Raw genomic sequence first — 57,671 nt, 5'->3', positions numbered from 1 at the left:
GATTACGCCTATCCGGCTTACGGCGTGCCGTCGGAAGCGACCAAAGAGGCGATCCGGCTCTGCGCGCGGCTGGAAGGCATGATCACCGATCCCGTCTACGAGGGCAAATCCATGCAGGGCATGATCGACCTCGTGCAGAAGGGCTTCTTTCCGGCCGGCTCGCGTGTGCTCTATGCCCATCTCGGCGGCGCGCCGGCGATCAACGGTTATGCGTACACGTTCCGAAATGGGTGACGCGACGGAGAGCCGTAGGGTGGGCAAAGCGAAGCGTGCCCACCATTTCGAGCGGAGTGTTGATGGTGGGCACGGCGCAAGTGCGCCTTTGCCCACCCTACGGCTCCTCACTTTGTGGTTGACGAGATTTCGCACTAAGAACAAAATGGGAACATTAAGCGTGGCTGCGCCGCCTGACAGTCGACGTTCGCGTGCAGCTTGCGGATGAGTTCCGAAGCTTCCTATGATGGGGCCCTGGCTGGGGAGTGAAGTATGAGATTTGCGATCAGCGCGGTCGTCGCGGCCGCGTGCGTTGTTTTGTCCGTGACGTCGTCGCATGCGCGCGGGCCGTATGGCTCGATCACGATAGGCAACTGGCAGGGCGGCGCCTATACCGACGACAACAGCGGCAACTTCACTCATTGCGCCGCCGGTGCCTCCTACCAGAGCGGTATCTATTTTCTGGTCCTGATCGACGCCCGCGGCAATTGGCGCCTGGGATTTTCCCATCAGGGCTGGCGGTTGACGGCCGGCGAATCCTTTCCGATGACGCTGACCTTTGACGGCGAGCAGCCCTTCAACGTGTATGGGCGGCCGCTTGGGGCACAGCTCGTGGCGGTCGACATGCCGCTCAATTCGTCGCTGATCAATCAATTCCGCAAGGCGCGGACGATGAGCGCGTTCGCCGAGGGCCAGCTCTTCCAGTTCGACCTGAACCAGACCGCGCAGCTATTGCCCGCGCTGGTCACTTGCGTCGAAAGCGTCAGGAAGAACGGGCTCGCCAATGCCGGTGAGTTCGCGGTCGCACCGCCGAAGCAGGCCGCCGCACCGTCGACGGCTGCGCCGGCCCAGCCCAGTGCCGCGCCGCCGAAGCAGGCCAAGCCCGTCAACAAGACCGGCACCGGCTTTGTGGTCAGCGGCAACGGACACATCGTCACCAACAACCACGTCATCAGTGGCTGCGACGAGATCAACGGCAATCTCGGCGGTGAAGCGCCGATCAAGCTGCGGCTGGTCTCGAGCGACGAAACCAACGATCTGGCGCTGCTGCAGGCGCCCAGCCCGTTCAAGGAAGTCGCGACCATCCGGGAGTATTCGGTGCAAACCGGAGACGGCGTGATTGCGATCGGCTATCCGTATCACGGGCTGCTGACGTCGGATTTCACCGTCACCACCGGCATCGTCAGTTCGATGAGCGGCATGTTCAACGACACCCGCTTTCTGCAGATCAGCGCCGCGGTGCAGCCGGGAAACAGCGGCGGTCCGCTGCTCGACTTCACCGGCGCCCTGGTCGGCGTAGTCTCGGGCAAGCTCGATGCGATCAAGGTGGCGCAGGCAACCGGCAACATTCCCGAGAACATCAACTTCGCCATCAAGACCGGTGCCCTCAAGGATTTCCTCGACAACAGCGCGGTGGCGTATCGTGTCACCACACAGCGTGACCCGAACAAGGAAACCGCCGAGATCGCGAAAGCCGCCCGCGGCTACACGCTCCTGATCTCCTGCACCGCGAGCGAGAGCGCGAGGGCGAAGAAGGCGGCTCGTTGACGCAGGCACGCCCGCCTATGGCGCGTCATGCCGCGCGTCGCAGCGTGTGCAGCGTGATCTCCGGCGGGCAGTTGAGGCGGACCGGCAGCAGGCTGGTGCCGGCGCCGACCGAGGTGTAGCCGGCCATCTTGCCGTAACTCCAGGCGCCGGCGCCGAAGGCACGCGGCAGCCTTGCTTCCAGCTTGATCGCGATGCCGCCGGGCAGGCAGAGCTGGCCGCCATGGGTATGCCCGCTCAGCATCAGGTCGAAGCTTGCGGCCGCCGCCGCCCGGTACACTTCCGGCGTATGCGAAAGCAGGATCGAAAACGCGTCGCTGGGAATCGGCGCGGCGGCCTTGCCGATGTCGTCGGCGCGATAGAAATGCGCATCATCGACGCCGGCGAGATAGATCGCTTGATCGCCGCGCCGGATCACCTCGCACTCGTTGAACAGCATCCGGATTCCCATCGCTTCCAACGCCGGCGTCATTCGGATCGTGTCGTGATTGCCAAGGATGCCGTACACCGGCGGCTTCAGCGCCGCGATCACCGGCGCAAGATAGTCGAGGCTCTTGTCGAAGGGACCAAAGGTCTGGCCGCGATAGTCGCCGGTCAGGACGCAAATGTCGTAGGCGAGGTTTGCGACCATGCCGGGCAGCCGCCGCATGGCGCCGGCACTCATGTCGGCGTGCAGGTCGCTGATATGCAGCATGGTGAAACCGTCAAAGCTCTTGGGCAACACGGTCGAGGCAAGCTCGTTCCGCCTGAGGCACACGCGGTCTGCGTTCTGCCGCGCACGGCCGTATAGCCCCGCAATTTTCAGCGCCGTTGCGATGACGCCCGGCGCAAGCAACGAGTTCTCCAGGTTGAAGAACAGCGTGCCCTGGCCGAACAGTTGCGCCTCATGCTCGGTCTCGTCGTTGAGCCGCCGCCTGACGTGCTCGGCGCCGATCCGCTTGATCAAGTCCTGAAGGCCCAATTCGTGCATGGCTGTCACCATAGCAAACGGGAATGTCGCCGCCTAATGCAGAGATCGAGCGCTCACCCTTCGGTCGACCGCACCAGCGCGACCAGCTCGTCGCCGTAATGCTCGAGCTTCTTGTCGCCGATCCCGGCGATGCCGCGGAGCTGGTCGAGCGTCGTCGGGCGCACGGCGGCGATGCCGTCGATGGTGGAATCGTGCAGCACGACATAGGCCGGCACGCTGCGCTGCCGCGCCACCTCGGAACGCCAGGCGCGCAGCGCGGCGTGAAGCGTGGGATTGGCGGCCTTGCCCTGGCCGGCCGCCACCGGCGCAAGCTCGCCGCGCCGCGACTTGGAACGGATGGCGCGGTTGCGTGCGCCTTCCGCCTGCTCGCGCAGCAGCACCTCAGTCTCGCCCTTGAGGACGCCCCGCGCGCTCTCCGTCAGTTTCAGCGCGCCGAAAGCCTCGCTGTCGGCCCAAAGATGCCCCATGGCGACGAGCTGGCGCAGCACCGCGCGCCACTGCTTCTCGTTGAGCTCGCGGCCGACGCCGAATACCGAGAGCTGGTCGTGCCCGAACTGCTTGACGCGGTCGGTGAGGCGGCCGACCAGCACGTCGATCAGGTGCATGGCGCCGAAGCGCTGGCCGGTGCGATAGACGCAGGACAGCATCTTCTGCGCCAGGATCTTGCCGTCGCGCACGCGCGGCGGCGACAGGCAATTGTCGCAATTGCCGCAATTCTCTTCCGTCAGCATCTCGCCGAAATAGGCCAGCAGGCGCCGCCTGCGGCAGCCCACGGTTTCCGCCAGTGCCACCAGCGAATCAAGCTTGCCGATCGAGACGCGCTTATAGGCATCCGAGCCGGTGGACTCATCGATCATGCGGCGCTGCTGCACGATGTCGGAGAGGCCATAAGCCATCCACGCGCTTGATGCCTTGCCGTCCCGTCCCGCGCGGCCGGTCTCCTGGTAATAGGCTTCGATGCTCTTGGGCAGATCGAGATGGGCGACGAAGCGCACGTCCGGCTTGTCGATGCCCATGCCGAAAGCCACCGTGGCAACGACGACGATGCCGTCCTCGTTGATGAAGCGATCCTGGTTGCGTGCGCGCACGCTGGGCTCCAGCCCGGCGTGATAAGGCAGCGCCGGGATGCCGGCCGCGCTGAGCGAGGCCGCGACGTCTTCCACCTTGGCGCGCGACAGGCAATAGACCACGCCGGCTTCGCCCGCATGGCGCTCGGTGATGAACGCCTTCAACTGCGTCATCGAATTCACCTTGTCGATGATCTCGTAGCGGATGTTCGGCCGGTCGAAGCTCGAGACGAAGCGCGGCGCGTCGCCAAGCGAAAGCCGCTCTGCGATCTCCTCGCGCGTCAGTTCGTCGGCGGTCGCGGTGAGCGCCATCCGCGGCACGTCGGGAAAGCGCTCAGCGATCACGGAAAGGCCGATATATTCCGGCCGGAAATCATGGCCCCATTGCGAGACGCAATGTGCCTCGTCGATCGCAAACAGTGCGATCTTGGCCTGCGCGAGCAGGCCGAGGCAGCGCGGCGTCACCAGCCGCTCCGGCGCGACATAGAGCAGGTCGAGATCACCTGCGATCAGGCGGCGTTCGACTTCGCCTGCCTCCTGCGGCGACAGCGTCGAGTTCAGCACGGCCGCGTTGACGCCGGCCTCGGTGAGGCCCGCGACCTGGTCGCGCATCAGCGCGATCAGCGGCGAGACCACGATGCCGCAGCCCTCGCGCAGCAGCGACGGCAACTGGTAGCAGAGCGATTTGCCGCCGCCGGTCGGCATCAGCACCAGGCAATTGCCGCCATCGGTCACATGCCGGACGATCTCTTCCTGCGCGCCCCGAAACGCAGTGAGGCCGAAAACGGAATTGAGCACGGCAAGCGCATCCCTGATGTCGCCGGACGCTCGGTTGAGGACAGAATCCATGTCGGTTTCAAACGCAGTCAAGAAGCGGTGATCGGGGGCCCCGCCGGCGAACGATGCCGGGATATCCGTGTTAAAACACGGTCCAACCGCAAACTCAAATGGCCGGCATGGCGAGATCGCCACGGATCATCGCAGGCATTGTCGCTGTCGCGCTGGTTGTGGGCGCGGCGGCGGCCTTTGCGATGGTGTGGCGGCCGGCAATCGCCGCGATCGAGCCGCCGTCACCGGCATCGTTCGATCCAGCCGTGGTCAAGCGCGGCCGCGAACTCGCCGCGCTCGGCAATTGCAACAACTGCCACACCCGGCGGGACGGCCAGGATTTTGCCGGCGGCCTGCCGGTGCCGACCCCGTTCGGCGTGGTCTTTTCCTCCAATATTACGCCGGATCCACAGACCGGCATCGGCCGATGGTCGGAAGCTGCGTTCGGGCGTGCCATGAGCACCGGCGTCAATCGCGAGGGCCAGCATCTCTATCCGACCTTTCCTTATGACCACTTCACCAATGTCACCGACGAGGACGACCGGGCTCTCTATGCGTTCCTGATGACACGGCCGCCGGTGCATGCCGTGCCGCCGCCGAACGAACTCGTCTTTCCGCTGGACCAGCGGCCGATCATCGCGGGATGGAAACTGCTGTTCCTGCGCGGCGACACGTTCCAGCCGGATCCGGCAAAGAGCGCTGAATGGAACCGAGGCGCCTATCTGGTCGACGGCCTCGCCCATTGCGGCGCCTGCCACACGCCGCGCAACGCGCTGGGCGCCGAGCGGGTGAGCGCGCAGTTTGCCGGCGGCGAGGCTGACAATTGGCATGCTTATGCCCTCAACGACCGCGCGCATGCGCCGGTGCCGTGGAATGCGGATTCGCTTTACGCCTATCTGCGGAATGGCTGGCATCCCGATCATGGCACCGCACGCGGGCCGATGGCGGAGGTCGTGAGCAACCTTTCCACGGTGCCCGACAGCGACGTGCGCGCCATCGCCATCTATATGGCCGACGTTTCCGGCGCGCCGAAGCCGGAACGCGATCGCGTTGCTGTGCTCGCGCAAGCCGAGTCGGCACCTGCACAAGGAGACCCGACGGGTGGGGCGATCTACGCTGCGGCCTGCGCTGCCTGCCATGAATCCGGCCGGCCGCTGCCTTATGGCGGCGTCAACCTTGCGCTGAGCACCGCGGTCACAAGCCCCGATCCCCGTAACCTCGCCAATATCGTTTTGGCCGGCGTTCCGGCGGTGGCGGGCGAACGCAGTCCGATCATGCCGGGCTTCGCCGACAGCATGAGCGACGCGCAGGTCGCTTCGCTCCTCAATTACCTGCGCGCGCGCTTCAGCAAGGAGCCGCCCTGGGCCGACGTTGAAAAGACCGTCGCGGATGCGCGCCGCACCCAGACCGCGCTTCTCCAGACGTCCGCCGGCCCGCGCAATGCGCCGGCCGACCCTTCGCAGCGAGACCAGCCATGATGACATTGAAGGTCAACGGCCAGGAAAATCACATCGATGCCGATCCCGATACGCCGCTGCTCTACGTGCTGCGCGACGATCTGAAGCTCAATGCGGCCAAGTTCGGCTGCGGGCTCGGCCAATGCGGCTCGTGCACCGTCATCGTCGATGGCAAGGCCGTGCTGTCCTGCGTGACGCCGCTGGTGCTGCTCGAAGGCAAGCAGGTGACGACGCTAGAAGGTCTCGGCACCGTGTCCGCGCCGGCGCCGATCCAGCGCGCCTTCATGGAGGAGCAGGCCGCGCAATGCGGCTATTGCATCGCCGGCATGATGATGCGGGCGCAGGCGCTGCTGCTCAGAAATCCAAAACCGACCGACGCCGAGATCCGTGCCGAGCTGCAGCCGAATCTTTGCCGTTGCGGCACCCATATGCGGATCCTGCGCGCGGTGCATCGCGCGGCGCGACTGATGGATACGGCGGATGCATCCGCAAACGAGAGGAGCGGCCAATGAATGCGCCTGTCATCCTCGACCGCCGCCGCGTGCTGCAGGGTGGCGGCGCCCTCATCGTCAGCTTCTCGCTGGGCCGCGCATTCGCGGAAGAAGCGGCGCCGGCGGTTGCGGGACCAAAGCGTCCGGGCAGCCTCGCGACCGCGCCCTATCTTGATTCGTGGCTCCGCGTCGACGCCGATGGCCGCATCACCGCCTTCACCGGCAAGGCCGAGCTGGGGCAGGGATTCAAGACGGCGTTCCAGCAGATCGCCGCCGAACAGCTCGACGTGCCTTTTGAGACGATCCACGTCGTCACCGCGGACACGCAACTCACGGCCAATGAGGGCTATACCGCAGGCAGTCACTCGATGCAGGATTCCGGCACCGCGATCCTGAACGCCGCCGCGCAGGTGCGCGAACTCCTGGTCGCGGAGGCGGCGAGGCGGCTCGGTCTCGCCGGAGAAAGCCTGAAGACCGATAACGGCGCGGTCGTCGCTCCGGATGGCAGGCGGATCACTTACGGTGAACTGGTTGCCGCCGACATGCTCCATGTGCAGGCGCAGCCGCAATCGAAACTGAAGGACCCCGCGACCTTCAAGATCATGGGCCACGCCGTGCCGCGCGTGGACATCCCGGCGAAGGTCACGGGCGCTGAGGCCTATGTGCAGGACATGCGACTGCCGGGCATGGTGCATGCGCGCGTGGTGCGGCCGCCGAGCTATGGCGCGCAGCTCGTCGAATGCGATGGCTCGGCCGTCGAGAAACTGCCCGGTGTCGTCAAGGTCGTGCGCGATGGCAATTTCCTCGCTGTCGTCGCGGACAAGGAATTTCAGGCGATCAAGGCGATGAACGCGCTCGCCGCCGCCACGAAATGGAAGGAAAGTCCGAGCCTGCCGAAGCAGGATGATTTGCTCAACGTGATCACGAGCTTACCCTCCCAGGATTCCACGATCCTCAATCGCAGCGATCCTTCCGTCTCCGGCCAAAGGACCCTCGAGGCTACTTACACGCGCCCCTATCAGTCGCACGGCTCGATCGGGCCATCCTGCGCCGTGGCGCATTTCGTTGGCGGCGCGATGACGGTCTGGACGCACACCCAAGGCGTGTACCCCGACCGCCAGGCGATTGCGGAGATGCTGCGCATGCCGCCTGGGAGCGTCCGCCTGATCCATGTCGAGGGCTCTGGCTGCTACGGCCATAACGGCGCCGACGATGTCGCGGCCGACGCCGCCTTGATCGCGCGTGCGCTGCCGGACCGGCCCGTGCGCGTGCAATGGATGCGCGAGCAGGAACACGCCTGGGAGCCGTTCGGGCCGGCGATGGTGACGAAGCTGAAGGCCTCGCTCGACGCCGATGGCCGCATCGCCGACTGGAATTTCGCGGTGTGGAGCAACACCCATTCGATGCGGCCGGGCAATGCGGGCACGCTGCTTGCCGCGCAGCACATGGCGCAGGCCTTTGCCGTTCCGCCGCCAAAGCCGTTGCCCTTGCCGGAAGGCGGCGGCGATCGCAACGCGATCCCGCTCTACACGTTTGCCAACGCGCGCGTGGTACATCACTTCATTCCGGCGATGCCGCTGCGGATTTCGGCGATGCGCGGGCTCGGCGCCTATCACAACGTGTTCTCGATCGAGAGTTTCATGGACGAACTCGCCGGACTCGCCGGCGCCGATCCGGTCGAGTTTCGCCTGCGACATCTCGAGGACACGCGCGGACGCGACGTCATCGAGAAAGCCGCGCAGGAATTTGGCTGGAAGCGGGATCAGAAACCGCAAGCCGGCCGCGGCTACGGCTTTGCCTTCGCCCGTTACAAGAACCTCGCGGCCTATTGCGCCATCGCGTCCGAGGTCGAGGTGGTCAGCGAGACCGGACGTGCGCGGCTGTTGCGCGCGGTCGCCGCTGTCGATTCCGGGCAGGTCGTCAATCCGGACGGGCTGACCAACCAGATCGAGGGCGCGATCATGCAATCGATGAGCTGGACGTTGTACGAGAGCGTGAGCTTCGACGACACGCGGATCACCAGCGTCGATTGGCAGACCTATCCGATCCTGCGCTTCGACGCGGTGCCTGACCGCATCGACGTCCACATCATCAACCGCCCCGGCCAGCCGTTCCTCGGCAGCGGTGAGACCGGCCAGGGCCCCGCCGCAGCCTCGATCGCCAACGCCATCGCCCACGCCACCGGCAAACGCCTCCGCAACCTGCCTCTGACCCGTAAACGCATCAAGGACGCGATCGACGCGTGAGGCTGCTCCGGCTTCGCCTCACATGTGCAGCCAGCCCGTAGCCCGGATGGAGCGAAGCGCAATCCGGGACCACTCGTGCCGGCCGGCAAAGACCCCGGATTACGCTTCGCTTCATCCGGGCTACAAGGCCCGATCTACTGATACGTCGCGACGATATCGGACACTGCGCGCTCGAGCTGTTGGGCGGTGGCGCATTGGCGTACCACGCTGCAGAAGGTCGCGTAACGCGGCATCTCCGAATCGCCGAAGCCCCAGGTCATGCGTCCTTCGGGGTTGAGCCAGACCAGGCGTTTCGAGCGCTCGGCGATGCGGCGCAGGATGTCGGCGCGCGGATCGAGATTGTTGCTGCGGGCATCGCCGAGCACGATCACGGTGGTCTGCGGCGTGATCGTGTCCATCCAGCCCTTCTCGAAATCGGCAAGCGAATTGCCGTAGTCGGAGGAGCCGAAGCCGACCTTGGACATGATCTCGGCCATCGCCGCCTCAGGCGATTTCTCCTCCAATATGTCGCTCACCTCGATCAGATGGCCGGAGAAGGCAAAAGAGCGGACGTCGTCGACCACTTCGTGCAGCGAGTGGATCAACAGCAGGAAGAAATCGGACACCCGCGCGACCGAGCCGGAGACGTCGCAGAGCGCGACGATCTTCGGCCGGTCGCGGTGCTTGCGCTTCCAGGCGGTGAGGAAGGGCACGCCGCTCCAGGCCGCGTTTCGCCGCAGCGTGCGGCGGACGTCGAGATGGCCGCGGCGCTGGCGCTTGCGCGGTTTGGAGTAGCGTTCGCGCAGGCGGCGGGCGATCTGGCGGATCAGCGCGCGCATCTGCTCGACCTGGCGCGGCTCGATCCGGGCCAGCGGCGCATTGCGCAGGATCTCGTTGCGCAGGTTCTCGGTCTCCTCGCGGCCGTAGAGCAGAAGCGCTTGCGAGACCGTGTCGCGGACGGTGCCGCGCAATCCGTCCAGCGCCGCCTGCAGCCGCTCAGCCAGCGCCGGGTTGGTCGCGGTCAGGTTGTCGAGATCGTCGCGCAGGCGCTGGATGCCCATGGCGTCCAGGATGCGGCCCGAGAAGATGCCGCGCTGGGTGAAGTACCTGATGTTGGGAAGCGAGGCCGCGCCGGAGGCATTGGCGATCGCCGCCGATATCGCGTTGCGGTCCTGCGACAACAGCATCTGCGCGAGGGCCCCGAGATTCTCGGCCGGGTCGCCGCCGCTGCTTTCGCTCGAGGAATCGGAGCCCGCGCCGGAATCCGCCCGCTCCGCATCGTCGGACTTGCTCTCGTCCTGCTTCGTGTCCTGCGCCGGCTCGGGCTGGCTGAAGAACAGATCAAAACATTCGCCGAGCGCCCGCTTCTCGTCCTGCGACTTCGCGAGCGTCAGCAGGAAGGTGTCGCGCAGGACGCCGCGATCGGCAAAGCCGACCTTTGAGACCGCGCGCATCGCATCGATACTTTCGGCGGGCGAGACCCGGACCCCGGCTCCGCGCGCGGCACGAAGGAACCGATGCAGGTTCTCGCGCATGGCGTCTACCCGAACACGCCCTGCCGCGACGCCTTGGCGATGAAGGTGGTGAGTTGCGGCTGCGCGGCCTCGATGTCGGCTTCGTACTTGAGCAAGACGTTCAGCGTGTCCTTGACGATCTCATGGTCCAGCTCGGTCGCTTGCAGCAGCACCAGCACGCGCGCCCAGTCGATGGTCTCGCTCACCGACGGTAGCTTCTTCAGGTCGAGGGTGCGGATTTCATGAATAAAGCCGACCATCTGTCGGCGCAGCGTCTGCGAGATGCCGGGCACGCGGCTCTCGACGATGCGCTCTTCCAGCTTCTGTTCGGGGAAACCGATATGCAGATGCAGGCAGCGCCGCTTCAGGGCGTCGCCGAGATCGCGCTCGCTGTTGGAGGTCAGGATCACGGTCGGCGGCGCGATCGCCGAAACCGTACCGAGTTCGGGAATGGTGACCTGGAAATCGCTGAGGATTTCGAGGAGCAGCGACTCGAACTCGGCGTCCGATTTGTCGATCTCGTCGATCAGCAGCACGCAGCCCGCCGGCTGCTCCAATGCTTGCAACAGCGGCCGCGGCTCGACGAATTCCTTGGAGAAGAACACATCGCCGAAGGCGTGGAGCTGGTCGAGCGCCTGATGCAGCGTCTGCGCGCCGCCCAGCACCTCACCGAGCTTGTCCTTCAAGATCTGCGTATAGAGGAGCTGTTTTGCATACTTCCACTCATACAGCGCCTTGGCCTCATCGAGCCCCTCGTAGCACTGCAGGCGGATCATCTTCATGCCGCGCCAGGCGGCGATCGCCTTCGCCAGCTCAGTCTTGCCGACGCCCGCGGGGCCTTCGACCAGGATCGGTTTCTCGATCTCTTGCGACAGATAAACCGCGGTCGCGATTTGCCGGCTCGCGATATAGCCTTGCGCGGCGAGACCGCTTTCGACGGCCTCGATCGAGGCCGCAGGCCGATTGTCAGCCACCGATGTAAGCTCCGGATTTGCCTTGGTGCATCAGATTGTTCTGCCTGCCTTGGCCGCAAAGCACAAGGCTCGTTTGCGTGAGGGCAGGCCCGGTTCCGGCATTTTCCGCCTAGCGATATTTGTTCTCGATCGGGGAGCGAACTCCGCTCCACCTCGCCCCGCCTGCGGGGAGAGGTCGGATCGCATCGCAGATGCGATCCGGGTGAGGGGGGCTCTCCGCGAGTCCATCTGTCACTGTGATCGCGGAGACAGCCCCTCACCCCAACCCTCTCCCCGCGAAGGGCGGGGAGAGGGAGAGTCCGTGCCTAGCGCAATACCAGTCCGGTTGCCGCCTCCAGCTCTGAAATCGCCTGGTCCGCGCTCACGACCTTGATCGTGGTCATGCCCATGTCGCGCGCGGGCTTCAGGTTGACGCCGAGATCGTCGAGATAGACGCAATTGTTCGGATCGACCTTCAGCGTTTCCACCATCAGCTTGTAAATGCGCGGATCCGGCTTGCGTAGGCCGATCTTGGCGGATTCGATCACGTGATCAAACAGCGCCATCACCTCGGCGACATAGAGCGTGCGGCCGCTTCTGCTCCCGATCGCGTTCGCCGGCAGGTTGTTGGTGATGCAGCCGGTCTTGAATTGGGCCTTGATGCGCTTCAGCGCTTCCACCATGTCCGGGCGCAGGTCGCCCTGCAGCAGCGGCAGCACGTCCCGGCCGCGCACCTCGGCGCCGAGCGCCAGCGATTCGGCAGCGAACAGCATATCGAAGGTCTCGATGTCGACCTCGGCGCGCTCGAACTTGGCCCAGGCGTTTTCCAGGTGGTTGGCGGCGTTGGTGCGGCGGATGATGTCGGCGGGCAGGCCGCGCTCGGTCTCGAACCGCGTGAACGCCTCGAACGGCGAGGTGGTCAAGACGCCGCCGAAATCCCAGATCACTGCCTCGATCATTTCCTGCTGCCTGCCGTTATGCGTGTTGACGCAGCGGCTAACACGGATCGCTCAGGGGAGCTAGCCTGAATCCGGCGGCTTGGCGATGCGCGCGACGCAAGCTATTGCTGTGCTCATGAAAGCCTTGCTCGCGATATCAGCAGCGCTCGCGCTGCTCTCCTCCACGCCGGCCTCCGCCATCGTTGGCGGCGGCGTGCCGTCCGCCGAAGGCGTCGGCCGCTCCATCGTCACCATCGTCGGCTCGCGCGGCAATTTCTGCACCGGCGCACTGATCGCGCCGAAGGTGGTGCTCACGGCGGCGCATTGCGTGCAGTCCGGCGCGGACTACAAGATCGTCGAATATGGCCCGGACCGGCAGCCGCAATTGAAGGACGTCAAGAGCATCGCGATCCATCCCGCGTTCAGGATGGACGCCATGACCTCTCATCGCGCCACCGCCGACGTCGCGCTGCTGCAGCTTGCCGCGCCCGCTGCCGGCAAGGCGCCCGCGGCGCTCGGCGCGCCCAACATTCCGGTTGTCGTCGGCGGCCGCTTCACCATCGCGGGCATCGGCGTCACCGTGCGCGGCGACGGCAAAAGCGGCGGCATGGTCCGCGTCGCCGGGCTGATTGCGACCGGCCAGCCGGGCACGCTGCAGATCCGCCTGGTCGATCCGCTCAGTCAGGGCGCGCGCGACGGGCTTGGCGCCTGCACCGGCGATTCCGGCGGGCCGGTGTTCGAGGACAAGCAAACGGGTCCGGCGATCGTCGGCGTCATTAGCTGGTCAACGGGGCCGAACAATTCCGCCGGTTGCGGCGGCATCACCGGCGTGACGCCACTGACGCTGTATCGCGATTGGATCTTGCAGACCGCGCGGCAATGGGGCGCGGCGTTTTGATGCGACTTCGTAGGGTGGGCAAAGCGCAGCGTGCCCACCATTCACGGTCGGTGCAAGTAAAGGTGGGCACGCTTCGCTTTGCCCACCCTACAACCCGGCCGTCATTGCCGGGCTTGACCCGGCAATCCATCCTCCCCCGCAAGACTCATTTCTTGATGGATGCGCGGGTCAAGCCCGCGCATGACGAGAGCGATCAATGCCCCGCCGCCTTGTTCGCAGCGGCGTTGTTCAGCACGATCAACGCATCCACGGCGATGCCGAGCTTCGGGTTGATCAGGAACGGATTGATGTCGATCGAGGCGATGCGGTTGCCGGCGTCGGCGATCAGGTTGGAGAGCCCGACCAGCGCCTTCACCGCGGAGGCCTCGTGCAGTGCCGGCTTGCCGCGATAGCCCTTCAGCTTGATGCCGGCTTTTGTCTTCGCGATGAGCTGTTTTGCCTCTTCCGCATCGATCGGTGCACCGGCGAGCGCGACGTCCTTCAATAATTCGATATCGACGCCGCCGGTGCCGAACAGCACCACCGGTCCCATCTCGGCGTCGAGCGAGGCGCCGACCACGAGCTCGAGATCGGCCTTGACCTGCTGTGCGATCAGGATGCCCTCGAGCTTCGGCTTGTTCTTGAGCTTCCTGACCCGCGCCGTGATCTCATTGAACGCCTTCTTCACCTCTGCCGCGCTGTTGAGGTTCAGCACCACGCCGCCGATATCGGACTTGTGCAGGATATCAGGGCTGACCACCTTCGCGACCACGGGAAAGCCGATCTTCCGGGCAATGGTCGCCGCCTCCGTCGCCGTCTGCGCGAGCTCCTCCTTCGAGATCGGAATGCCGTAAGCCTTGAGCAGCTTTTTCGAGGCGACCTCGTCGAGCGCCGCGGCGCCGTTGGCGCCGTTCAGCGCCTTCTCCAGCATCGCGCGCGCGGATGCCGTCGAGCTCGAGACGATGTCAGGCACTTCCTTGCGGAGCTGCGCGTAGTCGATCAGCGACTTGATCGCGCCGACCGCGCGGTCGAGCCCCTGCAGCACCGCGACGTTGGGCAGCGTCTTGCGCAGCGCCTTGGTATGCTCGGTGAAGCCGATCGACATCGCGCTGATATAGATCACGGGCTTGCCGGCGTGGCCGGCCATCTCGTTGACGATGCGAAGATTGCGTTCGCGCAGCTCATGCGGCGCCTTCGGCAGTTCGGCATCGATGATGACGATGTCGGTGTCAGGGTCGTCGATCATGATCTTGATCGACTTCATGTAGACGGAGGGATCGACCACGGCGGCAAAGCCGGCGTCCAGCGGGTTACCGACAATGCTGCCGGGGCCGAGCATTTTTGCAAGCTGCTCGGTCGCATTCGGGCTGAGTGGCGCGAAATTCAGTCCGGCCGAATAGAACGCGTCGATCAGGAGCCCGCGCTTGCCGCCGGACAGCGACACCGCGGCGAGCCGGTTGCCCTTCGGCAGATCGGCATGCACGAAGCATTCGGTGGTCTCGATCAATTCATCCAGGCCGCGGACGCGGATCACGCCCTCGCGGGTCGAGATCGCGTCAAAGGTCTCGATCGAGCCGGCGAGCGCGCCGGTATGTGCCATCGCCGCGGCGCGGCCGCCTTCGGAGGCGCCGAGCTTCAGCGCGATCACCGGCTTGCCGGCCGCGCGAGCGGCCTTGCAGGCATCGCGGAACGCCTTCGTGTTTCGCACGCCTTCCAGGTAGACCACGATGACGCGGACGCTCGGATCGGCGGCGAAATAGGTCATCAGGTCGGGTGTGGTCAGCCCGCTCTCATTGCCGGTCGTCACCATGTAGCCGACACCGACGCCGCGATCCTCCAGCGTCTGGCGGATCGCCATCACGATCGCACCGGATTGGCCGGCGATCGCCACCGGTCCGGCTTCCATGGTGACCATGCGGTCGTCGATATTGGTGAAGAGGTTTTCGCCGGCGCTCAAGTTTCCCAGGCAATTGGGTCCAGTCACCGCAAGCCCGGTCTCCTGCACCGCCTGTTTCAATTCCACCGCGAGCCGTTGGCTTTCTTCGTCCTGCAACTCGCTGAAGCCAGAGGTGACGATGGTGGCGGAGCGCGCGCCGGCGGCGGCTGCATCGCGGATCACCTGCACCGCAAAGCGCGCCGGCACCAGCACCAGCACATGATCAGGCTTGTCGGGGAGGCTCGCAAAATCCTTGTAGCAGGTGACGCCCCAGATCGTCTCGCGCTTGGTGTTTACGGGATAAAGCCCGCCGCGATATCCGTATTTGATCAGGTTGTTCCAGATCCGCTCGGCGTAATTACCGGGCTTGTCCGTGGCGCCAACCAGCACGATGTTGCGCGGGTGCAGCATCGCATGGATCCGCTTGACCACGTCGCTGGCATCACGCGACGGCGACCATTTCTCTGTCGGAGCGGATGCGGGACTGAACTGTGCTTCCATGGACCTCGCCTTGTCGTTTCCTGCGGCGCTGCAGCGAACACCGTGCGCCATGTTTTTTGTTATTTCTATTGAGGCTTGCGCAGCGTGGCAACTCACCTTGGCTGCATGCCGCTACGCGTTGATGCGATATCCCACCGCACGGACAATATTCACGGTGTTGTCATCCGCGAGGGGCCGGATTCGATCATCGTCGCGCGCAGCAGATAGCGTTCCGGCCCCGATGTCAGCGCGTCGAATGGCCAGCAGGTCGAGAGCACCAGCTCATATCCGCTCGACAATGGATCGATGCCGGAGGCATCGAAGCGCACCACCGAGCTGGCGTCGGCGCGATAGCGGAAGGTCTTGCCATCGCTGCGGGTGACGTCGATCTCGTCGCCGATCACGACGTCCTTCAGGAAGCGGAAATGGGTGTCGCGATGCGCGGAATAGACGGCAACGCCGCGTTCGCCGGCCTCGGGTGTGAGCTCGACTTGGCCCGGACCGAAGGCGAGCGCCTGGCCGCTGGAGCCCGCGAGCACGATGGTGCTGGCATTGAGCCGCTTCACCTCGATGCGCGCGACCGGCCAGGTGTCGGCCCATGACCACGGTTTTGTCGGATGCCCGGTGGCGATGGTTTGGGTGAAGGCACGTTCGAGCAGCACCTGCGCGAGGAGGGCTTTGGCGTGGATGTAGGCGCCTTGGCCGAACAGGATTAGGCCGAGGAGGGCGAGGAGGAGAGGGGCAAGGAAACGCGGCATTTGACCGATACTCCGACGTCATTGCGAGGAGCGCAGCGACGAAGCAATCCATCTCTCCACAAGCGGTGACATGGATTGCTTCGCTGCGCTCGCAATGACGCGTGTGGAAAGAGTCGCGCGCGGCCCTCGGGGACGGGAGGCCGCGCGCGCCAAGAGGAGGTGGGGGCGCCTCCTCTTTTCATTCGGCATCAGTGGGCGAAGTTCCGACGCCGGATGAATGCGAATAGGAACAGGCTGAGCGTGAGCAGGATCGCGCCGGCGATCATCTTCAGTTCGGCGTCGGTCGCGGTCTTCGGCAGCTTGATCGCGTCGGGCGCCTGCACCACCGCCGGGCGCTTCAGGGCCGCAAGCTGCATCCGTCCGTCGCCTTCCGCGCGCCGCTCGGTCGGTGCCGCCGGCAATTGCGGGCGCTCGCCGAAGACTTTCGCGAAATCCCAGCCCGCGGGCAGGTTGAGCGGCAGTTCACTCACTTTCAGCGGCTCGCCGTCGGGCCGGCTTGGGGTCTTGTCGACCGCAACCAGGCTGGTCAGCCGCGTCACGAGCTGATGCTCGAGCGCCAGCGCCAGGATGGTTTTGTCGGCGTCCTCAGGACTCGCCTGCCGCGTGGTGCGCGCAACCTCGGCGTCGTCGATCTTGCGCCGCGCCCACAGCTTCGACAGGCCCTTGCCTTCGGCGGCGTTCGCCAGCGGCAGCGTCACGAGCCAGGGGCGGTCGCCGATGCGGCCCTTGATCTCGACGGAGCCCGCGAGCTTGTCGAGTTTGGCCGCCAGCACCAGCGGCTCGCCGCGGTAGAGGTCGGGAAGGATCGCCGGCGTAACCTCGGCATGTGCGTCGGAGAATTTGGCGGAGAGACTGGTCACCGCGGGATTCTCGAGCTTCGCGAACAGCGAGCGCATGCGCTCCTCGACCTGGTCGGTGGAGCCGATATGGGTGAAGGCGCCGCGGCCGAGCTCGGCGGCGCGCGTCATCAGATAGGTGTTGGGCGCCGAGCCGATGCCGACCATGAAGATGCGGGAGCGGCCGCGCATCGCCGTGATCGTCTCGAACAATTGCTGTTCGTTGCCGATGGCGCCATCGGTCAGGAACACCACCTGGCGGACATGATCGGAATCGCTGTTCGAGCGATCCGTCAGCGCCGCCCGCATCGCCGGCACCATCTCGGTGCCGCCATTGGCCTGCAGCGCGCTCACGAAGGCGGTGGCGTGGCCGAGATGCTCGCTGTCCGCCGGCACCGCCGATGGGAACAGCACGTCCATGGTGTTGTCGAAACGGATCACGTTGAAACGATCGTTCGGCCGCAGCCGGCCGAGCGCGTAAGTCAGGCTCGCTTTCGCCTGCACGATCGAGGTGCCGCCCATGGAGCCGGAATTGTCGATCACGAAGATCACTTCACGCGGACGGGGCTTCTGCTCGGCCTGCTCGACGGCAGGCGGGGTAACGAACGCGAGCAGATAGTCGGCGTCGCCGACATGCTCGCGGAACAGCCCGACCGACGGAGCCTTTTCGGCGGCAGGCTTCCAGGTCAGTTCGAAATCGCGGTCCGCAGGCACCGGACCATCGGCGAGCTTGATGATCCGCGTCGCGTCGTCAATGCTCTCGAGGTTGACGGTGTGATGATGGCTCTTCACCTCGCCGAGCGGGAAGCCGGCCTGCAGGCGCACGGTGACCTTGGTCGGATTGACGGGCGCATGCTCGGCCGGGTCGAGCACCGGCGGCGTGATGCGGTCGCGATCCGGAACGGGATCAGCCTTCGTCGCACCCCAGCCGCTGCCATCTGGACGGAGGTCGACGCTCTGCGCGAGCGGCTTCGGATTGTAGCGGGGCGCGACCACCATCGGCACGCGCAGTGAGAATTCGTTGCCGGACTGCTGCACCGGCTCCTGGTATTCGATCTGCACCAGCACGGTTTCGCCCGGGCCGATATTGGCGACCGAGTTGGTGAAGATGTTCGGCCGCTCCTGTTCGGTCACCGCGGCCTTCTGGCCGTTCTGTTTGGCCTGCTCATAGATGATGCGCGCCTGCTTGCGCTCCTTGATATCGCCGACCACGATGCGATCGCCGACCACCATCTTCAGCGTGTCGACCGCGCCGCCTGCCGGCAGCGGATAGACGTAAACCGCTTCGACCCAGTCCTTGGTCGGGTTGCGGAAGATCTGCGTGACGCGGGCGCGGATGGTCGGGCCTGACACCGTGAGGTCGACATCGGTGCCGAGCCTGACGGCATCGTCATATCCCTCGTCGGTCTTCAGCAGCAGCGAGCCGGAACGGGCGTCGCCCGGCTTGATGAACGCTGCCGGCGGCTTGATCTCTACCGACCACGCCGGCGCGAAGTTCACAAACAATGCCGCGAACCCGATGATGAGCGCGGCAACGCCTTCCACCAGAAAGAACAGCACTATTCGCATCCTGCGCGACAGGCGCGGGCGGCCGGTCACGATACAATCGCACGTCGTCATTTCCTTCTCCCGAGGAATGTCTTGGACGTACAAAATCTTCGGGAAAGTGCCTCGAGGCGCGAGCAGAATGATCGGCATTGTTCAGCCGCCGCCGGGCGCCGCACGCCGCGCTGTCGGCGGCTTTGTGCGGTTTTGTGCTGAAATGTGCGGTCTGGTAGAGTCGGCGTGAATCAGCATGGGGTGACGATGCCGACGCCGGACAAGCAGCTCTCCGAAGAACAAAGCCGGCAGATCGCGGAGCTGATCCGCGAGGAACTGGCGCGCCGGCGCATCTCGCGGCAGGCGCTGGCCGAGCAGGCCAAGCTCAGCCTCTCGACATTGGAGAAGGTCTTGGGCGGGCGCCGCCCGTTCACGCTGCAGACCACGGTGCGGCTGGAACAGGCGCTCGGCGTCTCCTTGCGCAAGGTCCAGCCGGCGCCGGCGATTCCGGTGGCCAATGGCGAAGTCGCGCCCGACGGGTTAGGGGCGTATTCGCGGCGGGCGGTGCAGTGGATCGAGGGCACCTATCTCACGGTCAGGCCCTCCTTCGGGGCCAAGGACGCGGTCTATGCCTATCGCACCGAGATCGCCTGGGACGACGCCGTCTCGTCGCTGATTTTTCGCGAAGGCGAACGGCTGGATGCCGCCTACACCCAGTTCGGCGAAGTCGCCGTGCCCAATCAGTCCGGCTTCGTCTATCTCGTCACCAACCGGCACGGCCAGCATCGCCTGATCACGGTGTCCAGGCCGCGCAACACCGGCGAGATGTACGGCATCATCACGACATTGCTCGCCGGCCGCGGCTCGCTGCTGACGCCGATCGCTGCACCAATTGCATTCGTGCCGATCAAGAATATCGCCAATCCCTCGGTCGGGCGGGTGTCACCGGACGATGAAAACTACGCGCTCTACCGCGAGCACCTCCGCCGCACCATCGACGAGCCGTTCGCGATTTTTCTGCCGGGTTAGCGTCGCGCCGATCAGGCACGCCGCAGCGGCGACGGCGAAACGACGGAGGCGAGCAGCACGGCGAGAATGCCGGTCAGGAACACGCCGTCAAACGTGCCGGCACCGCCGATCGAGGCGATGGGCGCCCCCAGGCTGCCGATCTTGTCCAGGTTGAGAATATCGGCGCCGATCAGCGTTCCGACCGATCCTGCGATATAAGCGAGCGGCGCGGCATATATACGCGAGAGTACGAGCGCGATGATCGCAACGCTGACGACGGGCACGAACACGGGCACGGCGATGCCTATACCCGGCACCGGCGTTGCCAGCGAATGGACGATGAAGGCGATGATGGCGGTGCCGATCGCGGCCCTGACCCAGAGCTCGTATCTGACGACCAGATAGATCGACATGAATGTCGGAATCACCGCGCCGCCGACATTCACGGCGAGGATCGTGCTGGGCGCGGTCACCAGCGGCACGACATAGCGCATGCCGAAGAAGTCGACGACCTCGCCCGATCTCACGGGCGGTCCCGACAATTCCGTGATCGGAATATTGAGATAGCTGCCGAGCAGCGAACCGAACAGCAGCAGGAACGCCGCTCCCGGACTGACGCCCAGGCTCAGATAGGCATAGCGGAGAATGCGGAGCTGGATCAGGATCACCAGCACCAACGCCAGGAACACCAGGATCGAAAACGATCCCGGCGTCATCGGCAGATAGTGCATCTGGCTATCCACGATCGGCGGCTCGCGTTGTTGGGCCACTCGTTGAAGTGGGGAGCCGTCCACACGATCTCAAGGATGACGATGCCTGTAGCCCGGATGGAGCGCAGCGCAATCCGGGACCGGTCGAGCCGTTCGGCGGGCATCTCCCGGGTTGCGCTGCGCTCCACCCGAGCTACGAACCGCCGATTGATGAACTGTCATTCCGGGTTCGCGTCCCGGAATGACTCGTAGACGACTAACCGCCGGTTTCGGCGCTGATGATGTCGCCGAACAATTCCCATTGTCCCTTGGTGAAGCGCATCATCTTGAGCTGCTCGATCGGGGCGAAATCATTCGGGCCGGTGTTGACCTTGATGCCGGGGATCAGCGTATCCGGTGCGAAATCCTTCAGGCTTGCGGCCTGCTTCATCACGTTTTCGCGGGTGAGATTGTCGCCGCATTGCTTCAGCACCTGCACCAAGGTCTGCGCCGCGGCGTAGCCGTAAACGGTGTTGGCGTCGGAGATGTTGGCGCCCGGCATGTATTTGTCGATGAAGGCCATGAACTTCTTCATGCCCTCATCGTCCTTCCATTGCGGATCGGACGCATCCTTGAGATATCCCGCCGACAGCACGCCTTCGGAGGCATCGAGTCCGGCCGGCTTCATGACGGCGCCGATCGAGATCGAGACGTCCGTCATCAGGTGCATCGGCTTCCAGTCCAGTTCGGCGATCTTCTTGATCGCCTGCGCGGCGAATTTCGGCGTCGCGATGTTGACGAAGACGTCGGCGCCGGTGCCCTTCAGCTTGACGATGTGGGAATCGATCGAGGGCTCGGTGGTCTCGTAGCTCTCCTCGGCCACGATCAGGCTCGATCCCTTGTCGCCGAAGATCTCCTTGATGCCTGCGAGATAGTCTTTGCCGAAATCGTCATTGGCATAGAAGATCGCGACCTTGGCGTTCGGCTTGTTCTTGAGAATGTATTTCGCGAAGATTCTCGCCTCGACCCGGTAGCTCGGCTGGAAACCCATGGTCCAGGGAAAATCCTTCGGATCGTTCCACTTGCTGGCGCCGGTGGCGAGGAAGAGCTGCGGCACCTTCTTGGCGTTGTGATATTTCTGCACCGCGGTCTGGGTCGGCGTGCCCAACGCGTTGAACACCAGGAACACCTCATCACCCTCGATCAATTTCCGGACCTGCTCCACCGTCTTTGGTGGCGAATAGCCGTCGTCATAGGAGATCCAGTTGATCTTGCGACCGTTCACACCGCCCTGATCGTTGATCATCTTGAAATAGGCTTCCTCGGTCTTGCCGATAATGCCGTAGGCCGAAGCCGGGCCGCTATAGGCCTCGACGTTGCCGATCTTGATTTCAGTGTCGGAGGCGCCGGTGTCGTATTTTTTCTGCGCAAGCGCGCCTTGAGTTGAGAGCAGGGAGAAGGCCGCGACAGCGGCAAGCAAAGCGATTGTCTTGTTCTGCATAAAGCAATTTCCTCGGGCTTTTTGTGGTTGGGGACGAACGCACGACAATCGCCGCCGGTCCCGGCAGGCGGCGGCGAAACCTGTTAGCGCGCTATGTCACGAAGCTTGCGCCAGATCGGTCGGCTTCTGCTCGGCGAATTGCTTGCGCAGCGTCGGCTTGTGGATCTTGCCGGTCGCATTGCGCGGCAGCGCCTCGACGAATTCGATTGTGCGCGGGCATTTGAAGCGCGCCAGATTGGCCGCACAATGAGCGTGGATGTCCGCCGGCGTCAGCGTTTGCCCCGGCTTCACCGCGACGATCGCCATGCCGACCTCACCCCATTGCTCGTCGGGAATGCCGATCACGGCGGCCTCGGCGACCGCAGCAATCTGGTGCAGCACGTTCTCGACTTCGGCCGGATAGACGTTCTCGCCGCCGGAGATGTACATGTCCTTCCAGCGGTCGACGATGTAGTAGAAGCCTTCCTCGTCGACACGCGTCGCATCGCCCGTATGCAGCCAGCCGTCGGTGAAGGAGGAGGCGTTGGCGTCGGGCCGGTTCCAGTAGCCCGGCGTGATGTTCGGGCCCCTGACCCAGAGCTCGCCGAGTTCACCCACATCAGCGTCGGTGCCATCAGGGCGCACGATCCGCACTTCCGTGTGCAGCACCGGCTTGCCGGCGGAGCCTGCCTTGCGCGCGGCATCCTCGCGATCGAGCGCCATCACCGCGGGCGATGTCTCGGTCATGCCATAGCCCTGCTGCAACGCCACGCCGCGCGCTTCCCACACCTTGAGTAGCGGCACCGGCATCGGCGCGCCGCCGACGCCGCCGATCATCAACCGGCCGAAATCGGCGCTCGCAAACGACGGATGCTGCGCCATGAACTGGTAGATCGCGGGCACGCCGAAGAAGACGTTGATGCGCTCAGCGGGATCGCTGATCAGGCGCAAGGCCTCGCCGGGATCGAAGTTGCGCATGATCAGGACGGTGCCGCCGGCATGCAGCACCGGGTTGGTGTAGCAATTGAGCCCACCAGTATGGAACAGCGGCAGCACGCAGAGGAATACCGAGGATGGCGAGATGTAGGCGAGGCCGCCGAGATTGACGCAATTGAAGAACGTCATGCCGTGGGTGATGATGGCGCCCTTGGGTTGGCCGGTCGTACCCGAGGTGTACATGATGGTCGAGATGTCATCGAGCGTGACAGGCTCGAACGTCTCGATCGGCTGTGCCGCTGCGATGCCGGCTTCATAGGAGCCGTCAGGGCCGAGCCGCAGTGTCGATGATATGTTGCAGAGCCTGGCGACGCTGAGCGCGGTCTCGGCGAGATCGCCGTCATGGATCATGACTTTCGGCGAGGCATCGCCGACGATGAACTGCAATTCCGGCACCGTGAGGCGGGTGTTGAGCGGCAGGAACACGACACCGAGCCGCCCGCAGGCGAACTGCACCTCCAGTGTATCGGTGGTGTTCAGCGCCAGCACCGCGACCCGGTCGCCGCGCGCGACCTTGAGCTGATCGCGCAAATGCGCGGCCAGCCTCGAGATCCGCGCGTCGGATTGCGCATAGGTGAAGCGGCGGCCGCTGCCGAGGTCGACCATCGCGACCTTGTCAGGCGTCCTCCGGCCATGATGGGCGATCCAGTCGTAGTAACGAACCGGCAAATTTCCCTCCCACGGTGGGCGGTCTGGCGCCGCCTGATCATGATCCGCAAGAGCGCCAGTGGACGGGCCGGGGCCGGAATCTGTCTTGCGTTTAGTGGCTGGACCGGGGGTAGGATCGGCGCCCATTCGCCGCCGGCAGCCACTCGACGCAAGTTAGGTTGGCGATTTCCGGACATCGTTCCGGCCACCAGAGTCGACGGAGCAAGGGGATGGCGAGCCCATTCTACACCAGCGAGCACGAGGTCTTTCGCGAGGCGGTGCGCCGATTCGTGCAAAAGGAGATCGAGCCCCACGCCCATGGGTGGGACGAAGCGGGCGAGTTTCCGCGCGAGCTCTATCGCAAGGCCTCCGAGATCGGTCTATTGGGGCTGGGCTTTCCCGAGGAATATGGCGGCATTCCTGCCGACCAGTTCATGAAGATCGTGGCGTCGCAGGAACTGGCGCGGGCCGGCGCCGGCGGTATCTCATCGAGCCTGATGAGCCACACCATCGGCTCGCCGCCGATCGCGCGCGCCGCTAGGGCCGACGTCAAGGCGCGGGTGCTGCCGGAAGTGTTGTCGGGTGAGAAGATTTCCGCGCTCGCGATCACCGAGCCGAGCGGCGGCTCCGATGTCGCCAACCTCCGCACCAAGGCGCGCCGCGACGCCGATCACTACATCGTCAGCGGCGAGAAGACGTTCATCACCTCGGGCGTGCGCGCCGATTATCTGACGGTCGCCGTGCGCACCGGCGGCGAAGGCGCCGGCGGCGTCAGCCTGCTTCTGATCGAGGGCGATACGCCCGGCCTGTCGCGGACCAAGCTGAAGAAGATGGGCTGGTGGGCGTCCGATACGGCGACATTGCATTTCGACGAGTGCCGTGTGCCGGCCGAAAACCTGATCGGCGAGGAGGGGCAGGGCTTCAAGATCATCATGCAGAATTTCAACAGCGAGCGCATGGGCATGGCGGCAAGCTGCACGGCTTACGCGCGCGTCTGCCTCGAGGAGGCGATCGCCTACGCCAAGGAGCGCAAGACCTTCGGCAAGCCGATCGCCCAGCACCAGGTGATCCGCCACAAGATCGTCGACATGGCGCAGAAGGTCGCAGCGTCGCAAGCGATGCTGGAGATGCTGGCCTGGCGGCTGGAGCAAGGCGAAAGCCCGGTCGCCGAGATCTGCATGATGAAGAACCAGGCGACCCAGACCATGGCGTTCTGCGCCTCGGAGGCGGTGCAGATCTTCGGCGGCGCCGGCTTCATGCGCGGCATCAAGGTCGAGCGCATCTACCGCGAGGTCAAGGTCAACGCCATCGGCGGCGGCACCGAGGAAATCATGAAGGATCTCGCCAGCCGCCAGATGGGATTGTGACGAGGAACACACCACCGTCATGCCCGGGCTTGTCCCGGGCATCCACGTCTTTGGTCCCGCGTGACCGGATAGGCGTGGATGGCCGGGACAAGCCCGGCCATGACGGCCGACCAAGAACACCGATTGGAGCCTGAACCAGCATGATCTTCACCGCCGACCACGACGAACCCCGCCGCGCCTTGCAGAAATTCATCGCCGCCGAGATCAACCCCTATGTCGACGACTGGGAAGACGCCGGCATCTTCCCCGCGCATGAGCTGTTCAAGAAGCTCGGCAGTCTCGGTTTCCTCGGCCTCAACAAGCCCGTCGAATTCGGCGGCCAGGGGCTCGACTACAGCTATGCGCTGATGATGGCGGAAGAGTTAGGGGCCATCAGATGCGGCGGGGTGCCGATGGCGATCGGGGTGCAGACGGACATGGCGACACCGGCGCTGGCGCGGTTCGGCTCCGACGAGGTGCGGCGCGAGTTCTTGGTGCCGGCGATCTCGGGCGATCAGGTCGCCTGCATCGGCGTCTCCGAGCCCGGTGCCGGCTCCGATGTCGCCTCGATCAAGACCAATGCGCGCTCCGACGGCGACGACTATGTCATCAATGGCGGCAAGATGTGGATCACCAACGGCACGCAAGCAGACTGGATCTGCCTGCTCGCCAACACCAGCGACGGCCAGGTCCATCGCAACAAGTCGCTGATCTGCGTGCCGATGAAGAGCAAGGGCGTCACCATCGCGCGAAAGCTCGACAAGATGGGCATGCGCTCCTCCGACACCGCGCAGATTTTCTTCGATAACGTCCGGGTGCCCAAGCGCAACCGGATCGGCGAGGAAGGCAAGGGTTTCACCTACCAGATGATCCAGTTCCAGGAGGAGCGGCTGTGGGGCGCCGCCGCCTGCCTGAAGGCGCATGAGTTCATGATCAACGAAACCATTGAATATACCCGCAATCGGAAAGCGTTCGGCGGCTCGATCCTGGACAACCAGGTGGTGCATTTCAAGCTCGCAGAGATGCAGACCGAGGTCGAGCTGTTGCGCTCGCTGATCTATCGTGCCGGCGAGGCGCTGGTCGCGGGCGAGGACGTCACCCGGCTCGCCACCATGGCGAAGCTGAAGGCGGGCCGGCTCGGGCGCGAACTCACCGACGCCTGCCTGCAATATTGGGGCGGCATGGGCTTCATGAACGAAACCCCGGTGAGTCGCGCCTATCGCGACAGCCGCCTGACCTCGATCGGCGGCGGCGCTGACGAAGTGATGCTGATGGTGCTATGCAAGATGATGGGTACGCTGCCGGCTACAAAAGGAAACGCCTGAGATGGTCACGCTCTATCACTGCGAAGCCGCGCGTTCGTTCCGGCCGCTCTGGATGCTCGAGGAAATGGGATTGCCCTACGAGCTCAAGATGCTTCCGTTCCCGCCGCGCGTGTTCGCGAAGGACTATCTCGCGCTCAATCCGCTCGGCACGATTCCCTTCCTGATCGATGGCGAGACGCGGATGACGGAGTCGTCCGGCATCTGCCATTACCTTGGTACCAAATATGGCCCGACACCGCTGATCGTCGGACCCGACGAGCCGGCCTATGGCGCCTTCCTGAACTGGATGTATTTTTCCGACGCGACGCTGACCTTTCCGCAGACCCTGGTGCTTCGCTACGGCCAGCTCGAGCCGGAGGAGCGGCGCAATCCGCAGGTCGTCGGCGACTACGCCAAATGGTTCTTCGGCCGCCTGCGCGCCGTTGAGGCGGCGACCGGCAAGGCCGAGACGCTGTGCGCCGGCCGTTTCACCGCCGCCGACATCGCCATCGGCTATGCGCTGCGGCTCGCCGACAATATCGGGCTCGCCAAGGATTTCGGTCCCAATGTCGCAGCCTATTGGGCAACGTTGCAGCAGCGCGAGGCATACCAGCGGGCGGTCGCGGCGGAACGCAAGGCCGGCGCGGAGCAAAACGTCGCGCCGCGGGTGCGTGGGTAACGCGCCCGCCCCAACCGTCATTGCGAGGAGCGACAGCGACGAAGCAATCCATCTCTCCACTCGTGGTGGCATGGATTGCTTCGCGGAGCCTGTCATCGGGCGGCGCTACGCGCCGACCCGGTGGCTCGCAATGACGGCGAGAGCCGTTTCCTTGCCCCATTTGTAACGGTGACTTCAGCCGGATTTCGGCTATGGTTGGCGCCGCAGCGGCCGGGAAGAGCCGTGCGAGGAGGAACCACCATGGACGACCAGGCCCGTGAAGTAGGCCATTTGATGCTGATCACGCCGGAGCGCGTGTTCTATGCCGGACTGCTCGGCCGCCCGCGCGAGCGCTGTCCGGGCGCATTCCATGTCTATGTCGCGATCAAGGGCGGCCTGCGCCTTGCGACCAGCGACGGCCGGGAATCCTATGGCGACCTCGTCGTGACCATGCCGAACCTGCGGCATACGATCGCGAGCGACTATCGCTCGGCGATCTGCGTTGCCATCGAGCCCGAAAGCGTCCGCGTCGGCGCGCTCGAATCGTTTGCCCGACAGTTGATGGGCCCGGAAAGCCAGTTCTACGCCGACCGCATCCGCGCCGCCTATGCCGCGCTGGGACGGCGGCAATATAGCGATGACCTCTCGAACGCCGAGTTCGACATCATGTGCTTCGGCCAGGCGCTGCCGCAGCGTAGGCTCGACCCGCGCGTGGTGCGCGCGATCGCGCGCATCGGCAAATTCTCCGGCGAACCGGTGACGGCGGCGGATTGCGCGGCGGATGCCTCGCTGTCGCCCTCGCGCTTCCTGCATCTGTTCAAGGAGGAGACCGGAATCTCGTTCCGTTCCTTCCGCGCCTGGAAGCGGGCGCGGCATCTGTTGCACTTCGCCAATCAGGACATCAACCTCGCCCATCTCGCGCAGGACATCGGCTACCCCGACTCCACCCATTTCAGCCACTCGATCCGCCGCTTCTACGGCCTGAAGCCGCGCGCGATCTTCTCCGGCTCGCGCGATCTGGCGATCTATCGCAGCAGCGGATCGTTCACGGAGGCGGCCGCGTCCTAGCCCCAGTCGTGCCGCAGTCGTAGGGTGGGCAAAGCGCAGCGTGCCCACCATTGCGTGCGGAATGTTGATGGTGGGCACGCTTCGCTCTGCCCACCCTACGAGGCGTCATCCCGGCGAAGGCCGGACCCATACCGCGTGATCTATCAATGCGAAAGCAGCACGGGCAGCGGCGGGTGCGACATCATGCTGAGCGTGGCGCCGCCGAGCACGAATTGCCGGAAGCGGGAGTGGCCGAAGGCGCCCATGACCAGAAGGTCGCTGTCATGGCTCGTCAGCGCCGCCTCCAGCGCGTGCGCGACTGTGCGGCCCGCGGCATCGACGGTGTCAAGGATCACCTCGACGCCGTGGCGGGCGAGATGCTTCGCAAGTTCCGGACCGGACCGCTTGGTGTCGATGCGCTTTTCGTTGGTCACCGTCACGATGTGGACGCGCTTGGCCTGCTTAAGCAGCGGCAGTGCATCTGCGACTGCGCGCGCAGCCGGACGGCTGAAGTCCCAGGCCACCGTCGCCGTATTCAGGGCGAACGGCTTGCGGCTGGTTTGCGGTAGCAGCAGGACGGGGCGCCCGGATTCGAAAATAATCGGCTCCGCGTTCCACGCGCCGAACAGGGCATTGTCCTGGACCGGAATGATGGTGAGGTCGCGAAGCCGCGCATATTCGACCAGTAACTCGCGCTGCTCGGACGTCAGGCAGCGCTCCAGGATGCGCTCCTCGAAGACGCCGCGCTTTTCCGCGGCGGCCTGGAACGCGGCGAGCGAAGCCTCAGCCTGAAGGCGAGATTTCTTTTCATCGGTTGCAGCCATTCCGGGAACGTCGAGCAGCGCTGGGCTCAGGAAGCTGCCGGGCACGGCGACGCGGATCTTACAGGCGATCGCGGAAATCTTGGCGCCGATCGCGGCGGCGAAATCGCTCGCAAGATCGATCGCCGATGGCGGAGCCGTTTCGGGGTAGCTCGCGAGCGTCAAGAGGAGGTCTTTGTAGGCCATGTCGTGTCTCCCAGGATTTAAGGAAGCTCATAGCCCCGCCGAGGCGTCAGGATTTGATTCAGAGCAAACCTCGATGCGCGCTATTGCCACGGCAACCGACCTGCCGCCGCAGCAATAGCCAGTCAACGCAAGAGGGCACCGGCCAAATCCCGCATCATGCAAAAAACTGAGCCATTCAAACACTTTGGACGGGATGCATGAGCGAGAAGGCCGTTATCACCTGCGCGCTGAACGGCGTGCTGACTGATCCAAAACAGCACAACGTGCCGGTGACGCCGGAACAGATGGCGCGCGAGGCCAAGGCGGCCTTCAACGCCGGCGCCAGCATCATGCATATCCATCTGCGCCAGCAGGCACCTAGCAAGGGCCATCTGCCGTCCTGGGAGGTCGGCGTCAGCAAGGAGATCCAGCAGGCGATCCGCGAGGCCTGCCCGGGCGTCATCATCAATCACACCACGGGCACCTCGGGCCCGAATTACCAGGGCGCGCTCGATTGTGTCCGTGAAACCAAGCCCGAGATCGCCGCCTGCAACGCCGGCTCGCTGAACTATCTCAAGGTCAAAGCCGACAACACCTGGGCCTGGCCGCCGATGCTGTTCGATAACGCGGTCGAGAAGGTGCAGGACTATCTCGACGTGATGAAGGACGCCGGCACGATTCCCGAATTCGAATGTTTCGACGTCGGCATCGTGCGTTGCGTCGGCATGTATCGGCAGACCGGCATGTATTCCGGCCCGCTCGAATATAATTTCGTGATGGGTGTCGCCTCGGGCATGCCTGCCGATCCGGAACTGCTGCCGATCCTCTTGAAGTTGAAGGCGCCGGACGCGCATTGGCAGGTCACCGCGATCGGCCGCGACGAGATCTGGCCGCTGCATCAGCATGCCGCCGATCTCGGCGGGCACCTGCGCACCGGGTTGGAGGACACCTTCTATCTGGCTGATGGCACCAAGGTGACCTCGAACGGCCAGTTGATCGAGGCGATCGCCGCCTGCGCGCGGAAGGCCGGGCGCGAGATCGCCAGCCCCGCTGAAGCGCGGCAGATGTTCGGGGTGAGGCACTGAGCCGCCACGCCGTCATTCCGGGGCATCGCAAAGCGATGAGCCCGGAATCCATTTCGCCGCAAGCGCCTGCGGCCCGATGGATTCCGGGCTCAGCCCTGCGGGCTGCCCCGGAATGACGAGACATGAGGGAGGGGAACCAAATGGACAATCTCGCAGCAACCGGCGGCGTGCCGGGGTCGGGGCAGATCGGCCGGGTGGCGATCGGCGATCTCCTGAAGCGTGCGGCGCGGCGCTTCCCGGATCGTGTCGCGCTCACCGACGGCGCGCGTCAGGTCACCTTCACCGAGCTCGAGCGCGACGCCAATCGCTTTGCCAACTACCTCGTGCAGCGCGGCCTGAAGCCGGGCGAAAAGATATCGACCATCTGCAACAATTCGGTCGAATTCGTCAAAGCGCTGTTCGGCATTCATCGCGCCGGCCTGGTCTGGGTCCCGATCAACACCATGCTCGGGCCATCGGACATGGATTACATCCTCGGCCATGCCGAAGTCCGCTTCGCGCTGATCGACGACAATCTGCATGCCCAAGCCGAACGCCGCGCGGCGCTGGAACAGCGCGGCATTGAGATGGTCGCGATCGATCTTGCCGGAAAAGTCGCGGCGACCGGCCTCGAGAATTTCAACGATCTCATCGAGGGCCAGTCCAACACCGAGCCCGAGATCGAGATCAACGACCGCGATCTCGCCATGATCATCTACACCTCCGGCACGACGTCGCGGCCGAAGGGCGCGATGCACTGCCATCTCGCGGTGGTGATGGCGGTGATGAGCAATTGCGTCGAGATGCAGCTCTCGCGCGATGACGGCATCACCGGTCAATTCCCGCTGTTCCACTGCGCCGGCCATGTGCTGCTGCTCAGCTATCTCTCGGTCGGCGGCCGGATGGCGCTGATGCGCGGCTTCGATCCTGTGGTCTGCATGGAGGCGATCGTCCGTGACAAGCTCACCGTCTTCGTCGGGCTGTCGCTGATGTACCAGGCGATCCTCGACCATCCGCGGCGGCGGGAATTCGATCTTTCCCGCTTGCGCTGCTGCATCTACACCATGGCGCCGATGGGCAAGCCGCTGCTCGAACGCGCCATCGCCGACCTCTGCCCGAACTTCGTGCTGACCAGCGGCCAGACCGAAATGTATCCGGCGACCACGATGTCGCGGCCGGAAGTGCAGCTTAGTCGTTTTGGCAATTACTGGGGCGAGTCGCTTGTTGTCAACGAGACCGCGATCATGGACGACAATGGCAATCTGCAGCCGCGCGGCGAGATCGGCGAGCTCGTGCATCGCGGGCCGAACGTGATGATGGGCTATTACAAGGATCCGAAGGCGACCGAAGAGGCGCGCAAGTTCGGCTGGCATCACACCGGCGATCTCGCGCTGATCGACGAGAATGGCGAGGTGCTGTTCCTCGACCGCAAGAAGGACATGATCAAGTCCGGCGGCGAGAACGTGGCTTCCGTGAAGATCGAGGAGACGCTGCTCGCGCACCCCGCCGTGCAGAACGCCGCGGTGGTCGGCCTGCCGCACCCGCAATGGGGCGAAGCCGTTTCCGCCTTCGTCAAGCTGAAGCCGAATGCCGTGGCCGACGAGGCCGGTATCATCGAGCATTGCCGAAAGCATCTCGGCGGCTTCCAGGTACCGAAACTGGTGCGTATTCTCGAGGAGATGCCGATGACCGCGACCGGCAAGCTGCGCAAGGTCGAACTGCGGCAGACGTATAGCGAGTATTTCTCGGAAGCGAAAAGCGCGTGATGCTTACCAGGAACATACCTGTCATTCCGGGGCGCGCGAAGCGCGAGCCCGGAATCCATTTCTCCACGAGCGTCTGCGGTCCCATGGATTCCGGGCTCGCCCCAAGAGGGGCGCCCCGGAATGACGGAGAGGGCTGATCCATGGCCATCATCGAAAACACCATCTCGCCCTTCAGCGCCGCGTTTCAGGCCAATCGCGACGGCATGCTGGCGCTGATCTCCCGGATGCGGGCGCTGGAGGAGCGCACCCGCGCCGCATCCGCGGCCGCAAAGGAACGCTTCCACAAGCGCGGGCAGCTCTTGCCGCGCGAACGCGTGGCGCTGGTGCTCGATCCCGGCTCGCCCTTCCTCGAACTGTCGACGCTCGCCGGCTACATGTTCGACGTCGCGGACGCTGAGAAAAGCGTGCCCGGCGGCGGGCTGATCGCAGGCATCGGCTTCGTCTCCGGCATCCGCTGCATGGTCAGCGCCAATGATGCCGGCATCGATGCCGGCGCGCTGCAGCCCTATGGCCTCGACAAGACGCTGCGGGTGCAGGAACTCGCGCTGGAGAACAAGCTGCCCTATGTGCAGCTCGTCGAGAGCGCCGGCGCCAATCTTCTCCGCTACCGCGTCGAGGACTTTGTCAGAGGCGGCAACATCTTCCGCAACCTCGCGCGGCTGTCGGCGGCCGGCCTGCCGGTGGTCACGGTGACGCATGGGTCTTCGACCGCGGGCGGCGCCTATCAGACCGGGCTCTCCGATTACATCGTGATGGTGCGCGGCCGCACCCGCGCTTTCCTGGCCGGGCCGCCGCTCCTCAAAGCCGCAACCGGCGAGATCGCGACCGAGGAGGAGCTTGGCGGCGCCGAGATGCACACCTCGATCTCCGGCCTTGGCGACTACCTCGCAGAAGACGACCGCGATGCGATCCGGATCGCGCGCGACATCATGTCGGGTCTCGAATGGGACCGGCCGAAGCCCGCGAGCGCGTCGTTCAAGCCGCCGCGCCATGATCCGGAAGAATTGCTCGGCATCATGCCGATGGACCACAAGCGTCCCGTCGACATGCGCCAGGCCATTGCCCGTTTCATCGACGACTCCGATTTCACCGAGTTCGGCGCCAATTATGGTCCGGCCACGATCTGCGGCCATGCTCGCATCGAAGGGCAGGCGATCGGCATCATCACCAATAACGGCCCGCTCGATGTGCCCGGTGCCAACAAGGCGACGCATTTCATCCAGGCCTGCTGCCAGTCGCGCACGCCGCTGCTCTATATGAACAACACCACCGGCTACATGGTGGGCAAAGCCTATGAGGAGGCCGGCATGATCAAGCACGGCTCCAAGATGATCCAGGCGGTGACGTCGGCGACGGTGCCGCAGATCACGATCTACTGCGGCGCCTCGTTCGGCGCCGGCAATTACGGCATGTGCGGCCGCGGCTTCCATCCGCGCTTCTGCTTCTCCTGGCCCAACGCCAAGACCGCCGTGATGGGCGGCGAGCAGGCCGCCGAGACGATGGCGATCGTCACTGAAGCCGCTGCCGCACGGCGCGGCAAGCCGATCCCGAAGGAGAGACTGGATGCGATGAAGGCCGAGATCATCGGCGTGTTCGACGGCCAGATGGACGTGTTCTCCACCAGCGCGCGCGTGCTCGACGACGGCGTGATCGATCCGCGCGACACCCGCAGCGTGCTCGCCGAGGTGCTTGCGATATGCCGCGAGGCGGAAGCGCGCAATCCTCAGCGTATGCAGCTCTCGGTGGCGCGGCCATGAGTCGTGAAGGGGGCGGGATGTTCTACAGGATCCTGATTGCCAATCGGGGCGAGATCGCGCTGCGGATCATGCGCACCGCGCGGCAGCTCGGCTACGGAGTGGTCGCGGTTTATTCCGACGCCGACCGCGATGCACTGCATGTACGTGAGGCCGATCACGCGGTGCGTATCGGCGAGGCGCTGCCGTCGCAATCCTATCTCAGGATCGATGCGATCATTGCCGCCGCCAAGGCCAGCGGAGCCGGCGCTGTGCATCCCGGCTACGGCTTCCTCGCCGAGAACGAGGAATTCGCGCAAGCCTGCCGCGACGCTGGCCTCGTCTTCATCGGTCCGTCGCCGGAGGCGATCCGCGCGATGGGCAACAAGGCCGGCGCCAAGGAGATCATGCAAAAGGCCGGCGTGCCCTGCGTGCCCGGCTACCAGGGCGCCGACCAGAGCGAAGGGATCATGCTGGCGGAAGCGAGGCGCATCGGCTTTCCCGTGATGATCAAGGCGGTCGCCGGCGGCGGCGGGCGCGGCATGCGGCTGGTCTCCGACACCGCGTTGTTCCCGGATGCGCTGCGCAGCGCGCGCTCGGAGGCGCTCGGTGCATTCGGCGATGCAACGGTTATTCTCGAGCGCGCGATCGTCGATCCCCGTCATATCGAGATCCAGGTGTTCGGCGACCGCCATGGCAACGCGATCCATCTCGGCGAGCGCGACTGCTCGGTGCAGCGGCGGCACCAGAAGCTGATCGAGGAGGCGCCGTCGCCGGCGGTGTCGCCCGAGTTGCGGGCGCGGATGGGCGCGGTCGCGGTCCAGGCAGTGAAGGCGCTCCGATATGAGGGCGCAGGCACGCTGGAATTCCTGCTCGACGGCAATGGCGATTTCTACTTCATGGAAATGAACACGCGCCTGCAGGTCGAGCATCCCGTCACCGAGGCGATCACCGGGCTCGATCTGGTCGAACTGCAGTTGCGCGTCGCCCGCGGCGAGCCGCTCGGCGTGGAGCAGGAAGACATCACGTTCTCCGGCCACGCGATCGAGGTACGGTTGTGCTCGGAGGATGTGGACCATGATTTCATGCCGCAATCGGGCAGGATGGCGCGCTGGCAGATGCCGGAAGGCGTCCGCGTCGAGCATGCGCTGCAGTCCGGATCGGAAATCCCGCCGTTCTACGACTCTATGATTGCCAAGATCATCAGCCATGGCGCCGATCGGCGCGAAGCGCGGAGCAAGCTGATCGTCGCACTGGAGCAGGTCGAAGCCTTCGGCGTCACCACCAACCAGGGATTCCTGATCTCCTGCCTGCGCCATCCGGCCTTCGCCAAGGGCGAGGCCACGACGTCGTTTATATCAGCGCATCGGAGCGAGCTGCTGACGCCACGCGCGGACGAGGGCGCGGAGGCGGCGCTCGCGGCGCTGCTTCTCTACGTCACCAATCCGCACGCGCCGCCGTGGCGGAGCGGCCGCTCGCTTGCCGCGACGTTTCCGCTCGGATTGCGCATCGATCTCGGCCGCGGCCTTCGCGAAGTCGAGATCGTGCGCGAGCGCGACGGCTCTTATGTCGCCGATGTCGCGGGACACAAGCATCGTTTCGAGATCGACGAACTCGGCCTAGATGCGATCCGCTATCGCACCAACGGCCTCATGGCGCGCGCAAAATTCCTGCGCGATGGCGATCGTCTCTACATCCTGAATCACGACGTCACGCTCGCGGTCCGCGACCTGACGCTGGCGCTGCCCGAAGCCGCCGCCGGAGCCAACGGTGATGGCAAGGTCCGCGCCGCCATGAACGGCCGCGTCGTCGCGGTGCTGGTCAAGCCGGGCGAACAGGTTGCCGCCGGCCAGCCCGTGATGACATTGGAAGCGATGAAGATGGAGCATGTGCACACTGCGGGCGTCGCCGGCACGGTGTCAGCGATCGACGTCGCCGAGGGCGAACAGGTGACGACGGGGCGCATTGTGATGGAGATCGAAGCGGCGGCCTAACCCCACGTCGTCCCGGGCTTGACCCGGGACCCATAACCACAGGCCTCTGTGGTGTGCTCCGCTGCAACCACTCGCTCGCGCCACAATGTCTCCCTGTGGTTATGGGTCCCGGCGTTCGCCGGGACGACGGCGGAGTTAATCGGCCCGCCCCGTTCCCTCATTCAGCCAGCACGCCACCTGATGTCTGGCGCCCGCGTCCACCAGCGGCGGGCGCTCGAGCTTGCAGCGATCCATCGCGTAGCGGCAGCGGGTGTGAAACGCGCAGCCGGAGGGCGGGTTGATCGGGCTCGGCACGTCGCCTTCGACCAAAGGCGTCAGCCGTTTGATCCGGGGATTGGCGACCGGCACCGAGGCCAGCAGCGCCTGTGTGTAGGGATGGCGTGGATTGGCGAACAGCTCGGCCTTGTCTGCGATCTCGACGATGCGGCCGAGATACATCACGGCGACGCGGTGGCTGATATGGGCGACGACGGCGAGATCATGCGCGATGAAGAGGTAGGAGAAGTTGCGCTGGCGCTGCAGGTCGATCAGCAGATTAATCACCTGCGCCTGGATCGAGACGTCGAGCGCGGAGACCGGCTCGTCGCAGACGATCAGGCTCGGCCCGAGCGACAGCGCGCGTGCGATGCAGATGCGCTGGCGCTGGCCGCCGGAGAACTGGTGCGGATAGTTCTTCATCTGGTCGGTCCGCAGGCCGACCTGCTGGAACAGTTCGGCGACGCGCTCCTGCTTGCGCTCGCCTGAGGCCAGTCCGTGCACGCTCAAGGGTTCGCCGACGATGTCGCCCGCGGTCATGCGCGGGTTGAGCGACGCAAACGGGTCCTGGAACACGATCTGCATCGAGCGGCGGTAGGGCCGCAGCTCCGATTTGCTCAAGCGCGTGATCGCCTCGCCGTTCAGCCGGATCTCGCCGCTCGATGGCTCGACCAATCGCAATACGCTGCGCGCCACCGTCGACTTGCCGCAGCCGGATTCGCCGACGAGTCCGAGCGTCTCGCCGGGAGCCAGCGAAAAACTCACACCATCGACCGCATGCACGGTGCCGACCTGCCGCCGCAGCACGCCGCCGCGCACCGGGTAATGTTTCACGAGGTCGGTGACCTCCAGGAGCGGCTGCGCTTCGGTCATGACGCCTCCGCCATCTCGCCTGCGCGCCAGCAGGCGGCAAAGTGCCGGCCGCCGAAATCGCCGAGCGGCGGATATTCTTCCCGGCAGCGCGGGATCGCGAACCGGCAGCGCGGCGCGAACGCGCAGCCCGTCGGCAGTTTTGTCAGCGACGGCACCATGCCCGGGATTTCGACCAGCCGCACATCGGCTTTTGCGTCGAGCGAGGGCACGGCCGGGATCGAGGCCATCAGGCCGCGCGTATAGGGATGCAGCGGGTTCTCGAACAGCGCCTCGACGCTCGCTTCCTCGACCTTCCGGCCGGCATACATCACGATCACGCGCTGCGCCGTCTGCGCGACCACGCCGAGATCATGCGTGATCAGGATCAGTCCGGTGCCGAGCTTCTTCTGCAGATCGACCATCAGCGCCAGGATCTGCGCCTGGATCGTCACATCCAGCGCCGTCGTCGGCTCGTCCGCGATCAAGAGCGCCGGCCGGCAGGCCAGCGCCATCGCGATCATCGCGCGCTGGCGCATGCCGCCCGAAAGCTGGTGCGGATATTCCTGCGCGCGCCGCTCCGGCTCGGGAATGCGGACCAGGCGCAGCATGTCGACCGCCTGCTTCCAGGCCTCCTTGCCGCCGATATCCTGGTGCAGGCGCAAGGCTTCGGTGATCTGGTCGCCGATCCGCATCACCGGATTGAGCGAGGTCATCGGCTCCTGGAAGATCATCGAGATGCGGTTGCCGCGGATCTTGCGCATCGCTTCGTCATCGAGCGCGAGCAGGTTCTTGCCTTCGAGCACGATCTCGCCACCAACGATCTTGCCGGGCGGATCCGGCACCAGCCGCATCACCGAGAGCGCGGTCACGCTCTTGCCGCAGCCGGATTCGCCGACGATCGCCAGCGTCTCGCCGCGGCGGACGCTGAAGGAGACGTCGTCGACCGCCCTGAACAATCCCGAATTGGTGAAGAACACCGTTTTCAGGTTCTTCACCTCGAGCACAGGTTGTTCCTTGTTCATCGCGTTCATCAGCCGCGCTGCCTTGGATCGAGGATGTCGCGCAGGGCGTCGCCGAACAGATTGGTGCCGAATACCGCCAGGCTGATCGCGATCCCCGGGAAGATCACGAGCCACGGCGCGACGCGCACATATTCGGCGGCGGATTCCGAAAGCATGCGTCCCCAGGACGGATAGGGTTCGGGAATGCCGAGGCCGAGAAACGACAAGGACGCCTCCGTCAGGATGGTTGAGCCGAGCTGCGCCGTCGCGAGCACGATCAAGGGGGCCAGCGTGTTCGGCAGCACGTGGCGGAACGCGATCCGCATCTCGCTCATGCCGATCGATTTGGCCGCCTCCACGAACGGCAGTTCGCGCAGCGCCAGCGTGTTGGCGCGGATCACGCGCGAAACCGTCGGGATCAGGGGAATTGCGATCGCGATGATGACGTTCGGCAGCGACGGGCCGAGTGCAGCCGTCATCACCAGCGCCAGCACCAGGAGCGGCAGTGATTGCAGGATGTCGGTGATGCGCTGGAACAACAGATCGACCCAGCCGGAGAGATAGCCGGAGGCGAGCCCGACGATGACGCCGATCGACGCGCCGAGCGCGGTCGAGCCGAGACCGACCGCGAGCGAGATGCGCGCGCCATAGATGATGCGGCTCCAGACGTCGCGGCCGAACGAATCGGTTCCGAACCAGTGCAGCGCATCGGGCGCGGCGAGGCGATGCGCGGAATCGACGGCAAGCGGATCGTACCGGCTGATCAGGTCGGCCGAGAGCGCCATCGCGACGAACAGCACCATGATGACGAGGCCGATCGTGCCGAGCAGATAACGCTGCGCAAGGAACGTCAGCCGCCGCCAGCCGTGAGTGGCGTCAGCGCCGGCTCGTTTCAGTTCGGCATCAAAGTTGATGACAGCCAAGAGCTAATCTCCGAAGCGAATGCGCGGGTCGATCGCGGCGTAGAGCATGTCCACCGCGAAGTTGACGACGACCACGACGACCGCGATGAACATCACGAGATTCTGCACGATGGGGTAGTCGCGCCAGCGCAGCGCCTCGACCAGGAAGCGCGCGATGCCGGGAATGTTGAACACCGTCTCGGTGACGATCAATCCGCCGATCAGGAACGCCGCCTCGATGCCGATCACGGTGATGACAGGCAGCACCGCGTTCTTCAGCGCGTGGTGATAGTTGACGGAAGCCTCGGAGGCGCCTTTGGCGCGGGCGGTGCGGATAAAATCCTGCCGCAGGATCTCCAGCATCGAGGAACGGGTGATGCGCATGGTCAGTGCCGCGCTGCGGAAGCCGACCGCCATCGCCGGAATACAGTAGATCGCGAACGCCTCGGCCCAGGTCTGCGGATTCGGGTTGTAGATCGGCATCCAGCCGAGCATCGAGACCGACGCCATCAGGATCAGCAGTCCCAGCCAGAATGACGGCAGCGACAGCCCGCTCAGGCTGACCACGCGTAAGGCGTAGTCGAGTCGCGTGCCCTGATGCACCGCGCTCAGCACGCCCAAGGGAATGCCGATCGAGGCGGAGAACAACAGTGCTAGGCCGGCAAGCTTCGCCGTGATCGGGATCCGCGGCAGGATCTCCTGCAGCGCCGGCTTTTCCGAGACGTAGGAATAGCCGAGATCGCCGTGCAGGAGGCCGCCGATCCACTTGAGATACTGCACCACGATCGGGTCGCTGAGGCCGAGTTCCTTCTCCAGATTGGCCTTGTCGGCGGGATCGACATAGCCGGCGGCGTCGAACAGGATATCCACGATGTTGCCGGGCACGATGCGCAGCAGCACGAAGATGATGACCGAGATCCCGAACAGGGTCACGAGCATCAGGAAGAGGCGCCTGACGATATAGGCTAGCACCTGGCCACTCTCCTTTTTAAACTCTCTTCACCTCTCCCGCTTGCGGGAGAGGTCGGCGCAAAGCGCCGGGTGAGGGCTCTCTCCGCTCAACGACTCGTGGAGAGACCCCCACCCCAGCCCTCCCCCGCAAGCGGGAGAGGGGGAGCAGCCCCACCGTGGATACACGCTACTTATCCATCCAGACGTCCTCGTAGCGGTAGCCGTTGTAGGAGCTGTTGGACATCACCGTCACGTTCTTGACGTAGGGCTGCCAGCAGGTTCCGGTGCGGCTGTGCAGGATGATGGGCCGCGCCACGTCTTCCTGCAGTTTCTTGTCGATCTCCCAGACCAGCTTCTTGCGCTTGTCGGCGTCGGTCTCGGCCGACTGCTGGTCGAACAGCTTTTCGATCTCGCGGTTGCAGTAGTTGGTGTAGTTCCGCTCGGAGTCGCAGGAATAGTTCTCGTAGAAGGACTGATCCGGCTCGTCGACCGCGTTGCCGGTGAGGTTCAGGCCTAGCGAATAGTTCTTGCGCGCGACCTTCGGGAACCATTGCGCGGTGTCGACGACGTCGAGTTCGGCGTCGATATAGATGGTCTTGAGCTGGTCGATCAGGATGATGGCCGGGTCGCGGTAGATCGGGATGTTGCGGGTCGACACCTTGATCTGCAGATGCTTGTCGGGGCCGTAGCCCGCCTTCTGCATCAGCTTGCGCGCATGCTCGCGGTTGGCGTTGACGTCGGGCCCATAGCCCGGGATCGTCTCCAGAATCTCCTTGGGCATCGCCCACAATCCTGCCGGCGCGGGCTGCATGGTGCCGCCGATATCAGCCTGTCCCTCGAATAGGATTGAGATGAACGCCTTGCGGTCAATGGCGAGCGCCAGGGCGCGGCGGATGTCGAGATTGTCAAACGGCGGCGCCGACGAATTGATGATGATGTTGGTGGAGACATTGCTCGGTTCCACCACGCAGACCGCATTGGGCGCCTGCGATTTGACGTCCTTCAAGAGCGGAATCGACACTTCGGTCGGGAATGTCATATCGAACTTGCCGGAGACGAAGCCCAGGATCGCCGTCGAGCGGTTCGTGACGATGGTGAATTCGATGCCGTCGAGATAGGGCAGGCCCTTCCTGAAGTAGTCCGGGTTCTTCGTCAGCTTGATCGACTCGTTGGCCTTGAACTCGACGAACTTGAACGGACCGGTGCCAACAGGCTTGGTGCGCATTTCCGCCGGCGAGACATGGCAGGGATAGATCGGGCTATAGCCGGAGGCGAGCAGCGACAGCAGCGCCGGTTGCGGGCGCTTCAGATTGAAGGAGGCCTCGTAATCACCGTTGATGGTGACGTCGTTGACCTGGTCGTACCAGGATTTGCGCGGGTTCTGGCGGAACTTCTGCTGCGACTTGCCCATCAAGAGGTCGAAGGTGCATTTGACGTCGGCTGAGGTGAACGGCTTGCCGTCATGCCATTTGACGTCGTTGCGAAGCTTGAATGTCAATTTCTTCTTGTCGTCGCTCCAGGCCCAGCTCTCCGCGAGTTCCGGCACGATCGTATCGACGCTGTTCTGCGCAACATGCTGGTTGAAAATCACCAGGTTGTTGAGGACCGGCATGAAGGGAACATTGAACGAATAGCTCGCGCCTTCGTGGATCGAGGCGCTCCCCGGACTGTCGCGGTGATACATCTTCAGGATGCCGCCGGACTTCGGTTGCTCCGCCAGCGAAACATCGTAAGCCGAAAGCCAACACACCACCGCCACGGCCAGCGCTCGCACGCTCCGCATCATTTCCTCCCGACGTTCGGTCTCTATGGCCGATTTGGTATCGAGGATACCATGGTGGGACGTCTGAGCAACCAGCGTCGTGTGCACGAGGATCGGCAATTCGGATGAATGCCGAGCCTGCGACAATTGGCGCTGCAGTGCGGACGCTATTCCGCGGCTTGCGGCGACGGCAGGCCCATGGTGGCGAGACCGTCGGCCTCGGTCGCCGAGATCGTGGTGCGGATCATCAGCCGCGGCTCATGCGCCGGCCACGGCCGCCCGCGATGCATGGTGGCGCGGTTGTCCCACATCACGACATCGCCCTGCCGCCATTTGTGCAAGTAGGCCGTTCCCGGCGCGGTGGCTGCCGCCATGAGTTCATCGATCAGCTTCTTGCCGGCGGCAGCAGCCATGCCTTCGACTGCATAGGCGTGCGATGCGAGATAGAGTGCGCCGCGGCCATTGACGGGGTTGCGCCACACCATGCGCCAGCACACCGGCGGCAGCACCGCCATCTCCTCAGGTGTCGCAAGGCCGGGCGCGATCTGGTCGCGCGAATGCGCGTAGGAATGCCAGGCGAAGGAGTTTTCGAGCTGCTTTGCGAGGCCCTCGTCGAGCAGCTCGAACGCGACGCGGGTGGAGACGAATTCGGTTTCGCCGCCATGACCGGGAATCACTCGTGCAGACAGGATCGAGGTCAGCGCCGGCACGCGCTTGAAGGAGGAATCGGTGTGCCAGAGCTGGTTGGCCTTGCTGCGCAGCGCCTGGCGATGATCTGTTGGCACCACCTTGCCGTCGGGACCGATGGTCGTGAGGATCACGAAATGCGATCCCGTTCCCATGGAACCGACTTTTGTCACTTCCGGCGGGCCGAAACGGCGCGAGAATGCCAATTGCTTTTCATCTGACACGTCCTGGTCGCGAAACACCAGCACGGAATACGCTTCAAACGCCGCACGCACTGCAGCATAGGCGGCTTTGCTCCTGACGACATCGTTGAGCGTCACGCCGCGAATTTCCGCAGCGAATCCCGGACCCACCCGGACCACGTCCATCGGCCATCCTCCCTGATTTTCTTGTTGCTCAAGATTTAGGGTAAAAGCTGCAGCCGGGCAACGCAGCCGTAATCACCCCATCGCGATCAGGCTTTGCCGCTCGCGTCGGTTGGTGGTTTCGATGTGATGCGTGACAAGCGCGAAAATTGCCCAGCTTGTGTGAAAGAGGACTCCCGCAAGAACGACCAGGGTGCCCGGAATGGGGCCGATCGCGGCGCGCTCCCAAACCTCGGCAAGGCTGGTCAGCGGCACCGGATGGATCGCGAGCTTGCCGTAATAGGCAATGGCCTGGATCGCGAAGATCCAGCCATAGGTGCGGCGCAACCTTCGGCCAACCGCGCGCACATAGCTGATGTGGTAGCTCGGATTGCGATAATCATTGGCGAGCAACTCGGTCCAGGCCGAATTCGGGTCAAGCCGTTCGCCGCGGATCATCGGTGCGTAGAAATCGGTTTCGAGCAGGCGCGCGCGGGCCCGCCACACATTGAAGTAACGGTAGCGCCGGGCCTCGAACAGCAGGAACACGGTGACAAGCAGGCCGACAAGGACCATCGGCAAAGGCGAGGCTTCGGCGCTGCTGTAGGTTGCCGACAAGGCAATGCCGGTCGTGACCACCGCCCAGTTGGTTGAGCTGTCGAGGCGCGTACGCCAGACCGTGCTTCGGTAAACCTCGCCCCGGTAGAGGTGGGCGAGGGCGCCAATCTCTGCGGCAGTGAATTCGAGCCTTGGGGCCGGTAGCGGCGTGGGCTCGCGTGGCTCGGGCAGTGCCATGGCGTGCCTCCCGACGAAGCTGGCAGACAATCAGGCACTATAGAGCATGATCCGGAAAAGGGGACACCGGTTTTTGCTTGCGACACACGCAAAAGCGGTCACGCGAAGATCACGCTCTATCTTTGCCGGGCGGCCGTGAAGATGCTCTGCGTCGCAGCGCGAGCACGGATGCACCACGTCACACGATGCGCGAGGTCTTGTTGCCCCAATAGCGGTCGCGCAACAGGCGCTTGTAGAGCTTGCCGGTCGGCAGCCGCGGCAGTTCCGCCTCGAAATCGATCGAGCGCGGCACTTTCTGGCGCGACAGCGATTGCGCGCAAAAGGCGATCAGTTCCTCGGCAAGGTCGGGTCCCGGCGTCACGTCGTGCATCGGCTGCACCACCGCCTTCACCTCCTCGCCGAGATCGGCATTGGGCACGCCGAACACCGCGGCGTCCGCGACCTTGGGATGGGTGATTAGGAGGTTTTCGCATTCCTGCGGGTAGATGTTGACGCCGCCGGAGATGATCATGAAGGTCGACCGGTCGGTGAGATAGAGATAGCCGTCATCGTCGACATAGCCGACGTCGCCGACCGTGCTCATGCTGCCGTCCGGCGAGCGTGCCTCCCTGGTCCTGCCGGGATCGTTGAAATATTCGAAGGGCGAGGCGGTCTTGAACCACACCGTGCCCGGCGTCCCCTTTGGGCTCGGCTGCATGTTCTCGTCGAGGACATGCAGGTCGCCGAGCAGCACCTTGCCGACGGTGCCGCGATGGGAAAGCCACTCCTCGGTGTTGCAGGCGGTGAAGCCGAGACCCTCGGTCGCGCCGTAATATTCGTGGATGATCGGCCCCCACCAGTTGATGATGTCCTCCTTGACGAGGGCAGGGCAGGGAGCGGCGGCGTGGATTGCGATCTCCAGCGACGACAGATCGTAGCGGTTCCGCACATCCTCCGGCAGCTTCAGCATGCGCGAGAACATCGTCGGCACCAATTGGCTGTGCGTGATGCCCCATTGCTCGACGAGTTGCAGATAGCGCTCGGGATCGAAACTCTCCATGATCACGACCGTGCCGCCGACGCGGATGGTGAGGTTGACGGCCGCCTGCGGCGCCGAATGATAGAGCGGCGCGGGCGACAGATAGATCATCCCTTCGCGGTAGTGCCAGAGTTTCTGCAGGAAATCGAACAGCGGCAGTTGCCGTGATGGCGGTTGTTCCGGCAGCGGCCGCAGGATGCCTTTCGGCCGTCCCGTGGTGCCGGACGAATAGAGCATCGCGGTGCCGATCGCTTCATCCTCGATCGGCGTCGCCGGCAGGCCCGCGGTCACCTGTTGCAGGCCGACGATGCGATCGCTTTCCCCGTCGCCGTCGGCGACGATGCAGAGCTCGACCTGCGGACACTCCTTCAGCGCGTCGCGCGCGACGTCGAGCTTCGCTTTTGACGTGATCAGGATGCGCGACTGGCTATTGGTGAGGATGTAGGTGAGCTCGCTTGGGGTCAGATAGGAATTCACGCAGGTGAAATAGAGGCCGGACCGCTCGCCGGCGCCGCAGGCCTCGAGATAGCGATTATTGTTCTCCATGAAGATCGCATAGTGCTCCTGCCGCTTCAGGCCGCACTTTCGAAACAGATGCGCCAGCCGGTTGCTGCGCGTCTCGAGCTCGCGATAGGTGACGGTCTCGCCCGTCGCAGCCATGATGAAGGCGGGTTGCAACGGGCGCAGATAAGCGTGCTTTCCGGTATACATCGGTGGAAAATTTCCCTCATGCTGCCAACAGAAGAATCTCGCGGACCTGCTCGGCGCTAGCGATGGTGCGCGGATTGCGCGGAACCCACGGCGTCTTCATCGCCTGCGCCGCGATATGGTCGAAATGTTCGGGGCCGATCCGCACGTCCTGGAGGCTGCGCGGCAGGCCCAGTCCGCGGATGAAGTTGTCGAGCACGTCGCCGGCGTCCTGACCGGGATGGCCCATGGCGGCGGCGACCTGCGCCTGGCGCTCGGCATTGGCGGACTTGTTCCAGCGCATCACCGCCGGCAGCATCACACAGGAGGTGTAGCCGTGCGGCACGTCGAATTCGGCGCCGAGCACATAGCCGATGCCATGGCTCGCGCCCATCGGCACGCCGGAGGCGAGCGGTCCCGTCGACAGCCAGGTGCCGATCTGGCAGTCCAGCCGCGCGTCGATGTCCGTTGCGTCGGCATTGACCCGCGGCAGCGCCTGCGCCAGCATCGACAGCCCTTTCAGCGCCTGCGCATCGGCATAAGGGTGCGATTCGTTCGAGCAGATGCCCTCGACGCAATGATCGACCGCGCGGATGCCGGTCGAGAGCCACAGCCATTCCGGCGTGTGAGTGGACAGCCAGGGATCGAGGATCACCACGCGCGGCATCACCTGGGGATGGGTCAGCAGTTCCTTGACCCGCTTCTTCTCGTTGGTGACGCCGGCGATCGCCGTGAACTCGCCGCCTGCGATCGTCGTCGGCACGCTGATCTGGCGTACGTTGGGTGCATTGATTTGAGGCGTTACGCCGTGGCTGGTGCGGACTTTGTCGATGTCGTCGGCGCTACGGATATCGTTGGCGAGGCAGAGCTGCACCGCCTTGGCGCCGTCGGTGATCGAGCCGCCGCCGATGGTGACGATAAGGTCGGCTTTCGCGGCGCGCGCCTGCTCGGCTGCCGCGACCACGGCGGTGCGCGGCGTATGCGGCGGCATCGCATCGAAGGTGCCGACGCAGGCCGCGCCCAGTGCGGCGCGGATACGCTCGATTTCGTCGGTCGCGCGGTTGAGCGTTCCGCTGACCATCAGGAAAGCGCGTTGCGCGGCCACCCGCGCCACCTGCTCGACGATCGCCTCAGCCGCCTGGCGGCCGAACACGACCTCCTCCATCGCGCCAAATACGACACGTCCTCGGTGCACGAGCCGACCCTCCCTGAAAGATTTATTTTCTTTGACGACAATCTAACGGAGCCGGAACGGCTCGTCATGCCCGAAGATGCGCCGTTGGCGTCCCCGGTCCCGGCTTCTTGGAGGCGATCACCGTCTGCGTCGGCGTGCGGCCACGAAAAAGGACAATGATTTTGCTTGATCCCGCCCCTCTCTTGAACAGACTGGCCTCCGGTCACATCTTTGACCTCCGCGGCGTGTAAGGTGCGCATCCGAGCGGCGCAATGCGCGGGCCGGCTGTGCTGTTCAGGGGGAGATCGACTTGGGCGCGACCGATAGGACGGGAAGCTTGACGGCCCACTCACGGCGCGGCGTCAGCGCGCTTGGCCTGCTCATTGCCTTGGCAACGTCAGCCCTGGCATTGACCGGTTGTGGTGACAAGCAGCAGCCACAGGCGGCGGCGCCGGCCCCTGCGGTCACCGTGGCGCAGCCGACCAAGCGTACGGTCACGGATTGGGACGAATTCACCGGGCGGTTCGAAGCGATCGAGGAGGTCCAGGTTCGCGCCCGCGTCGGCGGCTTCGTCACCAGCGTCGAGTTTCGCGATGGCGCCATCGTCCGCACCGGCGACCTGCTTTACGTGATCGATCCGCGCCCGTTTGAGGCCGTCGCCAAGCAGGCCGAGGGACAACTTGCGGACGCGCGCGCCAAGGCGGAGCTCGCCAAGCGCGAGCTCGACCGCGGCCTGAACCTGGTTCAGACCAGTGCAGTCTCCGAACAGGTCGTCGACCAGCGCCGTCAGGCCTTACAGGCGGCCCACGCCGCCGAGATGCAGGCCGAGGGCGCGCTGAAGGCGGCGCAGCTCAACATCGAATTCTCCCATGTGCTGGCGCCGCTCACCGGCCGCGTCAGCCGCCATCTCGTCAGCGTCGGCAATCTTGTGCAGGGCAGCGAGGGCGGCGCGACCCTGCTCACCTCGATCGTGTCGCTCGACCCGATCTACATCTATTTCGACGTCGACGAGGCGACCTATTTGCGGAACAACCGGCTCTGGTTCGAGGGCAGGCGGCCGAGTTCGCGCGATACGGCCAATCCGGTCCAGGTGACGTTGACCGGCGAAACCAAGCCCTCGCACGAAGGCAAGATGGATTTCCTCGACAACCGGCTGGACGTCTCGACCGCCACTTTGCGCAGCCGCGCGGTGGTTCCGAACAAGGATCTCTCGATCCTGCCCGGACAGTTCGGCCGCGTGCGGCTCATCGGCAGCGCGCCGTATGAAGCGCTGCTCCTGCCCGACACGGCTGTTGCCACCGACCAGTCGCGCAAGATCGTGTTCGTGGTCAAGGATGACGACACGGTGGAGGCGAAGCCCGTGGTGCTCGGCCCACTCGACGAAGGCCTGCGGGTCATCCGTGACGGGCTCAAGGCGGAAGACCGCGTGATCGTCGATGGCCTGCAGCGCGCTCGCGTCGGCGCCAAGGTGAGCCCGCATCCCGCCCCAGCCGCGGCCGGTGGCAAATCATGAATCTCGGGCGGCTCTCCATCAACCAGCCCATCCTGGCGATGGTGCTGTCGATCGTGCTCCTGATCGTCGGGGCGATCGCCTACACCACGCTGCCGGTCTCCGAATATCCGCAAGTGGTGCCGCCGACCGTGGTGGTCACCACGAACTATCCCGGCGCCTCCGCGCAGACCGTCTCCGACACGGTCGCTGCCCCGATCGAGCAGGAGATCAACGGCGTCGAGGACATGCTGTATCTCTACAGCCAGGCCACCTCGAACGGGCAACTCACGATCACCGTCACCTTCAAGCTTGGCACCAACCTCGACACCGCCCAGGTGCTGGTGCAGAACCGCGTTGCGATCGCGCAGCCGCGATTGCCCGAGGAGGTGCAGCGCAACGGCGTGACCACGCGCAAGAACAGCCCGGACATTCTGATGGTCGTGTTCATGCTGTCGCCCGATGACAGCTTCGACCAGCTCTACATCTCCAACTACGCGCTGCTGCAGGTCCGCGACCAGTTGCTCCGGCTCGACGGCGTCGGCGACATCCAAATCTTCGGCGCGCGCGATTACTCGATGCGGCTGTGGCTGGATCCCGACCGCCTCGCCAATCTCGGCTTGACCTCAACCGAGGTGCTGGCGGCGATCCGCGCGCAGAATCTGCAGATCGCGGGCGGACAGATCGCGGAGCCGCCGATTGCGGATCGCGCGTTCCAGCCCAACCTTGTCTTTACCGGCCGTCTCAAGGATCCCAGGCAGTTCGAGGATATCGTGGTCAGAGCCGGCGCCGACGGCCGCACCGTGCGCCTGCGCGACGTCGCCCGCGTCGAGCTTGGGGCGCTGTCCTACACCACCAACAGCTTCCTGCTCAAGAAATCGGCGGTTGGCATGCTGGTGACGCAGCGGCCCGGCTCGAACGCGCTCGCCACCGCCAAGGAGATCTCCGATACGATGGTCAAGCTCAAGGCGAGCTTCCCGAAAGGGCTCGACTACAATATCGGCTACAACCCGACTGAATTCATCGCACAATCCATCAAAGAGCTGATCAAGACCATCTACGAGGCGATGGTGCTCGTCGTCATCGTGGTGCTGGTGTTCCTGCAGGGCTGGCGGCCGGCGCTGATTCCGATCATCGCAATCCCGGTGTCGCTGGTCGGCACCTTCGCGGTGATGGCTGCGCTCGGCTTCTCGATCAATAATCTGACGCTGTTCGGCCTGGTGCTGGCCGTCGGCATCGTGGTCGACGACGCTATCGTGGTGGTCGAGAATGTCGAGCGACATCTCGCGCACGGAATGAGCCGGCGCGATGCCGCGCTCAAGACGATGGAGGAGGTCGGTGGAGCGCTGGTCTCGATCGCGCTGGTGCTGTGTGCGGTGTTCGTGCCGACCGCATTCCTCGGCGGCATCTCCGGCCAGTTCTTCCAGCAATTCGCCGTCACCATCGCGGTCGCGACCGCGATCTCCTGCTTCTGCTCGCTGACGCTGTCGCCGGCGCTGGCCTCGCTGATCCTGGTGCCGCATGAAGAGAAGCGGCCGGCGGCGCGCTGGAACATCATTGCCCGTGGCTGGGAGAAGTTCACCGGCCTCTTCAACCGCGTCTTCGATCGGTTGTCGCATGGCTATGCCGGAGCCGCCGACTTCGTGATCCGCCATACGGCGGTGATGCTGCTGATCTATGTCGCGCTGATCGGCGGCGCCGGCTGGTTGCTCGCGACCACGGCGCAGGGCTTCATTCCGGCGCAGGATCGCGGCTACATCATCATATCGGTGCAATTGCCGGGGGCGGCATCGCTGGCTCGCACGACGGCGGTGGTGCGCGAGATCGAGCGGATCGCGCTCGATACGCCGGGCATCGTTCGCGTCGCGGTCTTTGCCGGCTTCTCGGGCGCGACCCGCACGCAGCAGGGTAATGCCGCGGCGCTGTTCCCCGTGTTCGATGAGCCGGAGGCGCGCCTGAAGAAGGGGTTGTCGGCGGCCGCGATCACGGCCGAGCTGCGCAAGCGCCTGTCTGCGATCCAGGGGGCCTTCATCATCGTGATCCCGCCGCCTGCGGTTCCGGGTATCGGCACCGGCGGCGGCTTCACCATCCGCGTCCAGGATCGCCAGGGCCGCGGCCCCGAGCTGCTGGCCGCCGCGACCGACGAGCTTGTCGCTGCCGCGCGCAAATCGCCATATCTCGCCTCGGTGTTCTCGCCGTTCACCGCGAATACGCCGCAAGTGTTCGTCGACATCGACCGCGTCAAGGCGCAGAAGCTCGGCGTGCCGATCGCAAACATCAACGACACCATCCAGACCTATTTCGGCTCGACCTATGTCAACGACTTCAACCTGTTCGGCCGCACCTATCACGTCACCGCGCAGGCTGACCTGCCGTTCCGCATGGAAACCTCTGATCTCGCGCGGCTGCGGACACGCAATGCGGCGGGCGACATGGTGCTGCTCGGCAGCGTGGTCGAATTCCGCGACGTCTCCGGGCCCGACCGCGTCGCGCGCTACAACCTCTATTCGGCATCCGAACTGCAGGGCGAGCCGGCGCCCGGCACGAGTTCGCAGACCGCGCTCGACACCATCAAACAGCTCGCCGATGCAACGCTGCCGAGCGGTTTTGCGTTCGAGTGGACCGATCTGTCGTACCAGCAGGTCACCGGCGGCAATGCCGGGCTCTACGTGTTCCCGATCTGCGTGCTGTTCGTCTATCTCGTGCTCGCCGCGCAGTATGGCAGTTGGAGCCTGCCGTTTGCGGTGATCCTGATCGTGCCGATGTGCCTGCTGGCCGCGACCATCGGCGTGCGCATCATGGGGCAGGACGTCAACATCCTGACCCAGATCGGCTTCGTGGTGCTGGTCGGACTCGCCGCCAAGAACGCGATCCTGATCGTCGAATTCGCGCGCGATATCGAGGCCGAGGGCAAGCCGCGGCTCGAGGCGGTGATCGAGGCCTGCCGGTTGCGGCTGCGGCCGATCCTGATGACGTCGTTCGCCTTCATCCTCGGCGTGCTGCCACTGGTGGTCTCGACCGGCTCGGGATCGGAGATGCGCCAGGCGGTCGGGGTCGCCGTGTTCTTCGGCATGCTCGGCGTCACCCTGTTCGGCCTGATCTTCACGCCGATCTTCTACATGGTGGTGCGTGGGCTCGCCGACCCCAGGCATCCGAAGAAGCCGGTGGAAGCTTGAGCTGGGCCCGCCCCACACCACCGCCGTCATTCCCGGGCATCGCGAAGCGATGAGCCCGGAATCCATCGGGCCGCATACGCCTGCGGGGAAATGGATTCCGGGCTCGCGCTGCGCGCGCCCCGGAATGACCAGGGGAGAGGTAGACGCAAGCCCCACTAATGGCTGAGCCGAAATAGATGGGCAGCCGCAGGGTTATAAAATATCATTCGCTTATATTCCGAACAGAAACTGCAGGGAGATCATTTATGAAATCGGGATTGCTCGCCGCCGTCGCTCTTGGCGGCCTTTTGCTGTCAACTCCAGGTTTCGCGCAGGGCGTCAAGATCGGCATCCTGAACGACCAGTCCGGCGTCTACGCCGATTACGGCGGCAAATACTCGCTCGAAGCCGCGCGGATGGCGATCGAGGATTTCGGCGGCGAGGTGCTGGGACAGAAGATCGAGCTCGTCACCGCCGATCACCAGAACAAGCCGGATCTTGCGGCAGCGATCGCGCGCCGCTGGTATGACGCCGAAGGCGTCGACATGATCACCGAGCTCACGACCTCCTCGGTCGCGCTCGCGATCCAGGAACTGTCCAAGGAAAAGAAAAAGATCGACATCGTGGTCGGCGCGGCGACGTCGCGGATCACAGGCGATGCCTGCACGCCCTACGGCTTCCACTGGGCCTACGACACCCGCGCATTGGCGGTGGGCACCGGCGGCGCGCTGGCGCAGGCAGGCGGCGACACTTGGTTCTTCCTGACCGCCGACTACGCCTTCGGCTACGCGCTGGAAAAGGACACCAGCGACATCGTCAAGGAGAAGGGCGGCAAGGTGCTGGGCTCGGTCCGCGTTCCCCTGAACTCGTCGGATTTCTCGTCCTTCCTGCTGCAGGCGCAGAGCTCGAAGGCGAAGATCGTAGGCCTCGCCAATGCCGGCCTCGATACCACCAACTCGATCAAGCAGGCGGCCGAGTTCGGCATCGTGAAGAGCGGCCAGAAGCTCGCTGGCCTGCTGATGACGCTGTCCGAGGTGCACGGGCTCGGGTTGGAGGCCGCGCAGGGTCTTGTGCTCACGGAAGGGTTTTATTGGGACCACGACGACGCCTCGCGCGCCTTCAGCGAACGCTTCATCAAGCGCACCGGCCACATGCCGAGCATGATCCACGCCGGCACCTATTCAGCGACGCTCTCCTATCTGAAGGCCGTGAAGGCCGCCGGAACCAAGGATAGCGATGCGGTGGCAAAGAAGCTGAAGGAGCTGCCGGTCGACGACGCCTTCGCCAAGGGCAAGGTGCTGGAGAACGGCCGCATGGTGCACGACCTCTATCTGTTCGAGGTCAAGAAGCCCTCGGAATCGAAGAAGCCATGGGACTACTACAAGCAGCTCGCCGTCGTGCCGGGCGACAAGGCCTTCTTCACCGCCAAGGAAAGCGGCTGTCCGCTGACGAAGTGATCTCGCTGTCGTCCCGGGTCAAGCCCGGGACGACGGCAGCGTTTGAGCCGCGGTGATCTCAATACCCCGTCAGCTCGAGATAGCCGACGCCGGCGTGGCTGCCGGCAAAGCTGATCGGGCCCTCCCAGTAGGAAAAACCTGTTCCCATCCAGCTTCGGGCGTTGAGCGGCCTGGTTTCGATTTTTACCCCGCGCGCAGGGATTTCGACACGCCACGCCGTCGGCACCTTGCGGTCACCGATCTCAGTGAATGCGGTCGGCGTGATGCTGTTGTCGCTTGCGGCGATCTCGCTGGAACGGCCGTCCGGTTCGATCCAGTTGCCGAACAGGTTGTTGCGGCCGTCCTTCTGGCGCAGCCGGTAGAGCATCAGCTTCTCATCGTTGGGCAAATGCAGCGAGAACCAGTCCCAGCCGGTTTGGTCAGAAGCGAGTGGCTGGCTGCTCCATTCGCGGTCCATCCAGGCCTGCCCCGTGACCTCAACAGGCTTGTCGTCGATGACGATGCGGCCGGCCGCCTTGAAGAAGGGCTGGCTGTAGTAATAGGAGGCCTGTCCGCGATCGGACTTCCTGCTGTAGCCGCGGTCGCCCTGCAGCACCAGCGCCCGCTCCGCATCGAGGCGGAGCTCGTAGCTGAAATCCGCACCCGTCGCGCTGAGTTTCAGCGGCGCCACTCTTTGCGCATTGAATCCGTCGAGCGCGCGCATCTCCCAGGCATCGATCCAGCCGACAAACGGACTCGTCTCGACGCCGGCCTGCCCGACGCCGCCGCGCGCAAATGTCTCGGCATAGCGGTGCGTGTCGGCGCGGGTGACGGCGGCATGTCCCATCCAGATCTGCTGATTGGCCCAGCCTTCGAGCCGCGCGCCCGCGTGCATCGCCTGCCGGAACAGCGTCCATTGCACGCCATGGGCTGTGCCGGCCGCATCGGCGAGGTTCGCGGTCACATACCACCATTCGATGCGGAATTCCGGATGCGGACCGTGATCGAGGGGGAAGACGAAACCCTTGCCAGGCACGACCGGCGCGAAACCGTCAGCGGTCTCGCCGAGCCCCGCGAAACCCTGCGCATGCGCATGGCCAGCGAGGCCAACTGCAAGCGCGCCACCGACGAACGCGCGGCGCGATATCGGGCTAGCGTTCATTGACAAATATCCGTATCAGGCTCGCCGGCTGCATCCGCGCCAGCCGGATGACCGGCAATAGCGCAGCCAACAGCGCCGCTGCCAGGGCAACGCCGAGCAGCTCCACCAGTTGCAACGGAAACACCTGGAACGGCAAGCGCCAGCCGAATGCCTTGACGTTCACGACCGCCAGTAGGCACCACGCCACCAGCAGGCCGAGCGGCAGCGCGAACAGCGCGGTGATCAGCGCCATCGCCATCGTCTTCAATAGCTCGATCCTCGCGAGCTTCTCGCGCGTCAGCCCGATCGCCCATAGCGGCGCAAGTTGCGGCAAGCGGGAATTCGCCAGCGTCAGGAGGCTCGTGAGTAGTGCGACGCCGGCGACGCCCAGCGTGAAGGTGTTGAGCGCCGACGTGACCGAGAACGTCCGGTTGAAAATGCGTTTCGACTCCGCCTTTACCGTCGTCTGATCAGCGACGCTGCGGTCATCGAGGCCGAACTTCCGCTGCAACTCGGCGATCAGCGCGGGCACGGCCGGCGGTGGGACGCGCAGCCCGAACCGCGTCTGCGGCACTTGCGGAAAATGCCGCGTTAGCGCGGCAAAGTTCACCGCGACCTGGCCCTTGGGATTGCCGTAATCGGCATAGATGCCGACGATCTCGAGCGGCCAGTTGCCGCCGGGCGCGGGCACCTCGATCCGGTCGCCGATCGCAAGTTTCAGCCGCCGCGACAATTGCTCGCTGGCAAAGCAGGTGTCGCCGCCGCGCAGGCGGTCCCATCCATCCGACCTTGCTTCCAGCAGCGGCCAGTTGTCGCGAAAAGTGGCCTGATCGGGCAGGCCGAGCACCTCGATCGGCATGCCCGCAAGCTGCGCATCCGCGCGGCCACCGGGCAAGATCGCCTGAACCTCGCTCCGCCCGCGCAGCCAGGCCTTGATCTCGGTCGCCTGCGTATCGCTGGCTGCGTTGACATAGACGTCGGCGGCGAGCCGTCCGTCGAGCCAGACGAGGAAGGTGCGGCTGAAACTTTCCACCATGGTGCCGACGCCGACATTGACCGCGAGCGCAAGCAACAGCGCCATCAGCGCCAGTGACAATCCCGAGAGCTGCTGACGGCTGTCGGCCCAGAACCAGATGCTGACCGGCCGCCCGGCGCTGCGCTGGCCGAGCGCGAGCGCGATCTCCAGGATCATCGGCAGGATCAGCGCCGCGCCGAGCATCAGCGCGGCGAGCACGGCAAAGCCCGAAAGCAGGGAATCGCCGAACCAGAGAAAGCCGCCGGCCACGGCAAAGGCGGCCAGCGCGGCAGCGCTCTGAAACACCAGCCAGCGCCGCTGCGCCTGTTGCCACGCCTGCGGCTGCGCCGAGGCCAGCACCGGCATGCGGACCGCCTTGGCAAGGCTTGCGGCGGCGGCCGCCAGCGCGCCCAGGATGCTGATGGCGATGCCGGCGAGCCACCACTCGCCCTTCAATGTCAGTTGCCCGGGAATCTGCGCGCCATAGAGCCCGCGCAAGGAGGCGGCGACGTCAGGCAGCAGCGCCGCCGCGATGAAATAGCCGCACACCAGTCCCACCAGGCCCGCGACCAGCGCGAGCGAAACCAGCTCGGCCACCTGCACGCTGTTCAGCATCCGCGCCGACACCCCGCAGGCGCGCAAGGTGCGCAGCATCGGCAGCCGCTGCTCGAAGGCGAGCCCGATCGCGGAGTTGACGATGAACAGCCCGACGAAGAACGACAACAGTCCGAACGCGGTCAGGTTGAGATGAAAACTGTCGGTGAGGCGCTCGAGATCGGTTTCCGCATTGGGCTCGACCAGGTGCAGCCTGTCGCCGGCGATGCTTTCGAGCGGCGCGCGTCTGGCGCTGGACTTGCCGATCAGCAATCGGGAGATCTGATCCGGCATCTTCAGGATCTGCTGCGCGATCCCGATATCGACCACGAGGACGCCGGGCACGAGCTGTGGCTGCACGCGGAGTGGCGGCAGCAGCACGCCGCCATTCGACGATGGCCGCTCGCCGTCTTTCACGCCAAGGTCCGACAGCGTCTCCGGCGCCACCAGCATCTCGCCGGGCGGCGTGACGAAGGACTGCAGATCAGTCCGGCCGATCACGGGCGCAGTGCTGACTTCGCCCGGCAGCGTCACCGGCTCGATGCCGAGCAGCCGGAACGATCGTCCGTCGATCTGCGCGCGTCCCTCGACGACAGGCGAGACCGGCCAACCGGCGCGGCGCAGATCGACGAAGAGCTGTTGCGGAAAACCGGCGTTGTCGCGAGTGACGAGCATCGCCGTGCGGGTGCCGCCGAAGGTCGCCGCCGCGCGATCATAGGCGTTGCGCGCCTGCTGGTTCAGCGCCTGCACGCCGCTCCATAGCGCCGTCGCCGAGATCAATCCGATCAGCAGCGTCGCAAGCTGCATCGGATGCCGACGCCAGTGGCTGAGCAACACCGCCAATGTCCACAGCGCCCGCCTCATGCGATCACTCCCGCATGCAAATTGACCCGGCGGTCGAGCAATGCGGCGAGCCGCGCGCTGTGCGTCACCATCAGGAAGCCGCAGCCGGTCCGCGCCACCAGATCGCGCGCCAGCGCCAGCACCTCGTCGGCTGTCTCCTCGTCGAGATTGCCGGTCGGCTCATCGGCCAGCAGCAACAGCGGCTTGGGCGCCAGCGCGCGGCCGATCGCCACCCGCTGCTGCTGGCCGCCGGACAATTGCTCCGGATATCGCTTCAACAGATGCGCCAGCCCAAGCCGCTCCACCAGCTCGTCGTGCCATTTCGGATCATGCCGTCCGGCGATCCGCGACTGAAAGGTAAGATTGTCCGAAACCGTCAGGCTCGGGATCAGGTTGAATTGCTGGAACACCAGCCCCAGCCGGTCGCGGCGCAGCGCCGCACGGCCGGCATCGCCCAGCTCGGAAAGGCTGACGCCGTCGAGGATGATCTCGCCGCCATCGGCGGCGTCGAGCCCGGCGATCAGGTGCAATAGCGTGCTCTTGCCGCTGCCGGATTCGCCGGTCAGCGCCACGCTTTCGCCCGCGGCGACCGCAAGATTGACGCCGCGCAGCACCGCGATGTCCTCGCCGGCCGAACGGTAGCTTTTCCTCAGGCCGGTGACCTCGAGCGCGGGGCGGTTTCCACTTGCCATGCGCTGTCGATGCCACGGCAGGGCCGGCAGGTCAAAATCCGCGGTTGCCTAGGCAGGAAACCCAAGGCTAGCATCCCATCAGGGCCGGCCGGCAGAGCCGAGCAAGCGAGAAAACCACGGGGAGAGCCAAGCATGACCGCACAGCCGACGCCGAAAGGCGCCTGGAAGATCACCTTCCTCCTGTTCCTGTTCATGCTGGTGAACTTCGCGGATAAGATCGTGGTCGGCCTCGCCGGAGTGCCGATCATGACCGACTTGAAGCTCGATCCCGAGCAGTTCGGCCTGCTCGGCTCCTCCTTCTTCTTCCTGTTCTCGATCTCCGCCATCGTGGTCGGCTTCATCGTCAACCGCGTCGAGACGCGCTGGGTGTTGCTGGTGCTGGCCCTGATCTGGGCGCTGGCGCAGTTCCCGATGGTCGGCACCGTCGGCTTCACCACGCTTCTGATCTGCCGCATCATCCTCGGTGCCGGCGAGGGGCCGGCAGCATCGGTGGCGGCTCACGCCATCTTCAAATGGTTCCCCGACGAGAAGCGAACCTTGCCGATTGCGATCCTGTCGCAAGGCTCGGCCTTCGGCGTGATCCTGGCGGTGCCCGCGCTGAACTGGATCATCGTCAATCACGACTGGCACTATGCGTTCGGCGCGCTCGGGATCGTCGGGCTGATGTGGGTGGTGGCGTGGGCGATCCTCGGCAAGGAAGGCCCGCTGGTGGAGAGCGCGGCGACGGCCAGCGAGCCGCGCATTCCCTATTCGCGGCTTCTGACCTCGCGGACCTTCGTCGGCTGCATCGCCGCCACCTTCGGCGCGTACTGGGCGCTGTCGCTCGGGCTGACCTGGTTCACGCCCTTCATCGTCAAGGGACTGGGCTATTCGCAGCATCAGGCCGGTTTCATCTCGATCCTGCCATGGGTGTTCGGCGCCGTGGTCGTGATGCTGACGGGCTGGATTTCGCAGTCGATGCTGGCGCGCGGTTTCACCACCCGCGGCGCGCGCGGCGTGCTCGGCTCGGCGCCGCTGATCGTCGGCGGCACGATCATGGCCGTCATGCCCCATGTCGCGCCGGGCGGACTGACGATCGCGCTGCTCGTGTTCGGCTCCGGCCTCTGCGGGTCGATCTACGTGGTCTGTGCACCGATGATCGGCGAGTTCACGCCGGTGTCGCAGCGCGGCGCCGTGATCTCGATCTACGGCGCGCTCTACACGCTCGCCGGCATCGTGGCGCCGGCAGTCATGGGCAGCGTGATCCAGCACGCGGGGAATCTGTTCGACGGCTACATGACCGGCTTCACCATCAACGCCGCGATCATGATCGCATCCGGATTGCTCGGCCTGCTGCTGCTCTGGCCCAACACCGAACGCGCCAGGCTGCGCGACGCGGTCGCGCCCTCAAGCGAACTGAAGAGCGCGGTATCGCCGACGTAGCTTCGGTGCAATTGCGCTAACACTGCATCCGCGTACTCGTGAGCAACCGGCGACATGGGTAACACTTCAAACCGACGACATGGGTAACACAATTCTCGTTTCGTTCAGGT

At 64.8% G+C, this 57,671-nt stretch carries 43 protein-coding genes (1 of these 43 running past the window's edge); 19 read left to right on the top strand and 24 right to left on the bottom strand.

Annotated features, from left to right (window positions below):
• Together OZ411_RS12310 and OZ411_RS12305 are read left to right on the top strand one after the other, a co-directional pair.
• Window positions 1–234, top strand: partial view of a 1-aminocyclopropane-1-carboxylate deaminase gene (locus OZ411_RS12310; RefSeq protein WP_282528153.1) — the 3' portion only. 780 nt of this gene lie to the left of the window's left edge; only the last 234 of its 1,014 coding nucleotides appear in the window; its start codon lies off the left edge, out of view; the stop codon is at window positions 232–234.
• A gap of 252 nt (window positions 235–486) precedes the next feature.
• The gene (locus OZ411_RS12305; RefSeq protein WP_282528152.1) at window positions 487–1,761 is read left to right on the top strand and encodes a trypsin-like peptidase domain-containing protein; all 1,275 of its coding nucleotides are present in this window, start codon (window positions 487–489) and stop codon (window positions 1,759–1,761) included.
• A gap of 25 nt (window positions 1,762–1,786) precedes the next feature.
• On the opposite strand, the gene OZ411_RS12300 is transcribed toward OZ411_RS12305, so the two are convergent.
• Together OZ411_RS12300 and recQ are read right to left on the bottom strand one after the other, a co-directional pair.
• A complete protein-coding gene (locus OZ411_RS12300) occupies window positions 1,787–2,728 on the bottom strand; it encodes a metallophosphoesterase (protein WP_282528151.1) in 942 nt (313 codons plus the stop codon).
• A 53-nt stretch (window positions 2,729–2,781) separates the two neighbouring features.
• A complete protein-coding gene (gene recQ / locus OZ411_RS12295; RefSeq protein WP_282528150.1) occupies window positions 2,782–4,644 on the bottom strand; it encodes a DNA helicase RecQ in 1,863 nt (620 codons plus the stop codon).
• Window positions 4,645–4,742: 98 nt separating this feature from the next.
• On the opposite strand from recQ, the gene OZ411_RS12290 reads away from it, so the two are divergent.
• Genes OZ411_RS12290 through OZ411_RS12280 form a run of 3 tightly spaced genes read left to right on the top strand, consistent with a single transcriptional unit; the run spans window position 4,743 to window position 8,817 of the window.
• Window positions 4,743–6,101, top strand: a complete 1,359-nt coding sequence (locus tag OZ411_RS12290; protein WP_282528149.1) for a cytochrome c — start codon at window positions 4,743–4,745, stop codon at window positions 6,099–6,101.
• Window positions 6,098–6,592 (top strand): (2Fe-2S)-binding protein, encoded by a 495-nt coding sequence (locus tag OZ411_RS12285; RefSeq protein WP_282528148.1) that lies wholly within the window; start codon window positions 6,098–6,100, stop codon window positions 6,590–6,592. The genes OZ411_RS12290 and OZ411_RS12285 overlap by 4 nt, the downstream gene beginning before the upstream one ends.
• Window positions 6,589–8,817: a molybdopterin cofactor-binding domain-containing protein gene (locus OZ411_RS12280; protein WP_282528147.1), complete on the top strand. Its 2,229-nt coding sequence runs from the start codon at window positions 6,589–6,591 to the stop codon at window positions 8,815–8,817. Before OZ411_RS12285 ends, OZ411_RS12280 begins: the two co-directional genes overlap by 4 nt.
• A gap of 134 nt (window positions 8,818–8,951) precedes the next feature.
• Here the strand turns inward: OZ411_RS12280 and OZ411_RS12275 are convergent, their stop codons facing one another.
• The 3 genes from OZ411_RS12275 to OZ411_RS12265 all read right to left on the bottom strand — a co-directional run bounded on the left by OZ411_RS12275 (window position 8,952) and on the right by OZ411_RS12265 (window position 12,222).
• Complete coding sequence (locus tag OZ411_RS12275; protein WP_282528146.1) at window positions 8,952–10,331, bottom strand: VWA domain-containing protein; 1,380 nt, start codon at window positions 10,329–10,331, stop codon at window positions 8,952–8,954.
• Between the two features lie 5 nt (window positions 10,332–10,336).
• Complete coding sequence (locus tag OZ411_RS12270) at window positions 10,337–11,284, bottom strand: MoxR family ATPase (RefSeq protein ID WP_282528145.1); 948 nt, start codon at window positions 11,282–11,284, stop codon at window positions 10,337–10,339.
• 305 nt (window positions 11,285–11,589) lie between these two features.
• The gene (locus OZ411_RS12265) at window positions 11,590–12,222 is read right to left on the bottom strand and encodes an HAD-IA family hydrolase (RefSeq protein ID WP_282528144.1); all 633 of its coding nucleotides are present in this window, start codon (window positions 12,220–12,222) and stop codon (window positions 11,590–11,592) included.
• Between the two features lie 115 nt (window positions 12,223–12,337).
• Between OZ411_RS12265 and OZ411_RS12260 the strand changes: the two genes are divergently transcribed.
• Window positions 12,338–13,099, top strand: a complete 762-nt coding sequence (locus OZ411_RS12260; RefSeq protein WP_282528143.1) for a trypsin-like serine protease — start codon at window positions 12,338–12,340, stop codon at window positions 13,097–13,099.
• A 193-nt stretch (window positions 13,100–13,292) separates the two neighbouring features.
• Here the strand turns inward: OZ411_RS12260 and OZ411_RS12255 are convergent, their stop codons facing one another.
• The 3 genes from OZ411_RS12255 to OZ411_RS12245 all read right to left on the bottom strand — a co-directional run bounded on the left by OZ411_RS12255 (window position 13,293) and on the right by OZ411_RS12245 (window position 18,708).
• On the bottom strand, window positions 13,293–15,515 hold the full coding sequence (locus OZ411_RS12255; RefSeq protein ID WP_282528142.1) for an acetate--CoA ligase family protein: 2,223 nt from the start codon (window positions 15,513–15,515) through the stop codon (window positions 13,293–13,295).
• Window positions 15,516–15,664: 149 nt separating this feature from the next.
• Window positions 15,665–16,252, bottom strand: coding sequence for a class GN sortase (locus OZ411_RS12250; RefSeq protein ID WP_282528141.1), 588 nt, complete (start codon window positions 16,250–16,252; stop codon window positions 15,665–15,667).
• A 188-nt stretch (window positions 16,253–16,440) separates the two neighbouring features.
• The gene (locus OZ411_RS12245; RefSeq protein ID WP_282528140.1) at window positions 16,441–18,708 is read right to left on the bottom strand and encodes a marine proteobacterial sortase target protein; all 2,268 of its coding nucleotides are present in this window, start codon (window positions 18,706–18,708) and stop codon (window positions 16,441–16,443) included.
• 186 nt (window positions 18,709–18,894) lie between these two features.
• Between OZ411_RS12245 and OZ411_RS12240 the strand changes: the two genes are divergently transcribed.
• Complete coding sequence (locus tag OZ411_RS12240; RefSeq protein ID WP_282528205.1) at window positions 18,895–19,656, top strand: helix-turn-helix transcriptional regulator; 762 nt, start codon at window positions 18,895–18,897, stop codon at window positions 19,654–19,656.
• Window positions 19,657–19,667: 11 nt separating this feature from the next.
• Here the strand turns inward: OZ411_RS12240 and OZ411_RS12235 are convergent, their stop codons facing one another.
• The 3 genes from OZ411_RS12235 to OZ411_RS12225 all read right to left on the bottom strand — a co-directional run bounded on the left by OZ411_RS12235 (window position 19,668) and on the right by OZ411_RS12225 (window position 23,469).
• A complete protein-coding gene (locus tag OZ411_RS12235) occupies window positions 19,668–20,378 on the bottom strand; it encodes a DUF1614 domain-containing protein (protein WP_282528139.1) in 711 nt (236 codons plus the stop codon).
• A gap of 223 nt (window positions 20,379–20,601) precedes the next feature.
• Window positions 20,602–21,825 (bottom strand): ABC transporter substrate-binding protein, encoded by a 1,224-nt coding sequence (locus OZ411_RS12230; RefSeq protein WP_282528138.1) that lies wholly within the window; start codon window positions 21,823–21,825, stop codon window positions 20,602–20,604.
• 96 nt (window positions 21,826–21,921) lie between these two features.
• Window positions 21,922–23,469 (bottom strand): long-chain fatty acid--CoA ligase, encoded by a 1,548-nt coding sequence (locus tag OZ411_RS12225; protein ID WP_282528137.1) that lies wholly within the window; start codon window positions 23,467–23,469, stop codon window positions 21,922–21,924.
• A gap of 209 nt (window positions 23,470–23,678) precedes the next feature.
• Here OZ411_RS12225 and OZ411_RS12220 point away from each other — a divergent pair, with 209 nt between their 5' ends.
• The 4 genes from OZ411_RS12220 to OZ411_RS12205 all read left to right on the top strand — a co-directional run bounded on the left by OZ411_RS12220 (window position 23,679) and on the right by OZ411_RS12205 (window position 27,824).
• Complete coding sequence (locus OZ411_RS12220; protein WP_282528136.1) at window positions 23,679–24,815, top strand: acyl-CoA dehydrogenase family protein; 1,137 nt, start codon at window positions 23,679–23,681, stop codon at window positions 24,813–24,815.
• Between the two features lie 140 nt (window positions 24,816–24,955).
• The gene (locus OZ411_RS12215) at window positions 24,956–26,119 is read left to right on the top strand and encodes an acyl-CoA dehydrogenase family protein (protein WP_282528135.1); all 1,164 of its coding nucleotides are present in this window, start codon (window positions 24,956–24,958) and stop codon (window positions 26,117–26,119) included.
• A 1-nt stretch (window position 26,120) separates the two neighbouring features.
• Entirely contained in the window at window positions 26,121–26,777 is a 657-nt protein-coding gene (locus OZ411_RS12210; protein WP_130581967.1) for a glutathione S-transferase family protein, read from the top strand.
• Between the two features lie 240 nt (window positions 26,778–27,017).
• On the top strand, window positions 27,018–27,824 hold the full coding sequence (locus OZ411_RS12205; protein WP_130581968.1) for a helix-turn-helix domain-containing protein: 807 nt from the start codon (window positions 27,018–27,020) through the stop codon (window positions 27,822–27,824).
• A 143-nt stretch (window positions 27,825–27,967) separates the two neighbouring features.
• Here the strand turns inward: OZ411_RS12205 and OZ411_RS12200 are convergent, their stop codons facing one another.
• Entirely contained in the window at window positions 27,968–28,810 is an 843-nt protein-coding gene (locus OZ411_RS12200) for a universal stress protein (RefSeq protein ID WP_130581969.1), read from the bottom strand.
• Window positions 28,811–29,007: 197 nt separating this feature from the next.
• Here OZ411_RS12200 and OZ411_RS12195 point away from each other — a divergent pair, with 197 nt between their 5' ends.
• The 4 genes from OZ411_RS12195 to OZ411_RS12180 all read left to right on the top strand — a co-directional run bounded on the left by OZ411_RS12195 (window position 29,008) and on the right by OZ411_RS12180 (window position 35,346).
• Window positions 29,008–29,874 (top strand): 3-keto-5-aminohexanoate cleavage protein, encoded by an 867-nt coding sequence (locus tag OZ411_RS12195; protein ID WP_130581970.1) that lies wholly within the window; start codon window positions 29,008–29,010, stop codon window positions 29,872–29,874.
• Window positions 29,875–30,014: 140 nt separating this feature from the next.
• Window positions 30,015–31,619: an AMP-binding protein gene (locus tag OZ411_RS12190; RefSeq protein WP_130581971.1), complete on the top strand. Its 1,605-nt coding sequence runs from the start codon at window positions 30,015–30,017 to the stop codon at window positions 31,617–31,619.
• Between the two features lie 140 nt (window positions 31,620–31,759).
• A complete protein-coding gene (locus tag OZ411_RS12185) occupies window positions 31,760–33,376 on the top strand; it encodes an acyl-CoA carboxylase subunit beta (protein ID WP_282528134.1) in 1,617 nt (538 codons plus the stop codon).
• Window positions 33,373–35,346: an acetyl-CoA carboxylase biotin carboxylase subunit gene (locus OZ411_RS12180; RefSeq protein ID WP_282528133.1), complete on the top strand. Its 1,974-nt coding sequence runs from the start codon at window positions 33,373–33,375 to the stop codon at window positions 35,344–35,346. The genes OZ411_RS12185 and OZ411_RS12180 overlap by 4 nt, the downstream gene beginning before the upstream one ends.
• A gap of 135 nt (window positions 35,347–35,481) precedes the next feature.
• Here OZ411_RS12180 and OZ411_RS12175 read toward each other — a convergent pair whose 3' ends face one another.
• The 9 genes from OZ411_RS12175 to OZ411_RS12135 form a co-directional block, all read right to left on the bottom strand.
• Complete coding sequence (locus tag OZ411_RS12175) at window positions 35,482–36,474, bottom strand: dipeptide ABC transporter ATP-binding protein (RefSeq protein ID WP_282528132.1); 993 nt, start codon at window positions 36,472–36,474, stop codon at window positions 35,482–35,484.
• Window positions 36,471–37,475 (bottom strand): ABC transporter ATP-binding protein, encoded by a 1,005-nt coding sequence (locus OZ411_RS12170; protein ID WP_282528204.1) that lies wholly within the window; start codon window positions 37,473–37,475, stop codon window positions 36,471–36,473. Before OZ411_RS12170 ends, OZ411_RS12175 begins: the two co-directional genes overlap by 4 nt.
• An 8-nt stretch (window positions 37,476–37,483) precedes the next feature.
• The gene (locus tag OZ411_RS12165; RefSeq protein WP_282528131.1) at window positions 37,484–38,377 is read right to left on the bottom strand and encodes an ABC transporter permease; all 894 of its coding nucleotides are present in this window, start codon (window positions 38,375–38,377) and stop codon (window positions 37,484–37,486) included.
• Between the two features lie 3 nt (window positions 38,378–38,380).
• Window positions 38,381–39,328, bottom strand: coding sequence for an ABC transporter permease (locus OZ411_RS12160; RefSeq protein WP_282528130.1), 948 nt, complete (start codon window positions 39,326–39,328; stop codon window positions 38,381–38,383).
• Between the two features lie 166 nt (window positions 39,329–39,494).
• A complete protein-coding gene (locus tag OZ411_RS12155) occupies window positions 39,495–41,090 on the bottom strand; it encodes an ABC transporter substrate-binding protein (RefSeq protein WP_282528129.1) in 1,596 nt (531 codons plus the stop codon).
• Between the two features lie 146 nt (window positions 41,091–41,236).
• Window positions 41,237–42,124 carry a TauD/TfdA family dioxygenase gene (locus OZ411_RS12150; RefSeq protein ID WP_282528128.1) on the bottom strand — a complete coding sequence of 296 codons (888 nt, stop codon included), beginning with the start codon at window positions 42,122–42,124 and terminating at the stop codon, window positions 41,237–41,239.
• A 72-nt stretch (window positions 42,125–42,196) separates the two neighbouring features.
• On the bottom strand, window positions 42,197–42,895 hold the full coding sequence (locus OZ411_RS12145; protein ID WP_130581086.1) for a DUF2270 domain-containing protein: 699 nt from the start codon (window positions 42,893–42,895) through the stop codon (window positions 42,197–42,199).
• A gap of 178 nt (window positions 42,896–43,073) precedes the next feature.
• Complete coding sequence (locus tag OZ411_RS12140; protein ID WP_282528127.1) at window positions 43,074–44,624, bottom strand: AMP-binding protein; 1,551 nt, start codon at window positions 44,622–44,624, stop codon at window positions 43,074–43,076.
• A 16-nt stretch (window positions 44,625–44,640) separates the two neighbouring features.
• Window positions 44,641–45,795, bottom strand: a complete 1,155-nt coding sequence (locus OZ411_RS12135) for an iron-containing alcohol dehydrogenase (protein WP_282528126.1) — start codon at window positions 45,793–45,795, stop codon at window positions 44,641–44,643.
• Between the two features lie 355 nt (window positions 45,796–46,150).
• On the opposite strand from OZ411_RS12135, the gene OZ411_RS12130 reads away from it, so the two are divergent.
• The 3 genes from OZ411_RS12130 (at window position 46,151) to OZ411_RS12120 (ending at window position 51,875) form a co-directional block, all read left to right on the top strand.
• On the top strand, window positions 46,151–47,287 hold the full coding sequence (locus tag OZ411_RS12130) for an efflux RND transporter periplasmic adaptor subunit (protein ID WP_282528203.1): 1,137 nt from the start codon (window positions 46,151–46,153) through the stop codon (window positions 47,285–47,287).
• The gene (locus tag OZ411_RS12125; RefSeq protein ID WP_282528125.1) at window positions 47,284–50,439 is read left to right on the top strand and encodes a multidrug efflux RND transporter permease subunit; all 3,156 of its coding nucleotides are present in this window, start codon (window positions 47,284–47,286) and stop codon (window positions 50,437–50,439) included. The genes OZ411_RS12130 and OZ411_RS12125 overlap by 4 nt, the downstream gene beginning before the upstream one ends.
• A 245-nt stretch (window positions 50,440–50,684) precedes the next feature.
• Entirely contained in the window at window positions 50,685–51,875 is a 1,191-nt protein-coding gene (locus OZ411_RS12120; RefSeq protein ID WP_282528124.1) for an ABC transporter substrate-binding protein, read from the top strand.
• A gap of 58 nt (window positions 51,876–51,933) precedes the next feature.
• Here OZ411_RS12120 and OZ411_RS12115 read toward each other — a convergent pair whose 3' ends face one another.
• The 3 genes from OZ411_RS12115 to OZ411_RS12105 are packed head-to-tail and all read right to left on the bottom strand — an operon-like array spanning window position 51,934 to window position 56,139.
• On the bottom strand, window positions 51,934–53,016 hold the full coding sequence (locus OZ411_RS12115; protein WP_282528123.1) for a lipocalin-like domain-containing protein: 1,083 nt from the start codon (window positions 53,014–53,016) through the stop codon (window positions 51,934–51,936).
• The gene (locus OZ411_RS12110) at window positions 53,006–55,468 is read right to left on the bottom strand and encodes an ABC transporter permease (protein WP_282528122.1); all 2,463 of its coding nucleotides are present in this window, start codon (window positions 55,466–55,468) and stop codon (window positions 53,006–53,008) included. The genes OZ411_RS12115 and OZ411_RS12110 overlap by 11 nt, the downstream gene beginning before the upstream one ends.
• Window positions 55,465–56,139: an ABC transporter ATP-binding protein gene (locus tag OZ411_RS12105; RefSeq protein WP_282528121.1), complete on the bottom strand. Its 675-nt coding sequence runs from the start codon at window positions 56,137–56,139 to the stop codon at window positions 55,465–55,467. Before OZ411_RS12105 ends, OZ411_RS12110 begins: the two co-directional genes overlap by 4 nt.
• A gap of 132 nt (window positions 56,140–56,271) precedes the next feature.
• Here OZ411_RS12105 and OZ411_RS12100 point away from each other — a divergent pair, with 132 nt between their 5' ends.
• On the top strand, window positions 56,272–57,561 hold the full coding sequence (locus OZ411_RS12100) for an MFS transporter (RefSeq protein WP_282528120.1): 1,290 nt from the start codon (window positions 56,272–56,274) through the stop codon (window positions 57,559–57,561).
• Window positions 57,562–57,671 lie beyond the last annotated feature (110 nt).

Origin of the sequence: Bradyrhizobium sp. Arg237L, assembly GCF_029990105.1 — a bacterium.
Lineage (GTDB): Bacteria > Pseudomonadota > Alphaproteobacteria > Rhizobiales > Xanthobacteraceae > Bradyrhizobium.
Note: the sequence above shows the minus strand (reverse complement) of the source record. Positions and strands in the feature narration are given on the sequence as shown.

Excerpts from the sequence above, each read along its gene's own strand:
- OZ411_RS12305 (WP_282528152.1), top strand. The coding sequence starts at position 487 with ATGAGATTTGCGATCAGCGCGGTCGTCGCGGCCGCGTGCGTTGTTTTG.
- OZ411_RS12170 (WP_282528204.1), bottom strand. The coding sequence starts at position 37,475 with ATGAACAAGGAACAACCTGTGCTCGAGGTGAAGAACCTGAAAACGGTG.
- OZ411_RS12285 (WP_282528148.1), top strand. The coding sequence starts at position 6,098 with ATGATGACATTGAAGGTCAACGGCCAGGAAAATCACATCGATGCCGAT.
- OZ411_RS12195 (WP_130581970.1), top strand. The coding sequence starts at position 29,008 with ATGAGCGAGAAGGCCGTTATCACCTGCGCGCTGAACGGCGTGCTGACT.
- OZ411_RS12200 (WP_130581969.1), bottom strand. The coding sequence starts at position 28,810 with ATGGCCTACAAAGACCTCCTCTTGACGCTCGCGAGCTACCCCGAAACG.
- OZ411_RS12105 (WP_282528121.1), bottom strand. The coding sequence starts at position 56,139 with ATGGCAAGTGGAAACCGCCCCGCGCTCGAGGTCACCGGCCTGAGGAAA.
- OZ411_RS12145 (WP_130581086.1), bottom strand. The coding sequence starts at position 42,895 with ATGGCACTGCCCGAGCCACGCGAGCCCACGCCGCTACCGGCCCCAAGG.
- OZ411_RS12250 (WP_282528141.1), bottom strand. The coding sequence starts at position 16,252 with ATGCCGCGTTTCCTTGCCCCTCTCCTCCTCGCCCTCCTCGGCCTAATC.
- OZ411_RS12265 (WP_282528144.1), bottom strand. The coding sequence starts at position 12,222 with ATGATCGAGGCAGTGATCTGGGATTTCGGCGGCGTCTTGACCACCTCG.
- OZ411_RS12245 (WP_282528140.1), bottom strand. The coding sequence starts at position 18,708 with ATGACGACGTGCGATTGTATCGTGACCGGCCGCCCGCGCCTGTCGCGC.
- OZ411_RS12230 (WP_282528138.1), bottom strand. The coding sequence starts at position 21,825 with ATGCAGAACAAGACAATCGCTTTGCTTGCCGCTGTCGCGGCCTTCTCC.
- OZ411_RS12205 (WP_130581968.1), top strand. The coding sequence starts at position 27,018 with ATGGACGACCAGGCCCGTGAAGTAGGCCATTTGATGCTGATCACGCCG.
- OZ411_RS12220 (WP_282528136.1), top strand. The coding sequence starts at position 23,679 with ATGGCGAGCCCATTCTACACCAGCGAGCACGAGGTCTTTCGCGAGGCG.
- OZ411_RS12185 (WP_282528134.1), top strand. The coding sequence starts at position 31,760 with ATGGCCATCATCGAAAACACCATCTCGCCCTTCAGCGCCGCGTTTCAG.
- OZ411_RS12275 (WP_282528146.1), bottom strand. The coding sequence starts at position 10,331 with ATGCGCGAGAACCTGCATCGGTTCCTTCGTGCCGCGCGCGGAGCCGGG.
- OZ411_RS12215 (WP_282528135.1), top strand. The coding sequence starts at position 24,956 with ATGATCTTCACCGCCGACCACGACGAACCCCGCCGCGCCTTGCAGAAA.
- OZ411_RS12190 (WP_130581971.1), top strand. The coding sequence starts at position 30,015 with ATGGACAATCTCGCAGCAACCGGCGGCGTGCCGGGGTCGGGGCAGATC.
- OZ411_RS12260 (WP_282528143.1), top strand. The coding sequence starts at position 12,338 with ATGAAAGCCTTGCTCGCGATATCAGCAGCGCTCGCGCTGCTCTCCTCC.
- OZ411_RS12175 (WP_282528132.1), bottom strand. The coding sequence starts at position 36,474 with ATGACCGAAGCGCAGCCGCTCCTGGAGGTCACCGACCTCGTGAAACAT.
- OZ411_RS12120 (WP_282528124.1), top strand. The coding sequence starts at position 50,685 with ATGAAATCGGGATTGCTCGCCGCCGTCGCTCTTGGCGGCCTTTTGCTG.
- recQ (WP_282528150.1), bottom strand. The coding sequence starts at position 4,644 with ATGGATTCTGTCCTCAACCGAGCGTCCGGCGACATCAGGGATGCGCTT.
- OZ411_RS12155 (WP_282528129.1), bottom strand. The coding sequence starts at position 41,090 with ATGCGGAGCGTGCGAGCGCTGGCCGTGGCGGTGGTGTGTTGGCTTTCG.
- OZ411_RS12125 (WP_282528125.1), top strand. The coding sequence starts at position 47,284 with ATGAATCTCGGGCGGCTCTCCATCAACCAGCCCATCCTGGCGATGGTG.
- OZ411_RS12210 (WP_130581967.1), top strand. The coding sequence starts at position 26,121 with ATGGTCACGCTCTATCACTGCGAAGCCGCGCGTTCGTTCCGGCCGCTC.
- OZ411_RS12255 (WP_282528142.1), bottom strand. The coding sequence starts at position 15,515 with ATGGAAGCACAGTTCAGTCCCGCATCCGCTCCGACAGAGAAATGGTCG.
- OZ411_RS12115 (WP_282528123.1), bottom strand. The coding sequence starts at position 53,016 with ATGAACGCTAGCCCGATATCGCGCCGCGCGTTCGTCGGTGGCGCGCTT.
- OZ411_RS12300 (WP_282528151.1), bottom strand. The coding sequence starts at position 2,728 with ATGCACGAATTGGGCCTTCAGGACTTGATCAAGCGGATCGGCGCCGAG.
- OZ411_RS12150 (WP_282528128.1), bottom strand. The coding sequence starts at position 42,124 with ATGGACGTGGTCCGGGTGGGTCCGGGATTCGCTGCGGAAATTCGCGGC.
- OZ411_RS12240 (WP_282528205.1), top strand. The coding sequence starts at position 18,895 with ATGCCGACGCCGGACAAGCAGCTCTCCGAAGAACAAAGCCGGCAGATC.
- OZ411_RS12110 (WP_282528122.1), bottom strand. The coding sequence starts at position 55,468 with ATGAGGCGGGCGCTGTGGACATTGGCGGTGTTGCTCAGCCACTGGCGT.
- OZ411_RS12290 (WP_282528149.1), top strand. The coding sequence starts at position 4,743 with ATGGCCGGCATGGCGAGATCGCCACGGATCATCGCAGGCATTGTCGCT.
- OZ411_RS12280 (WP_282528147.1), top strand. The coding sequence starts at position 6,589 with ATGAATGCGCCTGTCATCCTCGACCGCCGCCGCGTGCTGCAGGGTGGC.
- OZ411_RS12140 (WP_282528127.1), bottom strand. The coding sequence starts at position 44,624 with ATGTATACCGGAAAGCACGCTTATCTGCGCCCGTTGCAACCCGCCTTC.
- OZ411_RS12100 (WP_282528120.1), top strand. The coding sequence starts at position 56,272 with ATGACCGCACAGCCGACGCCGAAAGGCGCCTGGAAGATCACCTTCCTC.
- OZ411_RS12180 (WP_282528133.1), top strand. The coding sequence starts at position 33,373 with ATGAGTCGTGAAGGGGGCGGGATGTTCTACAGGATCCTGATTGCCAAT.